Source organism: Nonomuraea sp. C10 (genome assembly GCF_008017515.1).
GTDB lineage: Bacteria > Actinomycetota > Actinomycetes > Streptosporangiales > Streptosporangiaceae > Nonomuraea > Nonomuraea ferruginea.
This window is the reverse complement of sequence record NZ_VPFF01000003.1, coordinates 1861513-1916294: the sequence shown is the minus strand read 5'-3', so window position 1 is coordinate 1916294 and position 54782 is coordinate 1861513. Positions and strand designations below refer to the sequence as shown.

The window sequence follows — 54782 nt, the reverse complement described above, 5'->3', positions numbered from 1 at the left end:
GCTGCGGCTGGCCCGGGAGCTGGGCGACCGGTGCCTGGAGGCCGACCTGCTGCTCAACCTGGCGCTCGGCCACTCGATCGCGGGGAACATCGAGGCCACGATCGCCACCAACCAGCGGGCGCTCGACCTCGGCAGGCAGGAGAACTCCGGCCGCGTCATCACCCGGGCGATCGGCAACATGATCGACTCCCTGCCCGACACCGGCCGCTGGGAAGAGGCGCTGAGGCTCTCCGACGAGGGCTGGCGGGAGGCCAAGAGGTTCGGCAGGCTGCGCGCCAGCGGCCTGTTCGTGCTCAACAACAAGGCCGAGGCGCTGGAGAACATCGGCCGCTGGGACGAGGCCGTCGAGACGGTCGAGCGGGCGCTCAGCTTCGGGCCGTCCCTGCGCACCCGCCACCACCTTCTGCGGGTGCGCGCCGACATCGCGCTCGCGCGGGGCGAGGTGGAGCTGGTGGAGAACATCCTGTCGGAGATCGGCGTGCTCAAGGAGCGCCCGGAGGACTTCGTCCAGGACATCACCAACAGCGCCCGGCTGCACATCGGCTGGCACATGCTGAGAGGCGAGCCCGGCTACGCGCTGGCGGTGGCCGAGCGGATGCTGGCCAGGCCCGCGCAGTCCAGCAAGGCCATGCTCGGCTGGCGGCTGCTCGCCCTCCTGCGCACCGTCTGCGACGCGGCCGAGGATGTCGAGCCCGACCGGGTCCGCGCGGTGCGCGAGCAGGCCGCCGACGTGGCCGCGCACCTGTCGGTGACGAGCCCGGTCGCCGAGGCCTACCGGCTGACGTACTCGGGCGACTTCGACGCCGCGGCCGCCGCGTGGGAACGGCTCAACCGGCCGCACAACCAGGCCAGGGCCCTGGTGCGGGCGGCCACCGTGGCGGCGCGGGCCGGCGACAGGGACGGCGCCGCGGCCCGGCTGGCGACCGCGCTCCCCCGGGCCACCGCGCTGGGCGCGGCCCCGCTCGTGGCCGAGATCGAGGCGCTCTCGCGCCGCGTCGGCGGCGCCCAGCGCGCGCAGGAGCCGTCGGAGCTGCTGACCCCGCGCGAGCTGGAGGTGCTCCGCCTGGTCGCCCTGGGCCGGACGAACAGGGACATCGCCAAGGAGCTGTTCATCTCCGCCAAGACGGTCAGCGTGCACGTCTCCAACATCCTGGCCAAGCTCTGCGTCACCACCCGGGGTGAGGCGGCCGCCGCCGCGCACCGACTTTCTCTGCTTTCACGGTAGTTGTAGCCACCTCGTTACCGTTAGTCAGCTTCGTATGTGGTTGGGTAGTCATCTGACTTGATCACGAGGTGAAGTGGAGCGAGGCTTGTCAAGGTTCGGCTGGTGTCACCCGGCGTTCGCGCCCGTGATGGGCACGATGGTCGCGATGCTGTGTCACGTCGCGGGACTCGTCGGCGCGCTGCTGAAGTCGGTGGGCGCCACCACGGTCCCGGCGGCGGCGGAGCTGGTGGTCACGCTCATCATCGCGGTGTTCCTGACCACCGTGCTCCGCATCGCCAGGGTCGTGCCGGACATCCGCCGGGAGAGCGCCGCGACCGCCCGCGCGGTCACCTCCGTGCAGGCGGTCCATCCGGGCAACGACACCCTCGTGGCGCGGCGGCTCAAGCTGTTCAGGGAGGCCGCCGAGGCGGGGAACGACGCCGAGGCGGTGCTCGGCGCCCGCTCCGCGCTCGACGAGAGCGAGATGGCCAACAAGCACCACCTCGACCACGCGCTGATCTGGGCGCTGCCGGTGTTCGGGTTCATCGGCACCGCGCTGACCATGGCCGCCATGGTCACCGCGTTCGGCGACGCGCTCGACCGCCAGGGCGACGCCGCCGCCCTGATGGCCGCGCTCAAGCAGCACGTGCTGCCCGAGCTGGCGTCCGCGTTCGGCGTAACCCTGATCGCGCTGTTCCTGAGCGTGCTCGCGTTCGGCGCGATGGCGCTCGCCGAGCGCGCCGAGCGGGCGAACGTGGCCGCCGCCGACGAGTTGTTCCTGCTCCACCTGGCTCGCCTGCCCGCCAAGCGGACCGCCCCCGCGCTGAACGGGCTGGCCCAGGAGCTGGCCCAGTCCAGGGGCAGGACGGAAGAGCTGATCAAGGGCCTGGACGCGCTGCGCACCGCCGTGGAAACGCTGGCCGAGTCCAGCGGCCGCCCGCAGCGCTACACGCTGGTGAGGGAGCAGTGAGGAGGCGGCCCGCCCGGTCCTTCGCGCCGCCGCTCGACCTGCGGTTCATCGACCTGTTCATGGCCATCGTGCTGGTGCTGGCGTTCATCGCGATCATGCTGACCGTGGTGGCCAGGATGCTTCCGTCGGACACCACCCCGCAGCCCCGCCAGCAGGTGGTCGCCGAGCTGAAGGAGCAGCGCGACGCCGCCGTGGCCGCGCAGCGCCGGGCCGAGGCCGAGCTGCGCGCCACGCGGGCGGCGATCGCCGAGCGGGCCACGTTCGCCCTGCCGTGGTGGCTGATCGGGTTCTGCGCCCTGCTCGGCGTGCTCGTGGTCTACCTGGAGTGGCGGATCCGGCTGTGGCGGCGGGGCGACCTGCCGCGCCTGCGCACCTGGCTGCTGGTCACCGCCGTGGTGGCCGTGGTCACCTGGGCGCTGCGCACGCGCAGCGACAGCGACGGCTACCTGCTGCTCGCCGAGATCCCCTGGTGGGCGGCCGAGGCGCTCTGCCTCGGCCTGCTGCTCGTCGCGTACGTGCTGATCTCCGACATCAGGGCCGGCCGCCGGACGCTCGGCGCGATGAGGTCACGCTAGAGGAAGGCGTCGACCAGCATCACGACACCGAAGATCGCGAAGGCGGCGGCGGCGCCGTAGCGGACGGCCTTCTCCGGAAGGTTCCTGCCCAGCATGCGGCCCACCACGATGGCCAGCGCGTCGGCGGCCACCATGCCGACGGTGGAGCCGATCCAGGTGCCGACCCAGCCGTGCTGGGTGGCCAGCGTGATCGTGGCGAGCATCGTCTTGTCGCCCAGCTCGCTGAGGAAGAACGCCACCGTCACCGCGATCAGCGCGCTGCGGGTGGCCCGCTGGGCCTTGCGCGACTCCTCCTCGGTCAGCTCGTCGCCGCGCAGCGTCCAGGCGGCGAAGCCGATGAAGGCCAGGCCCGCCACGATCGAGATGGCGGTGGTGGGCAGCGCGTCGCCGATGAGCCCGCCGATGGCCACGCTGCCCAGGTGGACGACGGTGGTGGCGACCGTGATGCCGGTCAGCACCACCCAGGCCTTGTAGCGGGTGGCGAACGTCATGGCCATGAGCTGGCTCTTGTCGCCGAGCTCGGCGAGGAAGATCGCGCCCAGGCTGATCCAGAAAGCTTCCACGGTCCCTCTCTCGTGCGGCCGGACCGTGGGCATCGCACCCGGGGAGATTTTCGGGCACGGCTTCGGCCCGGCAGCGATTCGTACACGACTGCCAGGCCGAAGGTCTCGTCCGCCCGTGAGGCCCGCGCGACCGGGCGCGCACGCGCGCGCCAGTATGTCGATCTACGCGATTGGGACTACTCCCCTTCGGTGTTTCGACTTACCTTAACAGCGGCCCGCGCGAGGGCATTCCCCAGGTCAAATCTCGCAGCCGACCAGCACCGGCTCGTTGACCAGCGTGACGCCGAACTTCTCGCGCACCCCGTCGCGCACCTCCCTGGCCAGGGCCAGCAGGTCGCCGGTGGTGCCGGCGCCGTCCGGGTTGGTCAGCGCGAGCGTGTGCTTGGTGGAGATGCGCACCGGGCCGCGGGCGTAGCCCTTGGGGAAGCCCGCCTGCTCGATCAGCCACGCCGCCGGCACCTTGACCAGGCCGCCGGGCAGCTCCCAGCTCGGGTGGCCGGGCGCGCGGGCGGCCAGCTCCGCCGCCTGCTCCGCGGTCAGGACCGGGTTGGTGAAGAACGAACCGGCGCTGCGGGTGTCGGGGTCGCCGGGGTCGAGCACCATGCCCTTGCCGCGGCGCAGCTCCAGCACCGCCTCGCGGGCGCGGGCCAGCGGCACGCGGGCGCCGGGCTCGACGCCCAGCCGGGTGGCCAGCTCCTGGTAGGCGACCGGTCCGGACATGTCGGTGAGCTCCAGCGCGTACGTCACCGACAGCACGACGTAGCGCGACAGGTCACGCTTGAACATGCTGGTGCGGTAGGCGAACCCGCACTGGCGGGCCTCCAGATCCTCGACCTGCTGGGTGCGGCGGTCGTAGGCGCGCACGCACCGGACGGTCTGCGCGATCTCCTGGCCGTAGGCGCCGACGTTCTGGATCGGGGTGGAGCCCACCAGGCCGGGGATGCCGGCCATGCACTCGACGCCGGACCAGCCCTCCGCGACCGTGCGGGCCACCAGCGGGTCCCAGTCTTCGCCCGCCTCGACCGTCACGAGCACCTGCTCGCCGTCACGGGACACCCGCACGCCCTTGGTCTCCACCCGGACGACGAGCCCGTCGAAGCCCGCGTCGGACACCACGAGGTTGCTGCCGCCGCCGAGGACCAGCGTCGGCCGCGCGGCGCGGTCGGCCTCGGCCACCAGGGAGACCAGTCGCTCGGCCGTGTCGGCTTGGACGAAGTCGAGGGCGGGACCGCCCAACCCCAGCGTGGTGTACGGCGCGAGCATCTCCATAGGGGTCTAGCTTAGGAGGGTTCCAGCATCCTGAGCACCCGGCCGTGGTTACGGTGTGACTCCTCCAGCCGGTAGTCGTCGGCCACGGCGTGCACGCGCTCCTGCCGTACGGGAAGGCGCGTGCGGGGCACCACCAGCTCGCCGCGCAGGCGCAGAGACAGCTCCAGGTCGGCGTCGGCTCCGTAGCGGGCCTGTTCGGGCAGGGCCGCGACGGCGGCCGAGCGGCGCACCGCCATCAGGTCACCGGTCAGCGCGGGCACCTTGCCCGGCCCGGCCTCCAGCCACTCGGCTCCGCTGTCCGGCCTCTCGGCGCCCGGCGGCTTGCGGCCCTTCCACCCGGCGGCCACCGCGCCTTCCTGCACGGCGGCGATCAGCGGCGTGAGGGCGTCGCCCACCAGGACCACCGAGGTGTCCATGAACACGTGCACCTCGGCGGTGTCCAGCTGGAGCAGCTTGGCCCTGGCCGCGCCCCAGGTCGCGGTGCCGCCGAGCCAGTGCGGCGTCTCCACGACGTGCCACACCCGCACCCGGTCAGGCTCGCGCCCGGCCAGCACGTCCAGCACGTCGCCGGCGCCTTCCACGTTGCCCAGGTCGAGCGCCAGCACCATGCAGCCGGTGTACGCCAGCACCGACTCCACGCAGGCGCGCACGTCACCCGGCCAGCCGTCCACCAGGAGACCGACCGAGGCCGTCACGTCCTTGGTCTCCACCCGCTGCCGCTCGGCGTTGACGCCCAGGTCGTCCATCCGGTTGGTGGCCAGCGTGCCGTCCCACACCCGCTGCGCGTGCAGCATGTCGTCGCCCGGGTCGCCGTGCTGGCCGGGATCGCCGGAGAAGCCGAACTCGGCCGCGGGGTTGCCGCGGGCGCCTTCGCGGCGGCGGCCCTTGGTGCCGGCCGTGCCCACGCCCGTGGCGCGTGCGGGGGTGGGCACGGCGGCGCCGCCGGCGGTGTCGCGGCCGGTGCCGCTCGCGCCGGCGATCTCGTCGGTCCTGGCGGGTCTCAGGTGGGCGGGCGGCCGGTCGTCCGTGACGGCCGAGACGGGGATCGACTCCACAGTTGGCCATGCTTTCTCACTCATGACCGTCACGCGTACCCGAGAATCGGCCGCCTAGGCGAGCCGCACCACGGCCCTCGCCTTGGACAGCACCCGGGCGTCCCCCGATCGGGCGGTCAGCGCCACCACGACCTTGCCGTCGTCGAGCTTCTCCTCCACGACGCCGCTCACCGTGATCGTCGCGCCCTCGTCGTCGTCGGGCACGACCACCATCGACGAGAACCGCACCCCGAAGTCGACGACCGCGCCCGGGTCGCCGGCCCAGTCGGTGACGAACCGGCCCGCCTGCGCCATCGTGTACATGCCGTGCGCGATGACGTCGGGCAGGCCCACCATCTTGGCGAACCGCTCGTTCCAGTGGATCTGGTTGAAGTCGCCGGACGCTCCCGCGTACATGACCAGGTTGACCCGGCGCACGCGGTAGTCGACCGGCGGGATCTCCTGGCCCACCTCGACCTCGTCGTACTTCACCGTCGCCGTCATGTCAGGCCGCCCCTCCGCGCTCGACGATCGTGTTGTACGTGGTGCAGACCGGCTCGCCGGAGACCGTCGTGACGTCGCTCCTGACCGTCAGCAGCTCGTTGCGCCCGGCGGTGCGGATGTCGGTGATGGTGGCGGTGGTGACCAGCTCGTCGCCCGCGTAGACCGGGCGGAGATACTCGAAACGCTGCTCACCGTGGACGACCATGGCGAAGTTGAGCCCCAGGTCGGGGTCGGCGAGCGCCTCGCCGCCGCCCCGCAGGCTGAAGACGATCGGGAAGGTGGGCGGGGCCACCACGTCGGGGTGGCCGGCGGCCCTGGCGGCCTCCCTGTCGTGGTAGATCGGGTTGTCGTCGCCGATCGCCGCCGCGAACTCTCGGATCTTCACCCGGCTGACTTCGTATGGGGTGCTGGATGGGTAACTGCGCCCCACGAAGTCACGGTTCAAGGCCATCGATGCTCCCTCGCATGTCTCACCGGACGCGCTGTTGAGCAGAAGGTAACAGAACAAGGTTCGGCTGTCGCTGCCGATGGCCTGCTTTTTGCCGCCCCCCGGACATGACAAACCGGCGCCCGGAGGGGACGCCGGTTGTGCGCTCTATGGAGGCCGGGAGTGACCGCCCCTGACGAGAACTAGCGGGTCTCGCGGTGCGCGCGGTGGCAGCGGCAGTTGGGGCAGTACTTCTTCAGCTCAAGCCGATCCGGGTCGTTGCGCCGGTTCTTCCGCGTGATGTAGTTGCGGTGCTTGCACTCCTGGCAGGCCAGCGTGATCTTCGGCCTAACGTCGGTGGCAGCCACTTGGGAGTGCCTTTCTACGTTCGGGACATGGACATGCCCGGACCCAGGCCGGGTGACCTGGGTGAGGGCAGTAGCGGAGGCCGGACTTGAACCGGCGACACAACGATTATGAGCCGTTTGCTCTGCCTGACTGAGCTACTCCGCCTTTGAAGCCGGAAACGACCCGGCCCCGTAGAGGATACCCGACCCCGCGAGCGTCTACGTCACTCGCCTGGTCAGGCGGGGTGATGCAAGTATGCCAAAAGCACCCCCGGCGACACAAAGCAAAAACCCCACCGTGGTGGGGTCTGTCGCGGGTGGAGCCCCCAAACGGAATCGAACCGTTGACCTTCTCCTTACCATGGAGACGCTCTGCCGACTGAGCTATAGGGGCCTGTCCGGCGCTGCGGACAGGTGTAACCATACACGGCACTCAACGATGATGCGAACTCGTTCGGGCCGTCTCCCGCCCGGTTTTCCGGGGTCGCTCGGGCAGCGCGATGACCTCGCAGAGATCGGCCAGATCGACGTGGCGCGCGACCTCGGAGACCGACGCGCACTCGGCGACGAGCCGGCCGTTGCGGCGCACCCTCAGCACCTGACGCCCGGCCCGCATGCCGAGCACGATCTCGTACCCGTCGCTCCCGACCCATCGCCTGTCCATAGCGGCACACATTAGCCTTCGGGTCTCTCAATTTCCCCCGAGACGACAGGCGTAACGGGATCAGTAGCGGTAGAACCCGAGGAATCCGGGCACCTTCGCGATGTCGTCCACCCGGACGATCGCGCCGGTCTCGGGGGCGTTCATCATCCGCCCGAGGCCCAGATAGATGCCGACGTGCCGGGTCCTGAGCCGTTTCTTCCTGCGTTCGCCGAAGAAGACGAGGTCACCCGGCACCGGCGACCGGACCTGGCGCATCCGCCGTACGTGGTCGTCGGTGTTGCCCGGCCCGAGCACGTCCGCGCCGTGCGCGAGCGCGTACACCCAGCGCGTGAGCCCGGAGCAGTCCAGCCCCCGCGTCCGGGTGGCGGGGCAGGGCTTGATCCTGCCCGTGTAGCCGGCGCAGGTGCCCGTGGAGGGGCCGGGGCGTTCGGCGTGGCCGCCGCCCCAGGAGTAGACGATGCCGTGGCGCTCGATCTCGTACGCGATCGCGACGATCCGGGGTAAGACGTGGTGCTTGATCGGGGCGGAGGCGGTGACGACGAGCAGGACGAGCGCCATGGCGAGCAGAGCTCCGCGCCTCCCCGACACCCGTGCCTCCCTCGTGATGCCGGTTCAATCCTGCCTTATGGGGCTATCTGGCGCTTAGCTTGACCGCCACGGTTCCGACAGTGAACCGGATGCCGACCGTGCCCTTCTTCTTGCGGGGCTTGGTGGTGAAGGCGAAGGTCCTCTTCTGGCCGCGCCGGAGCTCGTCGATCGAGCAGCGGATCGCGGTGCCGCTGAACGTGCAGCCGGTGGGCGCCTTGACCACCCGCTGCCCGCCGAACGTCCGCCCGGAGACCTTGACGTCCGTGACCGGATGCGGCCCGGTGTTGGCCACGGTCAGCCGGTAGGTCGTGCGGCTGCGCGTCTTGCCGGAGACGGTCACCTCGGCCGGCGGGTTGGCCATCGCGGCCAGCTCGGACTCGGAGCCGTTGAACGCGTTCTGCCCGCCGGGCAGCGGGCCCTTGTCGGCCGACTGCCAGAACGTGTGCTTCTGCCAGGCCTTGGGCAGCTCGCCCGGGTCGGCGCCCCACCGGGCGATCCACAGCGGGCTGGACTTGGCCGCGGTGCTGTCTCCCGTGCAGGTCCGCCACCAGCTCGTGGTGGTGTAGACGATCGCCTGCCGCCCGGTCCTGGCCCGGTAGGTCCTGGTGAAGTCCTTGATCCAGGCGACCATGTCCTTGGCCGACAGGCCGTAGCAGGCGTTCTTGCCGTTCCTGTCCTGGTACGGGTTGTCCTCGAGGTCGAGCACGCCGGGCAGCGTCCGCCCGTCGGTGAGCCAGTTGCCGCCGTTGCGCACGAAGTGCTCGGCCTGCGCGGCCCCGCCCGACTCGTGCGGCTGCGCGAAGTGGTAGGCGCCGCGGACCAGCCCGGCCGCCGCCGCGCCGTCGAACTGCGCGGTGAAGCGCGGGTTGACGTAGTCGCCGCCCTCGGTGGCGTGCACGAAGGCGAACTTGGCGCCGCCCGACGCCGCCGCCGACCAGTCGACCTCGCCGGTCCAGTTGCTGACGTCCACCCCCGCGACCCCGTCCGCCGCCTGGGCGCTCTGCGCGCCCAGACCGACTGCCGCCACCACCGCGATGAGCACCAGACGCTTCACGTGGGCGATAGTCGCAAAAAATCTTTACATATACGGAGAAATCGCACTTCAGAGGCCGAAAAGTTATCCGTCATCACCGTCCGAACCACGTGACGTTTCCGCAGGTCAGAGCCGTATATGAACGTGATGTTCACGTTTGCCAGGACCGCTTTCCCGGGCTGACACTTGAGCCGCTCCCATCCGACGCCCCCCACCACCAGGGGTTTCTTCGCCATGCCCGGAGGAAGGCACCATGATCCACACCCGGGGTCTGACCCGCGTGTTCTCCCTGAAGAAGAAACAGACCGTCGAGGCCGTACGCGGCATCGACCTGGACGTCGAGCCCGGACAGCTCGTCGCGTTCCTCGGCCCGAACGGCGCGGGCAAGTCCACCACGCTGCGGATGCTCACCACGCTGCTGCCGCCGACGTCCGGCACCGCCACCGTCGCCGGCCGCGACGTGGCGCGCGACCCCGCCGGGGTGCGCGCCAGGATCGGCTACGTCGGCCAGCGGAACAGCGCCGGAGAGAACTTCCGCGTCGGCGACGAGCTCGTCACCCAGGGCCGCTGCTACGGCCTGACCAGCGCCGAGGCCCGCCGTCGGGCCGGCGAGATGCTGGAACTGCTCGACCTGGGGCCGCTCGCCGCGCGCAAGCCCGGCACGCTCTCCGGCGGCCAGCGCCGCCGCCTCGACATCGCCCTCGGCCTCGTCCACCGCCCCGGCCTGCTGTTCCTGGACGAGCCCTCGACCGGGCTCGACCCGAAGAGCCGGGCCGAGATCTGGTCACACATCCTGCGCCTGCGCGAGACGTACGGGACCACGCTCTTCCTCACCACTCACTACCTCGAAGAGGCCGACAGCATGGCCGAGCGGGTGATCATCATCGACGACGGCCGGATCATCGCCGACGGCACGGCCGAGCAGCTCAAGAACGACCTGGCCGGCGACCGCGTCACGCTCACCACGCACACCGCCCAGGACGCCGGGCGGGCCGCCGCGCTCCTCGGCGGCGCCGCCGAGGGCGTCACCGTGCGGCTGCGCGCGGCCTCCGCGACCGCCGCCCTGCCCGAGCACCTGCGCACGCTGGAGGCGGCGGGCGTCAAGGTCGCCACCGCCGAGACCGTCCGCCCGACCCTCGACGACGTGTTCCTCACCCTGACCGGGAGAAGCCTCAGCGATGACGACCTTCCTGCGTGACACCGTGACCGTGTTCCGCCGCGAGTTCACGCCCGCGTGGCGGGAGCCGGTGGGGCTGATGTTCGAGATGGGGCAGCCGCTGCTGTTCCTGTTCCTGTTCGGGGCCCTGCTGGACGGCGCCGTCGGGGCGTCCTGGCAGTGGTTCGTGCCGGGCATCCTGGTGATGATGTGCCTGACCGGGCCGATGGCGGCCGGCTACTACGTGCTGATGGAGCTGGTCGGCGGCTCGATGGAGCGGATGATGGTGACGCCGCTGAACCGGACCGCGATGCTGGTCGGCAGGACGATGAAGGAGATGGCCGTGCTGTTCGCCCAGGCCGTCCTGATCATCGTGCTGGCGCTGCCGCTCGGGTTCGAGCCGCACCTGGCGGGGGTGGCCGCCGGGCTGGCGCTGCTGATCGTGTTCGGGGTGGGGCTGGGCGCGCTCTCGTTCGTCCTGGCCGTCAAGTCGGCGCCCGACGGCACCCTGTTCTACACGGTCACGCAGGTGCTGCTGTTCCCGATGCTGCTGCTGTCGGGGGTGCTGCTGCCGCTCGACTCCGGTCCGGACTGGCTGCGGGTGGCCGGCGGGCTCAACCCGATCACCTACATCGTCGACGCCGAGCGCGCGCTCTTCTCCGGCCAGGTGCTCGGCCTGCCGGTCCTGTACGGGGCCGCGACGGCGGTGGCGGTGGCCGCGCTCGGCCTGTTCCTGGGCAACCGGACCCTGCGCCGGGGCGTCTGACCGGTGCAGCTCACACGGCGCGGGCCCTCTCGATGTCCGGCCCCCGGTAGGCGTGCTCCGGGATGCGGGCCAGCGTCGAGTCGTGCACCTGCGGCCCGAGCCCGTACAGCTTCTGGAAGCTCATGATCAGGGGCCGCCACCGGTCCGGGTCCACGTGGTCGTCGGCGCCGTCCTTGCGGATCTCGTCGTGCACCCACACGCGCTGCACCCGCACCTCGAAGGTGACGATCCCGCCGTCGCCCACCGGGTGCTCGACGACCACCACCGCTTCCATGCTCACCGGGCACTCGGCCACCCGGGGCGGGGCCACGGTCTCGCTCGCCACCGGCGTCAGCCCCGCCCGCTCGAACTTGGCGGGCACGTACCGGTAGCCGCGCTCGCGCTTCCCCGGCGGCACCGGGTCGGCGCCGGTGGTCAGGGCGAGCCGGTCGACGGCGGGGGCGAGCTCGTCCGAGGGCAGGTTCAGCACGCACTCGCGGGTCCGCGTCATGTTGCGCGCGGTCTTGGACCGCCTGCCCAGCCCCAGCACGCCCCGCCAGCCGAGCCAGAACGCCGACGACATCGGGGCCAGATTGGGCGTGCCGTCCTCGTTCACGGTGGAGATCAGCACGACAGGGGTGCCGAAGTAGAGGATCGACGGTTCGATACGGGTGTGCTTGGTCACGAACCACACTTTCGCGCCTGCCGGGGTCCCGGCACCGGCGGCAATCGGACCTGTCGACCGGCCTTGACCGGTGTAATGTCACCCCCATACACCATGGAGGCCGCTGGATGCATGCACCGTTCGCCATCACCAGTGAATACTTCGGTGACACGGCGGTCATCAGCCTGATCGGCGAGCTGGACACCACCCGGTGCCCCCAGCTGGACGAGGCGCTCGGCGCCAGCCTGTCCGGGGGGCGGATCCATCTCGTCGTCGACACCGCCGAGCTGACCTTCTGCGACTCGATGGGCCTGCGCACCTTCCTCGACTACGTGGAGAGGGCCAGGCAGGCGGGCGGCTGGCTGCGGATGGCGGGCGTGCGGGGGGTGCTGCGGCGGCTGCTCGACGTGACGGGCGTCTCCGCCGTCGTCCCCATCGACCCCGACGTCCCCACCGCGCTGCGCGCCCGCCTGCCCGGCGGCGACGCCCTCGGCCTCTGACGGCTCACGAGAGGTCCGCCCAGAACGCGTCGTGGTCGCTGTACGACCCCATGCTGATCGTCCCGGTCCTGACGAAGCCGTGGCCGCTGTCACGGGCGATCACGTGCTGGCGGTTGCCGTCGCTCTTGCGCGTGTAGCCGCTGCCCAGGCAGCGCTTCAGCGCCGCCTGCTCGGCCGGCCTGTTCCAGCGCAGGTTCAGATCACCGGAGACGATCAGCGGGCCCCTGCCCGCCAGTTTCCCGCCGCCGCTCATCAGCTCGCGGCACTGCGCCTCGGCGACCGCCACCGTGCTGACCGACAGGTGGCCCGTGCAGACGGTGAAGGCGGGCTCCTTCCGGCAGCCCATCACCCGCCGCTCGCTGCTGCCGTCCTGCTTGGCGAACCGCTTCTCCAGCCGGTACGCGCTGTACGGCTTGCGCAGCGGCGCCTCGGTCAGGATCGCCGAACCGTAGGAGCCGCCGCCGTTCCTGGAACCACCGCACGTGTACTTCGCGGAGTTCTTGTACACGGTGAAGAACGAGTCGCCGTCGAGGCCGAGCCGGATCTTCATGGAGGCGAGGTCGGAGGAGCACACCTCGTTCATCACGACGACGGACGGCCGCGGGTTCAGCGACTTGAACACCGACACGACCTTGCTCATCGTCCTGGCGGCCCGGGTGCTGTTGGGCCCCGGCTTCTCGCCCCAGCAGGGGGCGTGCCCGCTGTTGCACAGGTTGAACTGGAGCACGCGCACCGGCCGGGCCGTGGCCTCGGCCGACGCCGGACCGGCGAAGCAGGTCGCGGCCAGCAGACCGGCGGCGAGGATCCTCAGGCTGGCGTGACGTGGCAAGGCGCACCCCTCTCATCCCGGTGAAAGTTTCCAGGCACGTTAGTGAGCCGGGTTATCGAATCCCTAAGGGAAACGGCGCTAAGGGAATCGATAACCCGCCTCCCTAACGTCTCCGGGGCACCTATCACCCCTGATGGAGGAGGACTCCTCTTGCGTCGCACAGCCGTGTCCGTCGCCGCGCTCGTCGCCATGACGGGCCTTCCGGCTCCGGCCCACGCCGCCACCGAGGCGCTCGCCTCGCGGCCGTTCTTCCAGCTCCCGTTCGCGTGCGGCACCAAGGTCTTCACGGACTCCGCCGGATCCCACGCCGGTTACGTGGACAAGGCGCTCGACATGTATCCGAACACCGACAACCCCTACTCGGGCGGTTACAGCGCCGACGGCTGGGAGGTGCGCCCCGCGGTCGGCGGGACGGTGCGGTATCTGTCCGGCAGCACGACCAACACGATGTACGTCGAGCACAACAGCACCTGGCGCACCATGTACGCGCACATGAAGAACCGCGTCAAGAACGGCTCCAAGGTCACCCGGTCCACCGTCATCGGCCGCATCGGCAGCGTGGGAACCGGCAAACCCCACCTGCACTACGAGCAGCAGCAGAAGGTGAACGGGACCTGGCAGCTGGTCAAGCCCTACTTCAACGGCAAGAACCGCTCGCTCGGCAGCGGCGGGCGGCAGATCCTCACCAGCCACAGCTGCACGCATCCGAAGCCGACGGTCTGGTGCCGGTACCGGACCGAGAAGGCCGTCAACAAGCGTTCCTGGGCGGGCACGAAGTACGAGTCCGAGGGCAAGCTGACCAAGGGCACCGTGTACGTCTTCGGCTACAACGGCTACCGCAAGCCCGGCTCCACGGTCTGGCGCAGGTTGAAGAGCAGCGGCGGCGCCGACGGCCAGGGCCCCTTCGTGAGCGGGAACCACCTGAAGTACCTCGGCGGCGGGACGTCCTGCCCCGCCTGATCTCCGGGCGTTTAGCGGATCGATAACGAGGTTCCTCTACGATCGATCGGGGGTTTCGGTTCGGCGAGCGGGTGTGCCCTGCCGTCGTCGCCTGCAAGACCGATCTCGATCATGGCTCAGCTGGAGTTTCTCGTCCTCGGACCGCTGGAGGCCGGCGTCGCCGGGCACCCTGTCCGGCTCGGCGGGTCGCGGCGCCGTGCGCTGCTGGCCGCCCTGCTGCTGGAGACCGGCCAGGCGGTGCCGGTGGACCGGCTGGCGCGCACGGTCTGGGAGGACCGCCGGCCCACGTCGGTACGCACCCAGATCTCCATCCACGTCGCCGCTCTCCGCAAGGCCGTCAAGGCGGCCGGAGGCGATCCCGGAGTGATCGTCACCGAGCCGCACGGCTACCGGCTCGACGCCGAAGGGGTACGGGTCGACGCGCACGAAGCCGAGCGGCGGATCGCCGAAGGGCGCGAACTCGCCGCGGCCGGGCAGCCTGACCAGGCGGCCGACCTGCTCGGACAGGCGCTGGCCCTGTGGCGCGGGCCCGTGCTGGCCGGGCTCGACACCACGGCGATCACGGCCTGGGCGCGCCGCCTGGACGCGGTCCGGCTGGCGGCGGTCGAGGAGTGGGCGGGGCTGGAGCTGGCGTGCGGCCGGCCGCGCGAGGTCGTGGAGCACCTGACCGGGCTGGTCGACGACCATCCCCTGTACGAAGGGCTGCGCGAGAAACTGGTGCTCGCCCTGTCGCACGCCGGCCGCCAGGCCGACGCCCTCGCCTGCTACCACCGAGGCCGCGACCTGCTGCTACAGGAACTGGGCCTGGAACCCGGCCCCGGACTACGCCAGGCCCAGCACAAGGTCCTCCGCGGCCACCCCGCCCCACCGACGCACTTACCGCGACCCGCCCCAGCGCGGCAGGCGCAACCGCCTTACAGACCACCCGCCACGCAAACCGAACTGGCGTGGCGCGAGCAGCCGCCGCACGACCAGCCGCAGGCCAAGCCTGCGCAGCCCACGCAACCACCGCACAACAGACAACCCACCGAGCCCGCGTGGCGCGATGAGTCGCCGTACGGCCGGTTGTGGGCCCATCCGACGGGGGCGGTATGGCCGGCTTGTGATCTGCCGCAGGTCGCGGTGGTGCGGCCTGCGCAGTTGCCGCCGCCCGTGCGGGGGTTCGTCGGGCGGGCGCCGGAGTTGCGGGCGCTGGATCGGCTGCTCGCCCAGGACGGGCCGCGGGTGGCGGTGGTGAGCGGGATGGCGGGGGTGGGGAAGACAGCGCTGGTGTTGCGGTGGGCTCATCAGATGGCCAGCCGGTTCCCGGACGGCCAGCTCTTCGCCGACCTTCGGGGCTATGACGCGGGTGGGGAGCCGGTGCCGCCGGGAAGCGTGCTGGAACGGTTCCTGCGCGCGCTCGGCGTGGGGGTGCCGCGGGATCCGGCGGAACAGGCCGCGGCGTTCCGGGAGGCGCTGGCCGGGCGGCGGGCGCTCGTGGTCCTGGACGACGCCGGGTCAGCGGAGCAGGTGCGGCCCCTGCTGGTGAACGCGCCCGGCTGCCGCGTGATCATCACCGCCCGCCGCCGTCTGGGCGAAACAGCCTTGGCCGTACCGATCAATACGCCCATCCACGCGCCCGTACCCGCCGCCGCGCCCGTACCCGCCGCTGTGCCCGTAGCCACCGCCGACCCCGCCCCCGTGCCCATCGATGTCCCCGTCGATGTGCTTCCCGTACCGGAGTGCGTGGAGTTGGTCGGTCGGGTGGCCGGGAGCAGGCGTGTGGCGGACGAGCGGGAGGCGGCCGAGCGGCTGGCCGGTCTGTGCGGCGGGTTGCCGCTCGCGGTGCGGATCGCGGCGGCGAAGCTGGCGCGGCAGCCGCGGTGGCCGCTGTCCGGCCTCGTCGGGTTGCTCGCCGACGAGCGCCACCGGCTGGACGAGCTGGTCTGCGACGGCCTGAGCGTACGGGACAGCATCGCGTTGTCGTACCGCGAGCTGCCGCCCGAGGCGGCGCGGCTGTTCGACCGGCTGGGGCTGGTCGAACAGCCAGCGGGCTTCGGCCCGGACCTGCCCGGCGTGCGGCAGGACGACCGTACGGGCGCGCGACCCGGGAACGCCGCCGAGCTGCTGCGGCAGCTCGCCCACGCGCAGTTGCTGCGCCCGCCGGGCGGGCCGAGCCGGCCGCACTACCGGTTCCACGAGCTGGTGCGGCTGTTCGCCAGGGAACGCGCCGCGACCGCCGTTCGATGACGTCTTGAACGCTTGCCGCCTCCGGCACCCCTCCCGTTACGATCCATCAAGGGAGGAGTCGATGTCCGGCCCAGTCGCTTTCCAGATCCTCGGCCCTCTGCGCGTCGAGGTCGCCGGCCGCGCCGTCGCCCCCATCGGGTCGCGCGCCCGTACGGTCCTGAGCGTCCTGCTGCTGCACGCCGGGCAGAGCGTCACCGCCGAGCAGCTGGTCGCGGCGCTCTGGACGGACGGCGCCCCGCCCCCGACCGCCCGCACCCAGCTCCACATGCTGCTCTCCCGGTTGCGCAAGACGCTGCTCGGCCACCCGGTGATCGAGACCCGGCCGGGCGCCTACCGCATCGACACGCGGGTGGCGCGGCTCGACTCCCATCACGCTGAGCGGCTCATCGAGGAGGGCCGCCGGCTGGGCGATCCCGCACTCTACGGCCGGGCGCTCGCACTGTGGCGCGGGCCCGTACTGGACGGTTTCGACCACGCGGAGGTACGGCGGCTCGAAGAGCTCAGGCTGACCGCCGTCGGCGAGTGGGCCGCGCTGGAGCTGGGCCGGGGCTGCCCGTCGCGGGTGGCCGAGCGGCTCGCGCCGATGGTCGCCGACCTGCCCTACCACGAATCGCTCCGCGCCCAGCTCGTGCTCGCGCTCGACCGGCTGAACCGCCGTCAGGAGGCGCTCCACGTGCTGCGCGAGGGCACGCGGCTGCTGGACCGCGAGCTCGGCCTCGAACCGGGGCCGGAGCTGCGCCGCGCCGAACAGCTCGTACGGGGGCGCACCCCGGCGCAGCTTCCTCCGGCGGTGGCGGCGTTCACGGGCCGGGACGGCGAGGTCGAGCGGCTGTGCGGGCTGCTGACGGACGGCGGCGAGCACGTCGTGGCCGTCTCGGGCCCGGCGGGCATCGGCAAGTCCGCGCTGGCCGTCCAGGTGGCGCACCGCCTGGCCGGTCTCTTCCCCGACGGGCAGCTCTACGTCAACCTGCACGGATCCACCCCGGACACCGAGCCGGCGGCCACCGCGGAGGTGCTCGGCAGGTTCCTGCGCGCGCTGGGCGCGACGGTGCCCGCCGACCAGGAGGAGGCCGCCGCGGCGTTCCGCTCGATGACGCACGGCAAGCGGCTGCTCGTCCTGCTCGACAACGCCGCCGGTCCGGAGCAGGTGCGCGACCTGCTGCCGGGCAGCGCCACCTGCGGCGTGCTCATCACCAGCAGGCGGCTGCTCGGCTCCGTCGACGCCGCCCGCCATCACCCGGTCGAGGGCCTGCCGCCGGACGAGGCGGTCGCCCTGCTCGGCAGGCTGGCCGGGACCGCCCGCGTCGGGAGCGAGCCCGAGGCGGCGGCCGAGATCGCCGAGCTGTGCGGGCGGCTCCCGCTGGCGCTCACCATCGCGGGGGCGAAGCTGGCCGGGCAGCCGGACCTGAGCGTGCGGGCGCTGGCCGGGCGGCTCGCCGTCGAGCAGCGCAGGCTGGCCGAACTGGCGCTGCACGACCAAGCCGTGCGCACCAGCTTCATGGTCAGCTACCAGGACCTCGGCGACGCCGCGGCGGCCCGGCTGTTCCGGCTGCTCGGCCTCCTGGACGTGCCCGACGTCGGCGTCCCGGTCGCCGCCGCGCTGGCCGGTCTGCCGGAACAGCGCGCGGCGGTGCTGCTGGATCGGCTCGCGGAGAACCAGCTCGTACGGTCCGACGTGCCCGGCCGGTTCCACCTGCACGACCTGCTGCGCCTGTTCGCCAGGGAACGCGCCGCCGAGGAGGAGACCGGGGCCGACCGCACCGGCGCCGTGCGCCGCGCCCTGCACTGCTACGTGGCCACGGCCCGGCACGCCACGCTGGCCGTCGAGCCGACGATCGGCTGGCGGATCGACTTCCTGCCCGGCTCGCTCGACCACCCCGGCGTCCCGCTCGGCTCGCGCGACGAGGTCGACGAGTGGATCGACGCCGAGACGGACAACCTCGTCGCCGCGGCCCGGCAGGCCGCCTCCGGCATCGCCCCCGAGGTCGCGCCCTACCTGTCGGCGTGCCTGAACGCCCCGCTCGAAGGCCGGGGCCGCCGGCGCGAGCAGCTGACGCTCGCGTACATCACGCGCACGGCCGCGCGTCTCACCGGCGACCGCCGCCACGCCGGGCTGGCCGACAACGACCTCGGCTGGGCGCTGCACTGGCTGAGCAGGGCCGAGGAGGCGCTCGCCTGCTTCGACCGCGCCCTGCGCGCCTGGGCCGGCTACGACGCCGGAACCGCACTGGCCCTGCACGGCCGCGGCGTCGTGCTCCGCGTGCTCGAACGGTACGAGGAGTCGCTCGAATCCCTGGAGCGGGCCCGCGCCGCCTGGCACCGGCTCGGCCACGCCCGTCAGGAGGCCGGCTGCCTGACCGGCGTCGGGCTCACTTGTCAGCGGCTCGGCCGCCATGACGACGCGGTCGCCGCGCACGAGGCCGCCATCGGCCTGGCCCGCGACTCCGCCGCCCGCGTCACCGAGGTCATGGCGCTGGGCAACCTCGGCGAGGCGCACCGCCTCGCCGGCCGGCGCGAGGCCGCCGCCGCCTGCTTCACCGAAGCCCTCCGCCTCGACCGGCTGCGCGGCCTGTCGGGCACCTACTGGGAGGCCGAACACCTGTGGGGCCTCGGCCGCGTCCGCGGCGACCGCGCCCTCCTGAACCGCTCGGCCGCGATCCTGCGCGACCTCGACCTCATCGACGACGCCGAGGCCGGAGCCATCGCCACCGGCCCCGCGCCGCGTACCCCGGCAGCCATCGCCGACCAGCTGTGACCAGCCGGATGCAAGATCTCTCCAAGTGGCGTCCCCTAGCGTCCCTGCCATGAAGAAGACCTATGTCATCGGTGGGGTCCTGGCCTTCCTGATCGCCGCGGGCGGGCCGGCGCAGGCGTCCGCCGGTATCCACTGGGGGCCCGTCAAGTCGGCGGCGGGACATTCCGGCCACGCCACGGCCGACGTCTGGATCACCGACTTCAGCGCCGAGACGTTCGTCGTGCGCGGCACGCTCTCCGATCGCGACAGGCACTCCGGTCACTGCGCCTACGTCCGCGCCCGCTTCCACTACGCGGGCGGCGGCACCGGATGGAGCCGGCCTCGCTCGACCTGCGCGGCCAAGACGCCCTTCCGGCTGTCCTCCGACGGCGAGATCAAGCGCGTGGACGTGCGGGTCTGCCTGTACGACCGCGCCCTGCGCAAGACCTTCAAGTGTCACGCCGACGCGATCAAGCCCGAGATCATCGCGAACTGGCCCCGGTGACGGGCGGTTCGTCGAGCAACGGGGTGAGCGTCTCCCAATTGGCGCGGGTGGCCGCGGCCGCCCCCGCCACGTCGCCGGCCGCGCACAACTCGATGATCCGGTCATGCTGAGCGACCGACTCCCGGCCGCTCAGTGAGGAGAAGCGGAGCCGCTCCAGGCGGCGCAGCACCGGCGTGAACCGTTCGAGGACGTCGCGGAGCGCGTCGTTGGCGCTGGCGGTGACCAGCACGCCGTGGAATTCGTCGTCGGCGGCGAGCGCCGCGTCCACGTCGTCGCGGCGCAGGGCGTCGGCGAACCGCGCGTTGGCCGTGCGCATGGCTTCGAGCTCGGTGGCGGAGAGGTTCGGCAGCGCCTCGCGGACGGCGAGTTCGTGCATGGCGGCCGTGACCGACTGGGCGTCACGGCAGGCGCGGGCGTCGAGAGGGCTGACGATCGTGTAGCGGCCGGGTTTGGTCCTGACCAGGCCCGCCTGCTCCAGTCGCGCGAGGGCCTCGCGCACCGGGGTCCGGCTGACGCCCAGCCACTCGACCAGGTCGGTGTCGTTGAGTCGCTCACCGGGGGCCAGCGTGCCGTCGACGATCGCGTCCCGGATCGCCCGGTAGGCGTCTTCCCGAAGCAGCGACCTGGAGACGAGTCCGCGATCCTGTGGCACCGGCATGCAACATATTGCACAGGCACGCTGCGATCACTGTCAAACAGGGTCAGCGGGACAGGGGTGCGCAGTCGTGCCGCGCACGCCGATCTCAGGGCTTCCCCATCACGCATCGATCATACGTTCGAGAAGGGAGCGGACGGCGTCGAGGTCCACCGCCTCGGGGGCGACGCGCCACTGGGCGTGGACGCCGATGACGGCCCCCACCAGGAGGACCGTGAACGCCTCCGCCGAAGTGCCCGCGGGGAGGGCCTCGGCCGGTATCCGCGCCTGGACCCCCTGCCTGAGGGCCGCGTGGAGCCGCGCGTACTGCTCTCGGATCGGCGAGCCGTCCTCCACGGCCTCGGCCAGCAGGGTGATGAACAGGCGCGCGGCAGGCAGGCGGACGAAGTCCATGACCTGGTCGAGCGGGTCGCCGGCCTGCTCGTCGAAAGCGGTGAGCACAGCGTGGAGCTGGTCGTCGAGCACCGCTTGCAGCAGGCCCAGCTTGTTGCCGAAGTGCCAGGGGATGGAGCCGCGGCTGATGCCGGCCTCGTCGGCGATGTCGACGAAACTCGTCTGCCGGTAGCCCTTCTCGGCGAAGAGCTCGGCGGCGGCCGCCACCAGCAGCCGGCGGCTCTCCTCGGTCCTCTGGATACGTCGCGTGGCCATGCGGTCCATCCAACCAGCTACGCCGGATGACATAGCGAGTGTCAATCGACATATCCTATGTTGGTCAACACAGAAGGGTTGTGCGATGGACTCCGGAAAGCTGCTCCGCTGGGCGGGCGGGATCATGATCGTGATGGGTGCGGGACACCTGGCGGTGCTGGCGACCACCGCCTGGCCGGACGTCGCCGGCTGGGTGGATCGGGGGATGTGGGCGGCGGTCCCGCTCCTCGCGGACGGCCCTGCGGTCGAGTCCCTGCGGAACAAGGTCACCTTCTGGGGCGGCCCGGGAAGCTTCGGCGTGCCCCTGATCCTCCTGGGATCACTGACCTGGCACCTCGCCCGGCGCGGGGTGGCCGTGCCCGCCGGGATCGGCTGGGCTCTGGCCCTGTGGTGCGCGCTGGGCGGCGTCCTCCTCGTACCGTCACCGTTCTTCGCCGGGATCGTCCCCGGGCTTCTGATCGTTCTGGCGGCGAGAAAGACGGGCTCCCCGGACGCTAGGAAGGCAGGTTGAGCGGGGTGGTCAGGATCAGGTCCCAGTCGTGCTCGGAATGGTCGATCCAGCCGATCATCGGTCGGCCGCGCGCGTCCAGGGTCATGGCGAGGGCGTCGCCGAGGGCGTACCGGCCCTTCGCCACCGGCGTGTGCGTGCAGCGGGTTCCCTCACAGGTGGCCACGACGATCCGGTTGTCGTCGACGTCCTGGTAGGCCACCAGCGCCCGTCCTTCCCCGTCCACCACCAGCGCCGGGGGCACGCGGAAGCGGCCGGGGCCGGTCAGGATGACGGGGTCGGACTGGGAGCAGCTCAGGTTGCGGCAGTCGAGCATCCTGATCGATCCATCGGCCGAGTCGCGGTAGGCGATCAGCGGCCGGCCGTCGTCCCTGACCACCATGGTGGCGCCGGCTTCCCCGCCGACCTCGTCGAACCCCCAGGTCCAACCCCCGTGTACCAGCCGTTCCACGTGCACCTCGGCACAGTCGGACTCCTCGCAGGTGATCAGGGAGAGAGAGCCCGCGTGCTCGTCGAAGCGGAGGACGACCGGGCGGTTCGTCGGTCCAGCCCCGACGACGAGGCCGTGCTCCTGGTACGCGGAGGTCCTGGATGGAAGCCTGGCCAGCTCCTTCGTCCACGGGTCGGCGCAGACCGGGTCTTCGCAGAAGGTGACGGACAGGACCTCACCGTCGCGCTCCGGCAGCTCCCGGACCTGGGCGATCATCAGGCCGTCGTAGCGCCCCGGCGCCAGCGCGACGCTCCTGCCCTCGTAGACCGACATCTCCTCACCGATCGGCCGGGGGCCCGGAACGCAGCCGCGGGCGTCGCAGAGCATCAGCCCGAGCCGGACGCGCCGGTCATCGCCCTGCCCTCGCTGCGACCAGGTGCTCACGGCGATCCGGCCTTCGTGGAGCCGGGCGCTGGACGACGCGATGTCCTCGTCGGCGTCGGCGGGCTCGGCCCAGCGGAACCCGGTACGCGGGCAGCCAGTCGCGGTGCAGGTCAGCAGCCTCGCCAGGCCGAAACTGTCCATGAACATGATCAGTTCGTCGCCCCGGCCCGCGTACATGGCCTTCAGATCCGTCTCCCGCAGCCCGGGTCTCGGCTGAGGAGGGACGTCGTCGCTCGTCCAGGTGGCCGTGACGACCGTCTGGGTCACCTCCAGCCAGCCGAACGGGTTGACCAGCAGCGTGGCCGCGAACAGCGACCCCGGCAGCAGCAGCGCCGCGAGCACCGGCACCGGCCTGGCCGGGCTCGCCGCCCCGCTCCCCGGCAGGTTCTCGACGACCCGCTCGAACGCCTCGGCCGTGCTCCGGTGTGCCAGCCTGCTCAGGTACAGGCGCGCGATCACCGTCGCCTGGAACGCGGGGATGACCAGGGTGAGGGCGGAGGTCGCCACCCCGTACCCGAGCACGCTGCCCAACACGGCCCACTCCACCGCCCACTCCACCGCCCGCTGGGCCGCCGCGGGGAAGACCAGCACGCCGAAGGCCAGGGTCAGCGTGCACGACCAGAAGCCGCCTGCCGTCGGCTCGCCCCTGCCCGCCAGCCGGTAGGCGCCGGCGAGCGCGCGCCCGGCGCTCCGGCCCTCCAGCGTCACGATCGCCACGGCCAGCAGGCTCGGCAGCGCGAGCACCGCCAGGGACGCCATCACGAGAACGGCCCACAGCAGCTGTCCGGTCCACATCAGCATGCCGAACCCGGCCACCGCGGTCGCCGTGAACACCACGACGCCCAGCAGCGCGAGGAGCAGCATCGCGGGCAGGTTCCGCAGCGCGGCGCGCATCGCGTCCGGCGTGGCGACGGGCCTGCCGGTCAGCAGGCCGACAGCGATCACGACGGTGGCGGGCAGGACCACGGCCTGGCCCGCCAGCGAGGCGAGCATCACCGCCGCCGCCCACACCAGCAGCGGCCTTCCCGGCGTACCGAGCAGCTCGAACGAGCCGTCGACCAGCACCGCCGACTCCTCCACCACCAGCGCCAGCCCGAGCAGCGCGACCAGGCTGATCGGCAGGAACACCAGCGCGGCGGGCGCCGCCAGCCTGATCAGGTGCCGCGCCGCGGTGCCGTAGGCCCGCCAGATCACCCCGTCCCGCCGGGCGACCGTCATGGCCTGGACGTGGCGGGCGGGCGCCTCTTGAACAGCCTCGGGCATGGACGCCTCCAGCGAGCAGCGGGGGTCGCTTGACGGCCAAGAGCGTAGGATCCGCGGCCCGCCCATTCAGGGCATCCAGCCCATTCGGCATCAGTCCAGGCAGAACTCGTTGCCCTCGGGGTCGGTCATCACGATGGTGCCGGCGGTCAGCGGAAGATCGGGCTCGTCACGCCGTACCCTCTTCGCGCCCAGCGCGACGAGCCGGTCGCACTCGGCCTCCAGCGCCGCCATCCGCTCCTCCCCCTGCAGCCCGGGAGCGGCGCGCACGTCGAGGTGCACGCGGTTCTTGACGACCTTGTCCTCCGGCACCTGTTGGAAGAACAGCCGGGGGCCGTGGCCGTCCGGGTCCTCGACGGCCGACCTGGTGTTGCGCTGGTCCTCCGGGACGCCGGCCCGCGCGAGGAAGTCGTCCCACGCGGCCAGCGGGTCGGCGCCCTCGGGCAGGTCGACGCCGGGCGGGCCGGGATGGACGTAGCCCAGGACGTCGCGCCAGAAGGACGACAGCGCCCGCGGGTCGTGGGCGTCGAAGGTGACCTGGATATGGCGGCTCATCGGATCGCTCCGTTCGTCGTCGTGGTTCGGGTCCATGCTGTCACCCTCTGGAGGACAGGATCGGTCCGCTATCTGACAGGGTGGGCGACATGGCCGGTGACGAGCGGAGCACGACGGAGCGGGTGCTCGCCCTGCTCGGCCTGCTGCAGCAGCGCCGGGTCTGGACCGGCCCCGAACTCGCCGACCGGCTCGGGGTCACCTCGCGGACGGTACGGCGGGACGTCGGGCGGTTGCGTGCCCTCGGCTACCCCGTGCACGCCGGGCAGGGCGTCGGCGGCGGCTACCGGCTCGGCCCCGGGCAGGACCTGCCGCCGCTCCTCCTCGACGACGAGGAGGCGATCGCCACCGTCGTCTCGCTGCTGGCCGGCGCGGGCGGCGCGGTCGCCGCCGACGCCGCGCTGCGCGCTCTGACCAAGCTCGACCGGGTGCTGCCCACCCGGCTGCGGCACGAGGTGCGCGCGCTCTCCGGGTCGGTGGAGTCCTTCGCCGCGGGCCGCGCGCCGGTCGACCCCCAGGTGCTCATGACGCTGGCCGGGGCCTGCCGCGACGAGGTCGAGGCCGGCTTCGGCTATCCGTCCGGGGACGAGGTGCGCCGGCGGCGGGTCGAGCCCTACCGCCTGGTCGCCTCCGAGCGGCGCTGGTATCTCCTGGCCTACGACCTCGATCGCGACGGCTGGCGCAGCTTCCGTCTCGACCGGATGACCGACGTGTCCGCCCGCACCTGGCGCTTCCGCCCGCGCCCCGCGCCGGACGCGGCCTCGTACGTGCAGGAGGGCGTGGCGAGCCGGGTCTACCCGCACCGGGGGCGCTTCCTCGTCCACGCGCCCGCCGGTACGGTGCGCGCCCAGGTCCCGGCGTCGGCCGCCGTCGTACGGCCGCGAGGGAGCGGACGCTGCGAGGTGATCAGCGGCGCCGGGAGCCTCGACGCGGTGCTCATGCACGTGCTGCTGCTCGGGCACGACTTCGAGGTGCTCGACCCGCCGGAGTTGGCGAGCCGCTGTCGCGTGCTCGCGGAGAAACTGCTGTCCGCCGGCGCACCGACGTCGGACCACTAGAGGAGCGCGCGGTGACGAACGCGAGGGAGCCCGACTGGGCGTACGTGGGCAGGTCGCTGCTCAAGGTCCTGGCCGTCACCGCGGCGCTCTGGCTGGCCCTCGTCGTGGCCGACCGGGCCTTACCGCTGTTCGTCGAGACCGGCGACGAGCGGATCGCCCAGGTGTACGGCACGGCGGCGCGCGTCGCGAACCCGGACGAGCGCATGCACGGCTACCTCGATCGCGGCAGCCTCCTGACGACGACCTACACGCTGTGGGGAGAGCCGCGCGGGGCCGGTCCCGGCGAGGGCGGCACCGATTACGAGATCGTGGAGGACGTCTTCGGAACAGTCCGGGCGCCCCTGCTCGACGGGCCCTCCGGCAGCCTGGCCGACGCGATCGCCTCCGTGGAGGCGGATCCCGACGGCGTCTCGGGGACGGCGGCGGAGACGTCCCGCGACATCATCGACGGGCTTCCGCGGACGCTCGACGCCGTGGCGGTCGTGGATTTCGCCGACTCCGTGACCGCCGGGCAACTCGTCGCCTTCAACCGGCGCCACAAGATCTGCGGAGGAGAGGACGTCTCCTACATCTACTCGCCGTCCTACTTCGACGACTCCGGTGATCCGCCCTCACTCAACGCGGTCGTCTGGAACCGCGACATGGCCAACCACAGCTGGGAGGCCACCACCTATCAGTGCGAGACCGAACCCGAGGCTGCGCTGGCCGCGTACCGCGAGTGGGTGGGGATCCTCGACGAGGATGACGACCTGCACGAGTTCGGACTGGCCCGCGGGTGGCTCGCGATGGCGGCCGAGGAGGGCGCCGTCTACGGGCTCGTCGTCGACCGCTGGAAACTCGCCGACCTGCGCGAGCTCCTCGACGACCCGGTGGTCGAGGCGGTCCATCTCGCCGACGTCGCCTTCGACCTCGGCGCGGAGTGACCACATCACCGGCGCTTTCTCGGGTAGGGCTGGGTTCCAGGGCTCTGTGTGCATCCGGGGGGAACACATGGTGACAGGGCAGAAGCCGGCGAGCCGGCTCCGGGCGGTGCCGCCGCGCCTGTGGATGGCGCTCGTCCTGCTGATCCTGGCGGTGGTGTTCATCGTGCAGAACCAGCAGGACGCGACCATCCAGCTCTTCATGATCGTGCTGGTCGCCCCGTTGTGGATCACTCTGGTGGTCTGCACCGCGATCGGGATGGTCATCGGCGCGCTGATGGGCCGCCGGGGCGGATGAAACAGGTCACAGGCGTCGGCCGACGGTGAGGACGGCTGACCAGTGGCGGGTGAGCCGTCCGTCAGGGCGGGCGGCGAGGAGGCGGCGGATCTGCCGGTAGAGATGTTCGCGCTTGTCCGGCTCCATGGCGATGTGGCCGGAGAACGTGTCGAGCAGGGCGAGATACTCGTCCGCCGTGTAGCGCAACGCCCATACGTAGAGCTTCGTCCCGACCACCGTGAAATGTCCGGAGGCGTCGAACTCGGCGGCCATGGGGTCGTCCTGCTCCTCGGGCGTCGGCCCGGGCCACGGGCCGTCGTGGCCTTCGCCGATCTCATCGTAGGTCTTCTGGATCTCGGTGAAGAACGGGTCGAAGTCCGACGGCATCGCGTGGTCGGCGTTCCACACGGCCAGGTGACCGCCCGGGGTGAGGAGGGAGGCCGCCTTGGCGTACTTGACCTCCGGGTCCACCCACTTCCAGGCCGTGGCCGCGTACACGAGGTCGAAGCGGTCCCGCGGCTCCCAGTCCTCGAACGAGGACGTGATGACGGAGACGCCGGAGAATCCGGCGAGGCGGCGTCGCGCCTCGGCGGCCAGGGCGGCGCCGAGTTCGACGGCGGTGATCCGGAACCCCATCCGGGCCAGCGGCAGCGTGGCCTTCCCCGGGCCGCAGCCGACTTCGAGCAGGTGGGCGGAGGGGGTGACCCCGGTGACGTCCAGCAGATCGGCGTAGAGCTCGGCGGGGTAGTCGGGGCGTGCGTCCTGGTAGGTGGCGGCCGCCCGGTCGAAGGTGGCTCGGAGATCGCGGGACATGCTCCCCATCCTGGCAGCGCCGCGCCGGTGACCGGGAGTGGCCGGGTGGCCCTCGCCCGGCGCGGTCGGAAAAATCCTGAGGTGAGCTGTAGTGGAGAGCCTCTCCCGTTCGTCAATCCGACGAAAGACAGCGAAACGACCGAACACACGACAGGAGCAGCCCGATGAAGTACCTCATGCTGGTGTGCACCGATCCCGACTACAAGCCCGGCCAGGACGAGGGGGCCCCGGACGTGGAGGACTGGGTCAAGGAGATGGACGGCAAGGGCATCCGGCTGATGGGCGAGCGCGTCCGCCCGGTGAGCGACGCGACCACCGTCCGCGTCCGCAACCGTGAGGTGCTGCTGACCGACGGTCCGTACGCGGAGACCAAGGACCAGATCGCCGGCTTCGACGTCATCGACTGCGCCGACCTCGACGAGGCCATCGAGGTCGCGTCCAAGCACCCGATGGCGTGGGCCGGGATGATCGAGCTGCGTCCGTTCTGGACGGACGGCGAGGACTAACCGCAGGTGAAGGACGAGATCGCCGGGATCTACGCCGACGGGTGGAGCCGGATCGTGGCCACCATGATCCGGTTCACCGGCGGCGACTGGGACCTGGCCGAGGAGTGCGCGCAGGACGCGTTCACCAAGGCGCTCCAGAAATGGCCGGAGTCCGGGGTGCCCGACCAGCCGCTGGCGTGGCTGACCACCACGGCTCGTCACCGCGCGATCGACCGGATGCGCCGCGCGGCCGGCGAGGCGGCGAAGCTGCGGGAGGCGGCCGCCATGGAACCACCGCCCTACCTGCGCGACAGCGAGATCCCCGACGAGCGCCTTGAGCTCATGTTCACCTGCTGCCATCCGTCGCTGAACCTCGATGCCCAGGTGGCGCTGACCTTGCGGAGCCTGACCGGCATGAGCACCGCCGAGATCGCGCGGGCGTTCCTGGTGCCCGAACGCACCATGGGCCAGCGCATCTTCCGCGCCAAGCAGAAGGTCGCGCACGCGGCCATCCCCTTCAGGGTGCCGCCCGCGCACCTGCTGCCCGACCGCCTCCCCGCCGTGCTGCACGTGCTCTACCTGCTGTTCAACGAAGGGTACGGAGATCCGGCGAAGGCCCGGCTCTGCCAGGAGGCCATCCGCCTGGCGCGGGTGGTGACGGCGCTGATGCCCGACGAGCCCGAGGCGCAGGGCGTGCTCGCGCTGATGCTGCTGCACGACGCCCGGCGACCGGCGCGCGTGGACGCGGCCGGAGACCTGGTCACCCTCGACGAGCAGGACCGCACGCTGTGGGACCAGGCGCGGATCGCGGAGGGCGCCGCGATCTGCGAGCGGGCGCTGCGCCGGGGCCGCGCCGGGCCGTTCCAGCTCCAGGCGGCCATCGCGGCGTGCCACGCGACCGCGCCGCTCGCCTCCCGGACGGACTGGCCGCAGATCGCCGGACTGTACGCGGAACTCGCGCGCATCGCGCCGAGCCCGATCGTGGAGCTGAACCGTGCCGTGGCGATCGGCATGGTCAGCGGGCCCGAGGCGGCGCTCCGCCTGGTCGACGGGATCACCGGGCTCGACGGCTACTACCTGTTGCACGCCACCCGCGCGGACCTGCTGCGACGCGCGGGCCGCGGGCAGGAGGCGGCCGGACACTACCGGACGGCGCTCGACCTCGCGCCCACCGACGCCGAGCGTCGTTTCCTGCGCGGCCGGCTACAGCAGCCGTAGCAGCCGCATCGCGTCCTCTTCGATGCGCGAGAGTTCACGGAGGATGGCCCCGGCCTGCTCCAGGTGCGCCGCGTCGCCGCTCTCCCCCGCCTTCGCGATCAGTGTGGACACGTCCGTCCACAGGACGGCGGCCTCCGCGTACAGCTTGTGACCCGCGCGGAGGTTGCCGTCGTCGATCAGCCCGGCGCACTCTCCGAGGAAGTCGCGGTAGAGGACGCGGAACAGGGCGCCGCCGGTGCCGGCCTGCTCCATGAGGAGGGCGGCCCGCGGCAGGTCCCGCGCCGGGTCGTCGGCGCGGAGCAGCCATCGGGGCACCTGTTTGGCGGCTTTCGCGATACCGCGGTGACCCAGGTTCGCGATGGGCGCGGCGAGGAAGGCGTCGGCGCAGTCCCTGATGGCGCCGGCGAGCTGCTCCTGCCAGGGCGGCGTCGGGTGAGGCGGCAGGGTGATGGTGAAGGACCGGTGCCGGGCGGTCATCGGACCGCGTTCGGCCCGCGCCCTGGCGAGGCCGGCCCGGCTCGTGCGCACCGCTCCGCCCTGCTGGCCGGTGTCCACGAGGTGGACGTCCTGCTCGTCGTAGCCGTACATGGCGACGACATGGCCGCCGAAGTGCACCTTTGTCGAGAAATAGTCCAGATGGTACGAGTCGAGCTGGAGCCCGACCGGCCGGCCGGCGTCGATGGGGGCGGCCACGTTCTCCCACGCCTTGCGCGGTGAGGCGGTCTCCTTCACCGTCAACGTCAGCCCCAGCCTGGCCGCCAGGTTCCTGGTGAGCTCGAAAGGCTTGACGCGGCCGCCGAGGAACGGGAACGGCATGCTCTTGCCGTCCCAGTAGACGAAGGACAGTCCCGATCCCAGCCCGAACAGCAGAGGTTCGGACAGATCGAGTCCTTCGTGCCGCAGCAGCACCCCGAGCGCCGTCGTCTCGCAGTGGTGCAGGCCGCGGGCCTCGATGTCCTTGACGATGGTCATGCGCCGCTCTCCTCGTGTCCGGTCACCAGCATGGGGCCTCCCCCCGTGGGAGAGTCCAATCGGCCTACGATCACGCAATGATCAGGAGACCGACAGACACCTGGCGCGCACATGTCGCCGACTTCGCCGCGCCCTATCCGGAGCCGTTCGTGGCGGCGGCCGAACGGGTCCTGACGTCTTTCGAGGCCGAGGTACGGCGCTTCGGCTCGCCCTCCGACGACGAGGTCCTCGCGGCGATCCGGCGGGTGGTCGAAGGGCTCAACGCCGTGGACGGTACGCACGACCACGACTTCGACACCGTCGAGCGGGAGGAGTTGTGCGAGTTCGTCGACGACGTGCTCAGCGAGGCGGGGATAGACCTCGACGGGCTCGCCGCCCGTCGCGGCATCAAGCGGTTCGAGCTCACGGACGAATGGCGCGACTGGTGACCCACCCTGTCTTACCGAACACCGCACGCGCCCGGGACAGCCGCGTCTGGGACCTGCTGTGCGTCGGGATCGCCGTCGGGGTCGTCTCGTGGGGCGCCGTCGGCGCCTGGACGGCGGTCACGGTCGGGAACTACCCGTGGAACAAGTGGATCCCGTTCGCCTACGGTGCCACCAAGGGCGTGCTCCTCGGCCTGCTCGCCGCCGCCGGCGCCCTCGCCGTGCTCCGTACCGGGCGGAGCTTGCCGGTGTTCGTCCTCGCCTTCGTCGGCGGCGGCCTCCTCGGCACGGTGCGAGATCTTCTCGGCCCCCCGGCCCCCATGCTGTACTTCTTGGATCCGCTTCCGGCCGAGCGGTGGTACTGGACGACGACGATGCTGCTGCACTGGGCGGGCAAGGTGGCGCTGCCCGCCGTCGTCTGCGCCGCGGCCCTGACCCTGCTGGCGGCCCGCCCGTACCGGCCGCGCCAGTCGACCGCGGCCGGTGCGGCGCTTCTGCTCACGGGCTTCGCGCTGCTCCTGCTGCCGACGATCGCCTCTTCTCTCGCACCAGAGATCCAGGGCAACGGTGAGCATACGAACCAGGAAGTCTGGGCGTTCCTGCGCTGCTGGGGGCTCGGGATGCCGGTGCTGGCGGCAGGGGCGGTCCGTTTCTCCTCGCATCTCGCCGGACGCGGAAGGGCCGGCCGGCTTGACAGGGGTGGAGGCTAACCGTTAGCTATAGGGGCTAACGGTTAGGGGTCGCGATGCGGCAAGAAGTGGTGCTGGCGATGCTGGCCAAGGAGCCCTCCTACGGCTACCAGCTGCGTGCGCGGCTGCGGGACGCGCTCGGTCCTCTCGGTGAGGCGATGAACGCCGGGCAGGTCTACGTCACGCTCACCCGGCTGGAGAAGGCCGGCCTGATCGCGGTCGAGGAGACCGCCGGCGGCGCCGACCGGTCGGATCGCAAGGTGTACGCGCTCACCCCCGACGGCCAGCAGCGGGTCGCCGAGTGGATCGCCGAGGTCAGCTGGCCCAAGCCCGACCTCGCGGAGTTCCATCTCAAGCTGATCGCGGCCGCGTCGGCCCGGCTGGCCGACCCTCTCGCCATCGTCGACACCCAGCGCCGTGAGTTGCTGCGCCGGCTGCGTGACGTCCAGCGCGCCGCCATGGCCGAGCCGGACCGCTCGGACGCGGCGCTGCTGCTGGAGGGCATCGTGCTCCGGCTCCAGGCGGATCTGCGCTGGCTGGAGGCATGTGAGAAGGACTGGACCCATCGAAGGAGTGGATCGTGACCATCGCCGCCGACCCGCCCGTGCTGCGCGCCCGCGGGTTACGCAAGGAGTACGGCACGGGGGACGGACTCGTGCGCGCCGTCGACGAGGTCGATCTCGACATCCGCGCCGGGGAGACGGTGGCGATCATGGGGCCCAGCGGCTGCGGGAAGTCCACGCTGCTGCACCTGCTCGGCGGTCTGGACCGGGCGTCAGGCGGCGAGGTGTCGCTGAACGGCCGCCGCATCGACGACCTCAGCGAGAAGGCCCTGTCCCGGATGCGACGGACCGACGTCGGTTTCGTCTTCCAGTCCTTCCACCTGATGGAGGAGCTCACCGCCGTGGAGAACGTCGAGCTGGCGGCGCTCCTGGCCGGACGCTCGCCGCGGGCCGCCAGACGGCGTGCCGAGGAGTTGCTGGAGCAGGTCGGGCTCGCCGGCAGGTCCGGCTTCCTGCCTTCCGCGCTGTCCGGCGGCCAGCGGCAGCGGGTCGCGGTCGCCCGCGCGCTGAGCAACGAGCCGCTGGTCGTGCTCGCCGACGAACCGACCGGAAACCTGGACAGCGCCGCCACCCTGGACGTCCTCCAGCTCTTCGAGGGCCTCCACGCATCCGGCCAGACCCTGGTCATCGTCACCCATGACGCGCGGATCGCCGCCACCGCGGACCGGTTGCTCTCCATGCGCGACGGCGCGTTGGTGGACGAGACCTGGCTGACCGGCGGCACCACCGGGCGGCTCGGCGCCCTCGCCGGGCTGGAGGACTGAAGGTGATGGGCCGCATCCTGCTCGTGGGCCGCCTCGCCGTGCGCGACCTCCGGCGGCGCCGCGTCGAGGCGGTGCTCATGCTGCTCGCCATCATGGCGGCCACCACGACGTTGACACTCGGGCTCGTCCTGCGCGACGCGGCCGCCCATCCGTACCAGAGCACCCGGGAGGCGACCGCCGGTCCCGACGTGGTGGCGGGCGCAAGCCGGCCCTCGGAGCTCCCCCTCCTGGAGGAACTGGCCGGCGACCCCGACGTCGTCGACCACGGCGGACCTTACCCGGTCACCGCGGCGAAGCTCCAGGCGTCCCGGCGGACGTCAGACGTGCAGGCCGTGGGACGCGACGCCACACCCGCGTCGGTCGACCAGCCCGAGCTGGTGGAGGGCAGCTGGGTCAGCGACGGCGGCGTGGTGGTCGAAGCCGCCTTCGCCCGTGCGTTCGAGCTGCGCGTCGGCGATCCGGTCACGCTGAGCGGCCGGTCGTTCGAGGTCGTCGGTGTCGCGGTCACCGCCTCCATGGCGCCCTATCCGGGCGGGTCGTGCCTGGTCGCCGCCGGTTGCCTGCACGGCGTCGTGCCCGACGACAGGGCCCTGCCCTCGGGGTTGTCGCACAATCCCGGCCTCGTCTGGCTCACCCAGGCGGACGTGCGGGGCCTCGCCGCGGAACCGGATTCGCTGTCGTACGTGATGAACCTGAAGCTGGCCGACCCGGGCGAGGCCCAGGCGTTCGCCGACACGAAGCAGGGCGATCTGCCCATGCAGCCCTGGCAGACCATCCTCGGCGAGGCTACCGAGCTCGCCGAGGACTCCCAGATCCTGCTGCTGATCGGAGCCTGGCTGCTCGGCCTGCTCGCCGTGGCCAGCCTTTCGGTGCTGGTCGGCGGCCGGATGGCCGATCAGACCCGGCGCGTCGGGCTCCTCAAGGCAGCCGGCGGCACCCCGGGCCTGGTCGCCGCCGTGCTGCTCGCGGAGTACGTCCTGGTGGCCGTCGTCGCGGCCGCCGCCGGTCTGACGATCGGATCGCTGACCGCTCCGCTGCTCACCGAGCCCGGTGCCGGCCTGGTCGGCAGCGCGGGCACGCCGTCGATGACGTGGTCGACGGCCGCCTCCGTGACCGCCGTGGCACTCGGGGTCGCGCTGGTCGCGACCGTCGTCCCGGCCGTGCGCGCGGCCCGCTCCAGCACCGTCGACATGCTGGCCGACTCGCCACGCCCGCCCCGCCGCGTCGGCTGGCTGATCGCGATCTCGGCGCGACTGCCCGTCCCGCTGCTCCTCGCCTCGCGGATCGCCGCCCGCCGGCCGCGACGGGTCGCGCTGGCCGTGGCCAGTATCGCGATCACGGTCAGCGGGATCTACGTCCTCCTGGTGCTCGACGCCTTCCTCGGCGACCAACCGCTCGCCGGAGGATATGACGACTCCCAGGTGGCCGTGCTGCGCCAGGTGCTCCTGGTCTGGACGGTCATCCTGCTCTCCCTCACGGCGGTCAACGCCGTCGTCATCACCTGGGCGACGGTGCTCGACAACCGGCGCTGGTCCGCACTGGCGCGCGCCCTCGGCGCCACCCCTCGCGAGGTGAGTACGGCACTGACCGCCGCGCAGGTGCTGCCCACGCTCGCCGGCGCCGTCTTGGGCGCCTTCCCGGGAGGCTTCGCGCTGTTCGCCGCGGTGAACGCGATCAGCGGCGGTGACAGCGGCAGGGCCACGCTTCCCGCGCTCTGGCAGCTACTCGCCCTGGTGCTGGCGGCCGTCCTCGTGGTGGCGGCGCTCACCTCCGTCCCGGCCCGACTCGGCGCCCGCCGCCCCGTGACCGAAACCCTCCGGGCCGGCTGAGTGACGCCGTGCCCTACGCGGTACAAGGGCGCTCCACGGCGGGTTCGGGGCGGTGTACGCCGCGCGGCCGGTAGCCGAGAGCGTCCGCGACGCCCGCGAGGTCGGACAGCAGCCAGAGGATCGCCAGCCACATCTCGGTCCCCTGCAGCCCCGGCACGGTCGCGGCGACGCCGGCCGTGGTGGGGTGCGGGGCCTGGAACCCGAAGCCCTGGCCGTCGGTCCAGTGCCCGAGCGCGTCGGTGAGCAGGGTCCTGGCCAGGGCCGTCACCTCTTCGGCACGGTAGCCGGTGTGCCGGGTCAGCCAGAGCGGGTGCGCGATGTCGAGGATGTCGCAGGCGTTCTGCCGCTCCGGGCGGACGTACCGGGGGTCGCGGGCGTGCCGCAGCACGGTGTCGACAACCCGCTCCGGGTACGGCAGCGGCACCCCGAACTGGGCGAAGGTGCCGCGCGACGCGCGGTAGAAGCCGTTGACGATCCGCAGCAGCCCGTCGATCGGCCGCGCCGAACCCCACATCCCGGTGTCCGGATCGGCGTGCGTGAGCAGCCATCCGAACAGGGCCTCCGTGGCCCCGGGGCGGCCCCGTCCGCTGTTCCACAGGATGGCGGTGCCCAGGATGTCGACCCAGTGCCCCGCTCCCCAGGCGTCCCGCGTCCAGGGCAGGCTTTCCACGAAGGCGATCAGGTCGGCGGCCTCCATGTCGGCGACGGGCCGGACCGGCGCGGGGAACCGGCTGCCGAGCAGGTCGAGCGCGTAGCCGACGCACAGGACGTGGTAGCCGACATCCGGATCGGACAGCCCCGGCTCGGGCCGTGGGCCGCCATCCGGCGTCTCCGCCAAGCCTGGATCGGGCCTTTTCTGGCTGCCGTCCGCGAGCAGCGTCCCCACCAGGCCCGTCGCCGGGTCCTGCCAGGATCGCAGCCGGTCGGCCTGCTCGTCCGCCGGCATCGGGCCGGGGGCCCGGCCGAGCAGCAGGTCGGCGATCTCGATCGCGTCGCACTGGGCGCGGACGGTGACGGCCGCGCCCGGCCGGTCGACGAACGCCCCGCCGAGGAGCCGGGGGTCGAAGCAGCGCGCCAGGACGTCCTCCGCCTGCTCACGCGCGGTCTCCGCGAACCCCGCCACCGCAGTGGCCAGGTCGCCGGCCGGCGGCTTCAACCCGGGAACCCGCCAGCGCAGCACCTTCGCCGGGTTGCCGCCGACGATCGCGCCGGCCGGGACGTCCTTGGTGACGACCGCGCCGGCCCCGATCACCGCGCGGTCGCCGACGGTCACACCGTCCAGGACGACCACGTGGGAGCCGATCCAGACATCGTCCCCGATCTCGATGCCCCGGCTGGTGAGCGGCTGCCGGAAGACCTCGACGTCGGGGTCGGACATCGTGTGGTTGAACCCCAGCAGCGAGGTGTGGGCGCCGATCCGGACCGCGTCGCCGAGCCGCACGTCGCCCCGGACGACGGTGTAGGGGTTCATGGAGCAGTCGCGTCCCGTCCGCACCGAGCCGCTCAGGTAGGCGCCGGCGGCGACGTAGGTGCGCGGGCCGAGCCGCAGCTCCTCGTTCTGCACCGAGGCGAGCTCGGAGACGAAGCACCTCTCGCCGAACTCGTAGCCGGCGTGCCGTCGGGTGAGAGCGCGCTGGAGTTCGAGCTGCCTGTCCTGTTCTTCCTGACCGGCTTCGTCCCAGAAGGACCAGGGTGAGTAGTCGTAGTGGTGACGGGCGAACGGCGCGTCGCCGTCGAGAGCGGTTGTGCCCATGCCAACCCCCGGGAAAGCGTTTGCCTACACGCTAACCCATGGCTAAGCCGCCACGATCACGGCCCGGCTTCGATGGGATACGCTCGTCCTCCTCCCCGAAGTCCGAGGAGCGTGACCGCATGAGGCGCTACAGGAACGGCCGGCTCGCCGCGGTTCTCGCCGGTCTTTACGCCGGTCTGGTGATGCTCCTCGGCATCCCCTCGGTGGTGATCCTGCTGACCGTCCAGGACCCGATCCTGCTGTCCGGCTTCGCCCTCATGGTCGTCACATTCCCGCTCGGGCCGCTCATCTGGTGGGGATGGCACTCGGTCCCGCCACAACTGGACAACCCCGTACTGCTCATCGTGCTGCTCACCGGAGCGGGCCTGCTGCAGGCGTATCTGCTCTGGCGCGTCGCACGCGGCCCCGCGACCTCGGACTGATGCCACGCGGGCGCCCCGTCCCGGGACGGGGCGCCCGTGTCGCGTCAGAAGTCGTCGGCGGTGCGGATCCGGTCGCGGACCCAGACACCGGCCTCCTTGAGCCGGCTCGTCCCGGCGAACGATCCGCTCGGGCAGGTTCCGGTGGTGAAGACGGCGCCCGTACGGAAGTCGTCCGAGAAGTTCCAGTTCACCCAGCTGATCTTCTTCTGGGCCATGAGATCGAGATACTGCTGCGACCTGGCGAAGTTGTTGGCCCCGTCGCCGGACGCGGTCTGCGTGCCGAACTCGGTCACGAAGACCGGCAGCCGGTCGGCGGCCCGGGACAACGTGTTCAGGTACAGGCTGTCGTGCGAGGCCGCGTAGAAGTGGAACGTGTACATGATGTTGGCCGCGTTGACCGGGTTGTTGATGATCTCGGTCTCGTTGCCGCCGGCGGAGACGCCGAGTGACGACCAGCCGCGGGTGCCGACCAGGATCGGGGCGTCGGCGTCGTGCTGCCGGATCACCGGGATGAGCTGGTGCGCGTAGTCGCGGATGACGGGCCAGGTGACGGCGTCGCCGTTCGGCTCGTTGGCGATCTCGTACAGGACGTTCTTCTTGCCGTCGTGCCGCTGGGCGATCTCGGTGAAGAAGGTCTTGGCCCGGCTGAGGTTGTACATCGGGTCACCCGGGGTGAGCATGTGCCAGTCGACGATCGCGTACATCCCGCGGGCGGTGGCCATCTCGATCAGGGAGTGCACCCGGTCGGTGAACAGCCGGGGGTTGGTCTCGTACCCGCCCTCCTGGATGTACATCGAGATGCGCAGGACGTCGGCCTTCCAGTCGTTCGCCAGCGCGTCGAGCGAGGCGCTGTTGAGGCACTGGTCGTACCACTGGATGCCGTGGCTGCTCATGCCGCGCAGCTGGATCTGCTTGCCGTTCTCGTTGCAGAGCTTGATGCCGCACACCCGCAGCTGCCCGTTGGCCTGGACCGGGGTGCCGCCGCCGCTGCCTCCCGTGGGGGTCCCGAAGACCTCCAGCTCCCAGAGGGAGTAGCCCCACTGGGTGCCGCGCTGCGTGCCGTAGACCCGCACGTACCGGCCGCTGCCGCTGACCGTGAGGTCGTCGGTCCCCCCGTCACCGGAGGCGGTGGAGTAGACGTCGCTCCAGGTGGAGCCGTCGGGCGAGGTCTGCACCCGGTACGCCCTGGCGTGGGCGACCTCCCAGGTCAGCCGTACCCGGGAGATGGCGTGCGCGGCGCCGAGGTCCACCCGGATCCACTGCGGGTCCACCCCCTCGGCGCTGGCCCACCGCGTGGACGCGTTGCCGTCGACCGCCTTGTCCGGCTCCAGACCGGCGGCCTCGACCGAGGAGGCCGTCACGGGCCTGCCCTGCGACACCAGCGGGTCGGCCACGGCCGCGCTCGCGCCGGAGGGCACCATCAACGGCGCCACCAGCGCGGCCACGACCGCGAAGATCCTCGCACCTGCACTTCGCCTCACGAACGACTCCGATTCTCCGGGGTGTATTCGGTTAGGAAAGTTTCTTAACGTGCGGCGCAGCATAGGTTGACACGGAACCCTCACACAAGGCCCAAGTTCCAGAAAAGGACGTCGGTCAGCGTCAGCCGAGCCCTCGTAGGAGGACGACTGATACCCGCCATCCGCAGCCCGGGATCCCGCCCCTCAAGGGTGATCGTCCCACCCAATGCGGCGGCGGCCTGCTGCCGGTCCGGTTCCTGCCGGCCGGTGACACACCAGCCGGCACCGGCGATAAATTGAATTTCTCACCGCCCGCTATACCTGACGCCCGGCCGGACAAATTGCCGACCATTCCAGTTGCGGTAACGACTTGGCCACTCTTAGCTATCCGCCATTCCGTCCCGGCCGATCGCATGTCAAATTCGAGGGCGTCATGCCGACAGGGGAGGGGTCGCATGCAAGAATTACCCACGCTCACGGTCTCTATGATCGGCGCCCCGGGTTCCGGAAAATCCACTTATCTGCATGCGCTGTACGCGACGATGACGCGCGGCGTCGGCAATTGCAACCTTCACGAAGTCACCAACAATGCCGATGTCCAGATCCTGGAGAGCTGGCATGACCTGGGCCAGGGCACTTCGCTGCCGCAGACGTCGGTGAAGCCGATCAGTTACCGATTCGTCTTCTCGCGGGAGATGAATCCGTCGGCGCTGCTCGACTGGACCGATTTCCGCGGGGGCGCGCTGCACGATTTCGTCGGCGTGGACGGCTCGCTCGACACACAAACGCTGCTCAACAAGATATCGCTTTCCCAGGCCATCTTCGTGACGCTCGACGGGGAGCACTTCCGTAAGCCCGTGACCCCCGAACGCCGCGAACCACTGGCCCGCGCGATGGTCACCCACCGCATTTCCAGTGTGATCACGGAAACTCTCACCCGCAGGACCGCGCGCGGGCTCGCGTGGCCGTCGATAACCATCCTCATCACGAAGGCGGACCTCATCGACTGGGGCGGCGGCCCGGGGCGGACCCTGACCGGCGTCGTCGACGAGGTCAGGAACCTGCTGCCGGTGGCCTTCCAGCCGCGCGTGTGCACCGCCGTCTGCCCCGTCACGGTCGGTCCCCTGCAGACGTTGCCGGACGGCAACGTCCGGCCGGACGGCGTGGACCCGAACGACGTCCACCTGCCGCTCATGTTCACCATGACGCACTACTACCGGACCGCCGCCCACCTGGACGATCAGCACCTGGGGAAGCTCGCGGCCGAGCGCGGCAGCCTCAAGGAGCGGCTGGCCGCGTTGCCCCAGAGCAGCCGGCGCGCCGTACGCGACCAGCGGCTGCGGCTGGAGCAGGAGCTGCGGGCGGTCGAAGTGGAGATCGGCCACAACCAGCGCCGTTACGACCAGTCCACCCAGGCGATCTCCGCGCTGGCCGCACGGCTCGGCAACCTGCGCGTGTTCGAGGGCGGGTCGCCGGCCCGCTGGGCGGCCGGCCGCCGTGCCTGAGCAGACCTGGGCGCCGGTGGTCTTCGGCCGTACCGCCGGGGCCGACGTGTGGTGGCGGGTCCGCCCGCCGGGCGCCGACCGCCAGTGGCTGGAGAACGCCATCCACACCGTCATCGCCGGCGGCAGGCGACTGGAGGGCCGTCCCCGCTTCCTCATCACCGTCCGGCCGGGCGCGCGGCTGGTGGGAGTGGCCTGCCGGGCGATCGAACTGAGCCGGTCGATGCACACCGACGGCAGCAGGGAGATGTACTGCTTCGTCGGCTGGTTCTCCGCCGCCGACAGCGGCGGTCCCGAGCTCCCGGACCTGTACGACCACTACCCCGCCTGGGCCGGAGCCGTCTACGAACGCCACATGGAGCCCGTCTGGAACGCTCCTGTCAGCGCGGTGCGGCGGCCCGACCCCGGCCGGCCGGGCCCGCCACCGTGGCCGGTCGCCCCGCCGCCTCCGGTCGATCCGCACCTCGTGCTCCCGCCGGTGATCCACGTGAACGACTGGGACATCGTGTGGAACCACGCCCTGGCGAGCCCCGCCCCGGCCAGTGTCGTGCTCGGCTGGAGCACGGCGGGGCGGCCCGGTGCCGGCGTCACCCACCTGGGCGTACTCGACCGCGGCGTCCCCCGTCTCGACCGCTCCGGCCCCTTGGAGCCTTTGAAGCGCGTGGGCCCCGTCGACCCCCACCCCCTGGAGCACCCCGAACGCCGACCACCACCGCCGGTCGCCGGAACCCCCGGGCCACCCCGCAAGAACGGATCGTCCCCGATCCTGCTCGGCGGCGCGGCCGTGTTCGTCCTGCTGGTCGTCGGCGTGGCCGTCTCCTCGCGCGCCCCACTGGAGGCGTCGGCCCCCGAGCCCGCCACCCGGTCGGCCGTCCCGGCGGCGCCGAAGCGTCCGCAGACCGGGCGAAGGATCGTCAACCAGCCCCTCACCCTCAAGGACCAGGCCGGGAAACGGCTCGTCCCCGGCTTCGAAACCGGCAAGGGCCCGTGGGTGAGCTACCGCCGCGGAACCGGCGTCTCGCTGGAGTTCGCCCCGAAGACCCCCATCCTGACCGGCACGGCCCGCACCCTCCCCGGATGCCGGAAGGCCGACATGTACCCGCACCCGGCGCCGCACGTCGCGACCGGCCTCCACGAGGTGACCTGCATGATGATCGGCGAAAAGGGCCGACTCATCGGAATCAGGGTGACGGAGCAGGGAGAGCGGACCGCGCGCATGACCGCGTACGTCTGGAGATCCGCGCAAGAGCCCGACGAAGAGATGGCGAGGCATGGTGGACGCTTCTGAGATTCAGGCCAGGATCAACGCCGTGCTGGACGCCCGCCGGGCACGGCAGGCACAGGCGGAGGAGTCGTACACGGCCTGGGAGGCGCTGCGGCAGGCGTTCGCCGACCTGGTGGTCCTGGCCGAGGAGGCCAGGCGCGACGCCGCGGCCCACGAGCTGAGCCCCGGGCTGAACACCGCCCTGCGGGCTTTCCTCGACGAGGGCGACGCCCGGTCCGTGCTGGCGGAGCTGACCGAGGCGGCCGGGCAGCTGCAGGCGGTCCGGGGACGCACCTCGCGGACGACGCTCAACATCGGCGTGGTCGGTCAGACCCAGATGGGCAAGAGCACGCTGCTCCGGGCGATCTCCGGGCTGGACCGCCTGCCCGTCGACGTCCTGCCGACCTCGCGGGACTCGCTGCCCACCACCGCGACCCGCAGCCGGATCTCCAACTCGGACACCGCACGCGCGGAGGTCGTGCTGCGGGACTTCGCCGAGTTCAGGGACGTCTATCTCAGGCCGCGCCACGACGCCCTGGGGCTGAGCCTGCCGTACACGATCACGGAGTTCGCCCGCTACCGCTATCCGGCCTGGGAGGACTACCGGAGCGACCCCCGATCGGCCGGCCGGGACCTCACCGCCGCCCCCGAGCACCTGCGCCGGCTCCACGAGGCGCGGGCGTCGCTGCGCTCCTACGAGCCGCACCTGGTCCGCGACCAGGTGCGGGAGATCCCGCTCGACCAGGTGGCCGCGCACGTCTCCTATCCCCCGGCCTCGGGCCCGGTGGACGCGCCGCGCCCCTACCTGGCCGTGCGCGACGTCCGGATCTACTGCCCGTTCCCGAACAATCCCGTACGCGACCTCACGCTGATCGACCTCCCCGGCACGCAGGAGCGGGGCATCGACGTGGCCCAGCAGTTCATGCAGGACCTGCGGAACGAGGTGGACCTGCTGCTGCAGATCAAACGGCCCCGGCAGACCACGGTGCACTTCAGCGAGAGCGACACCGAGATCCAGCGGCTCGCGCGCGCAGCGAGCGCCGGAGCGGCCATCGGCGACTTCATGATCATCTTGCTCAACCACGACGCCGAGCACACCGACCTGACCAGGAGCCAGTTCGACACCGCGACCCAGCAGGCCCGCGGCGCCGTGGGCATGCACGGCATCCAGGTGCTGACCGCCGACGTCGTCCAGGAGCACGAGGTGCGCGAGCGCGTGCTGGTCCCCGTCCTGTCGCATCTGGCCGCGCGGCTGGCCACGATGGACCAGGCGGCGTTCGGCGCGGCGCGGGAGGGCACGGAGGCGGCCGGGCGTCGCGCGGTCGAGGCGGTCGCCGGCCTGGCCGAGGCGCTGCGACGGGAGAACGTCGCCCTGCCCACGGAGGACGCGCTCGTCAGCGAGCTCGTGACGCGGCTCCGCCGCGGGCTCTCGGACGCACTCGGCGACATCGCGGACGACTACCTGCGGCGGGTGCAGGAAGGCAGGCGGACGGACGAGCTCGACGCGGCGGTGGAGAAGGCCGTCGAGGAGGTCAGGGCGTGGATGGCCGCCGGGTTCGGCCACAGCGCCCCCGGCGAGTGGCTCAGCGAGGTCCGCTCCGACGCCAAGATGCTCCGGCTCGACACCGTGGAGCAGGAGTTCATCCGCAGCCGCCACTACGTGTCCGACACCTTCAAGAAGGTCGTGGACGCCTCCATGGACCAGGCGATCGTCGAGTTGCAGCAGCAGGTGACAGAGGCGTTGTGGAGCCATCTGCCGGAGGAGACGCTGCCGGAGCGGCGCTCGCTGACGGTGCTGGCCGAGTCGCTGCGCGGCGACGGGCACGTGGCCCTCGCCACGACCGTGGCCGACCTGGCCGACCTGAGCACCGGCTACGGGGTCCGGAGCCTGTTCCTGCGGATCGTGCAGCCCATCGTGATGGACATCGACGTCAGGGGGAAGATCCCCGGCGGCCACGCGCGGGAGGGCGGCTCGTACGACCCGCCGCGTGAGGACGCCCGCCGTACGGACCCGGACGACGACGTGCCCACCTGGGCGAGGAAGAAGGGAACCGGCTCCGACTCCAGGCCGGCTCCCGAGGAGGACTTCGTCGACCACGGGACCGAAGGGCTGACCGTGGAGGCCGCGCTGAAGGTGGTGTCCACCCGGCAGCGCGCGGAGGAGACCGCGCAGTGGGTGTCGGCGACGCTCACCGACATGGTCGAGCAGGCGCTCGGCCGCCTGCGGGAGGAGCTGGAGACCGAGTCGGCGACCGCCGTACGAGCCCTGTACGCCTGCGCGGACCAGTTCTTCGACGGTGTCCTGCGCGGGCAGCGCACCAAGCAGGAGTTGCGGGACCTGTGCCGGGCCGCGCTCGACCGTACGCCGCCCGGCGACGGACCCGCCAGGCTGGCGGCGCTGCTGCGGGCCCTGGCCGCGGGCGGCACAGCCGTGCGCGACAGCTACGACGCGTACGAGCGCGCGTCGATCGGCTGAGGGCGCGCGACGCTCATCCGTTTCACAGGCACCGCTCAGCACTGGTGAAACAGAGTGTGATGTACGACACTCCTCCTAGAACACTGTTTTAGAACCGTGTTCTGGCGCTTTCGGCGCCCGGAGCCGCGGAGGAGAAGTCATGGTCAAGGCCGTCGCCCGCGAACGCCGCAGACTCGGATCCCCGCCGCCCGGCGGCATCAGCCCGACCGACCCCAACCCCTTCGGGTGGGGGCCGTTCATCGTCCTGTTCGTCGTCGGCATGGTCGATCGCATCGAAGCCAACCTGCTGTCCGGCGTACTGCCTCTGGTCCAGGCCGAATGGGGCTTCAGCGACACCGCGGCGGGATCCATCCCCACCGCCGCGGCGCTGGCCGCCACCCTCGTCGCCCTGCCCGCCGGCTACCTCGCCGACCGCTACAACCGCACCAGGATCCTGGGGATCGTGGTGCTCTGCTGGGCTCTGGCCACCCTCGGCACCGGCCTGGCCGCCGGGTTCGCCGTCTTCTACCTCATGCGGGTCCTGCTCGCCGCCGCCGAGAACATCGACAACCCCGCCGTCAGCAGCCTGCTCGCCGACTTCTACCCCGCCGCGACCCGCATGCAGGTGTACGGCTGGACCCGGATGACCTCCTACCTCGGCGGCGTCGGCACCCTGCTGGGCGGCGTCATCGGGCAGGCGTTCGGCTGGCGGGCGGCCTTCGTGCTGATGGCGATCCCGGGAGCGCTGACCGCCCTCCTCGTCTGGCGCCTGCGCGAGCCGGAACGCGGCCAGATCGACAAGATCATGGCCGCCGCGTCCGTACCCCGGCAGGACCCGGCGCCACCGCGGGAAGCCGAGGCGAAACTGCTCTTCTGGCCCCAGCTCCGCCAGGTCCTGGCCACCCGCACCCTCGTCCTCGTCTCCGTCGGCGTGAGCATCCTCACCCTCGGCCTCGGCGGCGTCTACTACTGGCTGCCTTCCCTGATGGTCCGCGTCCTCGGCATGCAGACCGGCGTCGCCAGCAGCATCAGCGGCGGCGTCACCATCGTGGGCGTGCTGGCCGGCACGCTGATCGGCACCCACTTCGGGAAGCGGGTGCACGGCCGCGTCAAGGGCGGCCGGCTGCTCATCGGCGGCTCCGGCATCACCGTGGGCTCGGCTCTCCTCGGCGTCGCCCTGCTGATGAACTCGCCGGTGGCCATGGTGACCCTCATCCTGCTGGCCGTCACGATCTCCGCCACCGCCATCCCCACCTGCACGGCCTGCATCGCCGACGTGGTGGCGGCCAGGTCGCGCGGCGTCGGCTTCGCCGTCCTGCAGCTGCTCCTGACGATCGGCGTCGCCTTCGGTCCACTGATCATCGGCATGACCTCCGACGCCACCGGCTCCCTCCTGATGGCCATGTACGCGCTGATCGTGCCCATGATCCTGGGCGGCCTGGTGGTGCTGGCCGCCCGCGCCCCGTACGAACGAGAGGCCGCCCGCGTCCTCGACGACGCCCGCGACTCCTGACCACCCCGTGTCTCTGGTCACTTTCCGTGGCGAGCGGGAGCCGCCTCCCAGACGAAGCCGTCCGGGTCGGTGAAGGGCCCGGCGTCGCCGCCGATGGCGAGCCGGTGCGATCCGGTGCCCTCGGGAGCGACGCCGGCGACCTTCGCCAGGGCACGCCTCTTGTAGAGCGACAGTGTGACGGGACTCGACGGGGTGGCGAGCTCGACGTACTTGCGGCCGTAGCTCTTCGCCACGGAGAAACCGCGGTCGACGTAGAACTTCTTGCTCGCGGCCACGTCTTCCACTCCCAGTTGGAGCACGATCTCGTCGATCTGCGGGGAGGCCGGGCCGGTGTCCTTCTTCGACGAGGAGGCGACCGTCCAGATCGCCCCGCCCGGGTCCTGGACGACACCGCCATACCCCCACAGCGACTTCGCGGCCGGCTTCAACGCCGTGGCACCGGCGTCGACGGCGGCATCGATGAGACCGTTGACGGTGGCCGGCTGGGACACGACGAGCGACAGCGTGAATCCGCGGAAGCCGGTCGTCGGCGCCTCCGAGGCCCGCAGACGCAACCAAGCGTCCGAACCGGGAACAGTGGTGGTGAACCGGGTGGCCGCCGTGGGGTCGGCAACCTCTAGGGTGACGAATTCGATGGAAGCCATAGCAGTCACGCTAGACGCGGCCCGGTGATCCCCACTTCTCGAATCCTGATCGGTCTGGTCATGCCGGCTCCGGCCCACAGCGGGGACCGGCGCCGCGGCGCTCGCGGGTCAGCGTGGACGGCCGAGAGCGGCCTCGGCCAGATCGGTCCACTTATCGGCCGAGGAGTGAGGCACGACCACCCAGTCCTTCACCACCCTGCCCTGCCCCGTCGGATCGAACAGGGACGCCCCGGCCAACTGGAGCGCGGCCGCGTGCTCGGGAGTGTCCCTGACCAGCCGGAACACCATCGCGCCGTCACGCTGCAGGCTCGCGAACACCTTCCCCGCCTGGTCCTTGAGCGCGGGACGCCCCATCATCCTGGAGATCCCCACACCCAGATCAGCCAGCTCCGCGCCGACCTGCTGGAAATCCTCTTCCGCGCTCATCGTCAGTAGGCCCCGGAACTCCCTCGTGACGCGATCGTCTCGACCCCGCCTCCTGCAGCACGGCGATCATGCTAATCGTCCCGGCAGCACCGATCAAGGCCGGGCGAAAGGCGCCGGCTCGGCGATCCGCGCGTCCACCTCGGCGATCTTCGCCTGGGCGCCGGCCCGCAGGTCCGGGGTGGGGTGGCCACGCCGCCCGGTGTCGATCAGCTCGGCCACCTCGTCCAAGCCGAGCCGCTGAGCGGCCTTGATCACCGATAGCAGGACGACGGTCTCCGGCGGCAAGTACCGGCTTACCGTCGACACATGACCACTACCAGCGCAGATCCCCACCATGATCACGATGGGTCACTGAAGTACTGGTCGGTCGTTCGCTCAACAGGCGCTCCACAGATTCTCAACATCGGCCTGGCTACCTTCGCGGTGTCCAGTACGACGAGCACCAAGGAGAACCCGATGCGAACGCTCAACACGATGGTCCTCGGTGCGGCGGTCGCCGCCGCGGCTCTGACCGCGGGCGCCCCCGCGCAGGCCGCCGTCCAGACCAGCGCCCAGACCTCCCCCACCACCGTCACCCCGGCCGCCGCGGCGACCGGCTCGACGGCGATGTCCTGCCGTGAGGTGCGTGTGTACCGTCCGGAGATGCGCAAGGGACACGTGGCCGCGACCGGCTGGTCGAGAGGCTGCTCCCGCAACCAGCGCACCAAGATCATGCTTCAGCGCAAGCGCTGGTACGGCTGGCAGAACATCTCCAGCGCCTCCTGGTACGGGGCCGGCAAGAAGACGTTGTACAAGGGCTGCAAGCGGGGAACCGTCTTCACCTACCGCCTGCAGGGCCAGGTCAGCTACTACGCAGGAAGCAAGTACGTCGTCCGTAACGGCTGGAGCCCCAAGATGCGCGCGAAGTGCCCGTGACGCGCTCCGGTGACCACCCAGTACTCCAGTGACTGATCTCGAGGCGTTGGGGTCGCGTGGAGACGGCCACCGCGTGATCATCCGGAGTTCGCGGACGCGCGGTGGCCGCGAGCGTAGGCCCTGACAGCTGGATGGTCATCGTCAACGAGCCGGCCTTCCACCGCTGCCACGCGCCAGCCCGGCCTGAATCGCAATCACCCGACTGTCACGCGCCAGGAGCCCGGTACGCCACCTCCATCCGCGTGGCGTCGTCGATCTCCTCCGTCGTCAGCAGGACGGTCGTCTTCGTCCGTACGGCCCCGGTCGCCGATATCGTGAGCCCCACAGCGGCCGAAGCCGCATTGTTCGGCAGGTCGAGAACCACATACGTGTCCGTCTCGCCGAACGCGAAGTACATCTGCTCGACCCGGCCACCGACGCTTTCCGCCATGCGCTCCACCGCCTGCCGACGCCCGGTGCCGCCGTCTCGCAACACTCCTTTGAGGCCGTCTGCGGTATAGGTCGCCTGAATCAGGTACTTGGGCATGGTCGAGTCCCTCTTCTCGTGCCGCCACCCTGCACTGGGGCGGCCATCGCGGTCACGGGATCGAAGTTCTCGGCTTCAGATGACGGTAATCCCACCCTCTGTACTGATTTTCCCCTGTCGCAGCCTCACGCCGCGAAGCCAGCAGTTGCGAGGATCTCAAGCTTATGAGGCGACAAATGACCGTAGTGGTTCTCCTGACGGCCGCATCCACCGCGGGTCCGCCCGTACGGGATGCCGTGATCACGCCTGCCACTCACACGCCTCGCTGACCTGATCATCCAGGAGCCGGGGTGCCCCGCCGGAGACGTTGCCCATAAGGTCCTTGGCATGGTCGACCAGCGAACGGATCCTGTGGAAGCTGCTGTGGCCGGAGAGCTCCGGCTTCTCGATCCGACCGTGAGATCGTCGGCGAATCTCATAGCCGAACTCCTGCATCCAGAGTTTAAGGAGATCGGCGCGTCCGGCCGTCTCTGGAGCCGATCGGAGATCATCGCCAGCCTGGTTGAAAGTACTCGGGAATCCGACGAGCCCATTCGAGTGAGTGACATGACAGGGCTGCTTCTTGCCCCTGGCGTGGTCCACCTGACCTATGTCTCCGACAACGGCGGACGGCGTGCCCGCCGGAGTTCGGTGTGGCGCTGGACTGACGCGGGCTGGCGGCTCTACTTCCACCAAGGGACCCTGAGTTCTGACTGAACCGCTCAGGACTGGGAGACGGGCCGCAGGCGCCGGCGCACCCGAGCAAGGGCGGCTTCGTCACAGACATACGCGCCGTCCATACTGTGCCCGCCGCGCTGGACGAACTCGGTCGAGAGTGTTCGAAAAGAGGCGGACGAGTCATGCTGACAGGTGTCGAGGGCGTGAGCAGACTCTGGAGCAGGCAGATGATCAACGAGACGCCGTACCTGCGGCTTCAGGCAGACTACGTCGGCCGGTTGGGGGTCGAGGTCGGCATCTTCGTCGCCGTCGACCACCTGCGACGCAAGAACTTGCTCACGCCGGAGGAGGAAGAGCTCTACTTCGACATCGACGACTGGTTCCGCGAGCACCTGCCCGAGCCGCCCTTCTACGCGGACGGGAACACCATCGGCGCGATCACCTGGTTCAAACACGCCACCACGGGCGCGATGCTCACCCGTCTCAGGCCGCTGCGGGACCTCCTGTCGGTGCACGACGTGCGATGCGACCTCGTACGGGCGAGCGATCCAGGCAAGCTCGTCTACGAGGACGAGTACCAGGTCGGCGTGATTCCCAGGATCCGGAAACGCCCCTCACAGCTGCCGCCCGGCGTCACACTCGGACCGACCACCTCGGGTTCCAAACGGCACCTCGCCCGCCGTCCACCCGGCCGAAGCCGCTGACCAGGTCTTGACGCCTGCCTTACCGACGCGGGCGGATGCCCGGATCTAACCTTGAGCTGGAAGGGGCATGCCATGATCACCACTATCGTGATCGGGCTGATCGCCATCCTCGTAGCTTTGCTGGTGGTCAGCGTCCGAGTCGTCAACCAAGTCGAGCGAGGCGTGGTCTTCCGCTTCGGCAAGGCTCAGCAGGAGATCCGCCCGCCAGGGCTCACCTTCCTCATCCCGGTCGTGGATCGGATGAAGAAGGTGAATATCCAGATCGTCACGATGCCGGTGCCCACGCAGGAAGGCATCACCCGTGACAACGTCTCCGTCCAGGTCGACGCCGTCGCGTACTTCCGGGTCGAGGAGCCGATGCGGGCGGCCATCGCGGTGCAGAACTACCTGTTCGCGATCGAGCAGGTAGCCCAGACGTCACTGCGCTCGATCATCGGCAAGAGCGATCTGGACGACCTGCTCTCCAACCGCGAGGAGCTGAACAAGGGCTTGGCGCTGATGATCGACAGCCCCGCTGGGCTTCCCCTCGTAACGTGGAGACCGAACCAGGAAAGGTTTGGTCGTGGCAGGAGTCACGAGGCGTCGCTTTGATCCGGAGTTCCGGGCTGGGGCGGTGAGGATCGTCAGGGAGACCGGCAAGCCCGTCGCGCACGTCGCGCGGGATCTGGGCATCAACGAGTACACGCTGTACAACTGGGTGCAGATGGACCGGCTCGCGGCAGGGCAGGCCGGTGGCGACAGCGGAGGCGGGACGCTGAAGGAGTCGGCGGAGGAGGAGCTGGCGCGGCTGCGGCGGGAGAAGGCCGAGTTGGCCCGGCAGCACGCCAAGGAGAAGGCGGCCTGGGAGAAGGAACGCGCGGAGCTGGAGGACGAGCGTGATGTCCTCAAGCGTTCCGTGGTCTTGTGGGTGAAAGAGGCGATGGGCCGGTGAGCGTGGCGGCCTTCATCTGCTCCCAGAAGACCGACTACGGCATCGACCACGCGATCTCCTGCCGGGCGCTGGAGGTCTCCCAGTCGTGGTTCTACAAGTGGAAGAACCGCATCGGGGCGAATTCGCCGACCGCCCGCCAGCAGCGGCGGGCCCGGTTAGATGCGGAGATCAAGCGCCTGTTCGCGGCCTCGGGCGGTACGTACGGCTCACCGCGGATCACCCAGGACCTGCACGAGGCGGGCTGGCGTGTGTCAGAGAACACCGTGGCCAGGCGGATGGCCGAACTCGGCTTGGCTGGGCGGGCGCCGAAGAAGCCTCGTTCGCTGACCCGGCAGGGCAAGCGGCCGGCCGCGCCGGATCTGGTGCGGCGGAAGTTCACCGCGGTCGCTCCGGACGTGCTGTGGGTCGGCGACGTCACAATGATCCACACCGATGAGGGGCCACTGTACTTGGCCTCGGTGGAGGATCTGTTCTCCCGTCGGCTGCTGGGCTACGCCATGTCCGAGCATCACGACGCGGCGCTGACGGTCGCCTCGCTGCAGATGGCGGTCGCCACCAGGGGCGGCGACGTGGACGGGGTGATCTTCCATTCGGACCGCGGGTCGGAGTACACCGCTGCCCGCTACCAGGCCGAATGCCGCAAGCACGGGGTGGTGCAGTCCATGGGCCGGGTCGGGTGCGCGCTCGACAACGGGGCTGCCGAGTCGCTCAACAGCACGCTGAAGGTCGAGTTTGTGCACCGTCACCACTTCCGTACCAGGGCGGAGGCCCGGCTGAAGATCGCGACCTGGATCGCGGACTTCTACAACGTCAAGCGGAGGCACAGCGCCAACGACGGGCTGCCGCCTGTCACATTCGAGCGTCAGATGATCGAGACGAGGCAAGCATCATCGGCCCTGGTGAGGGCCGCTGTGGCATAGGACCGTCTCCACGGTTTGAGGGGATTGACACCGCGCTCGGCTGGGGCATCCACATCGACCGCGTCGAGATCAAGGATGTCCATCTTCCCGAGGGCATGAAGCGATCCATCGCCCGCCAGGCCGAGGCCGAGCGGGAGCGCAGGGCCCGTGTGATCACCGCGGACGGGGAGTTCCAGGCCGCGCAGAGGCTCGCCGACGCCTCGGCCATCATGAACGAGGCCCCCGGCGCGCTCCAGCTGCGCCTGCTGCAGACCATGGTGGAAGTGGCGGCCGAGAAGACCTCCACGCTGGTCATGCCGGTGCCCGTGGAGCTCCTGCGCTTCTTCGAACGCTCCGCGAACAGCGCCCCGGTCCCGGAGACCACGGAGCAGTCCGCCAGTTCCTCAGAGGAGGAGCCCGAAAGGCAGCCGGCCGTGACGAACTCCGCCACGCCCGAACTGGCCCCGTCAGGGCGCTCCTTCGACCGGTCCGCCGCGGAATCGGCCATGAAGAACGGCGCCTCGCGTACTCCATAGACCATCAGCCTCTCCAGGACCGGATGGGACGGGTCCGCTCCGTCAGCGGAGGATCGCGAAGTTGAAGTCCGAGGTCCGCAGGGTGCCGCTGAGAGATATCCAGAGCAGCACGAGGGGCTCGACGCAGCGGGCGGCGGACAGGCCGCCGAGGTCGAGGATCTGCCGATCGGCCCAGCCGAACGACTTCAGCAGATCCGCGACTTGCGCCCTGGCGGCCTGGTCGTCCCCGCACACGAACACGTTGTGCGGTCCCGGGACCTGCGCCGGATCAGTCATCAGTGTGTTGTGCATCGTGTTGAGCGTCTTGACGATGCGGGTGCGGGGGAAGGCTTGCTGCAGTTGTTCGGCGACGCTTCCAGCCGCGGGCACGACCAGCCGGGGCGGGAAGCCCTGCGAGAAGTCCAGCGGGTTGGACACGTCCACCACGATCTTGCCGTCGAGGTTGGCGGTCCCCGCGGCCTTCAGGGCGGCGAGTGCCACGAGCCCGCCGGTGGCGTTGACGACGAGCTCGCCGTGGGTGGCCGCGCCGGCGAAGGTGTCGTGGTGCCCTTGATGCTCGCGCGCCCACGCGGCGGCGACCGGATTGTCCGCCGTACGGGAGCCGAGCGTCACCTCGTGGCCGAGACCGGAGAGCTTGGAGGCGAGCCGGCGGCCGACGTCTCCGGTGCCCAGGACCCCGATCTTCACTGCTGCGTCCCTGGTGCCGGTTCACGGTGCTCGGCGGCCAGCTCCGCGGCGACGGCGTCGGCGCCCAGCCCGACCAGCCAGTCCAGCCGCGCGTCGGGGGAGAAACGCGTCATGGTGCGCGTGAGCTCACGCTTGTCGTCGTCAGTGAGGCTGGAAGCTCCGCGGGCGAGCCGTTCGATCGTCTCGCGGTACATCATCAGGTACCGGCGTTGCGCGTCCAGCATGGAAGCATCGCCGGACGGCCCGTGACCGGGCAACAGCGGCACCCCGCGGAGGTCGCGAGCGATCCGATCGAGGGCGGCCAGCCAGTGCCCGGAGTGGCCGTCGCTCAGGTACGAGTGCATCGACCCGAACGCCAGGTCCCCGATGAACGCGGCACGCCGGTCGCCGCTCCGGGCCACGATGTACGAGTCGGCGTGGCTCTCGGCCGGGCCGATGTCGTGCACGGTCACCCGCAGGCCACCGACGTCGACGCCGTCGCCGGTGGCGAGCAGATGCTCAGGCACCCGGTAGCGGTCGGGCCACTGGTCGCCGTACACGGGCCGCCATTGCTCCCGCTTGGCGTCGGCGCTCTGCTCGATCTCCTTCGCGACGGCCGCGGTGGCGTACACGGGGACGGTTTCGGGCACGACGTACGGCAGCCCGTTGAAGTGGTCGGGGTGTGGATGGGTTACAAAGGCGGCCAGCAGCGGCTTGCGCAGCGCGGCGAGGCGGGCGGCCAAGGCCTCGGCATCGGCGACCAGCAGGTTCGCGTCGATCAGCACTACGCCGTCGTCCGTCTCCAGCAGGTAGCTGTTGGCGAAGATCCCTGGCTCTGCGGCGGTGTAGACATGACACTGGAAGTCCGTCATCGGCGGCGTCTCTCTTCCTTACGTTCGCGGTGCTGTCGAACGTAAGGGCTGGGACGCCCGTCTCCCAGAAGGCACTTTGAAGTGCCCTTGCCACTCCCACCGGAGGCGCCCGTGGACCTGACGATCCCTGACGTGCTGGAGGAGTCCTGTGCCACCCGCCAGGCGTTGGAGCGGCTGGCGGCCAAGTGGCGGATCCTGCTGATCTACGCCCTGATGGACGGCCCGCAGCGGCCTGCCCGCCTGCGCCACCGCCTGCCCGGCATCACGCAGAAGGTGCTGACCGAGACGCTGCGCGGCATGGAGGCGGACGGGCTCATCACCCGTGACGTCCACAAGGAGACCGTTCCGCAGCACGTCGAGTACGCCCTCACCGATCTCGGCAGGTCCCTGCAGGAACCCCTCGCGGCCATCTGCGCCTGGGCCGCCGAGCACGCCTGACAGTCGGCGAAGACGGCCGCCGGCTACACGGCGCGTCCTGCGGCGAAAAATGACACAACATCAATTGTCCGGCGAGAAAGCCATGTACATCCCGGCAGTACGGTTGAGGTTTGACAGCGATCGCGCACGAGGCAGGATCGGCATGCTCGGGGAGGACTCGCCGTACCCACTGGTGGTGACCGGCGTCTCAGGCGCCGTCGAACAGGCGAACGAGGCCGCCCGGTCGCTGTTCCACGACGGGCCGGCCTGGCTCGCCGAAGCCCAACGCGGGCTCTCGGCTCGCCTGACGACGGGCCGGGAGGGCCTGGCGTGCGCGCCGGTCCGCGGACCGATCGGTGAGCGAGTGTTCGAGGCGCATCCCGTGTGGGCCGACGGCGGCCACGTCACCTGGTTGCTGATCGACGTCACCGGACAGCAGCAGGCCATGGAGACCTTGCAGGCCGAGCGCGAATCCGTCTTGTCCATGGTGCAGGCCGCCACCGACTTGTTGTCCACCCTGAACCTCGACCGCTGCCTGGAGACCACCGCGCGGCTGGCGGTGCGGCATCTCGCCGAGTCCGCGCTGGTCGTCATGCCGCTGGGAAGCCGCCAGTACGAGCTCGCCTTCCGCACTTCGGAGGGCGAGGCCGGACGCGAAAGCGTGGACCTCGACCCGCGGACGATCCCGGGGCTCAACGAGGCGTTGCAGGGGTTCCCGCCGGTGCCCGCCCGCTGGATCGACCCCGCCCTGGTGCCCGGCCGGGTGCTCCCCGGTCGGCGGCGCGGGATCCGTTCCGCGGCCGTGATCTCGCTGCCCGGACACGGCATGCCCGTAGGCGCGCTCGTCCTGCTGCGCCATACGGCCGGGTTCTCCCCCCGCGAGGAGATGTTCGCCCGGCTGTTCGCCGCGCGGGCCGGCACCGCGATCTCCAGCGCCCGCCTGTACTCCGACCAGGTGGCCATCACCGAACTGCTGATGGCCGGCCTGCTGCCGCCGGTGATACCGCAGCTGGACGGCGTCGAAGTGGCGGCCCGCTATCGGGCGGCAGGCGGCAGCTCGCGGATCGGCGGGGACTTCTACGACGTGTACCCGGCCGTCGGCTCGGGGCGGCACTCCCTGGTGGTGCTGGGCGACGTCTCCGGCAAGGGGCTGGAGGCCGCTGTCCTCACCGGGAAGATCCGTGACACGTTGCGCGCCCTGCTGCCGCTGGCCGATGACCACCAGCAGGTGCTGGAGCGGCTCAACGACGTGCTGCTCGCCGGCGAGAGTCTCCGCTACGTCACGCTCGTGCTGGCCGGCGTCGAGCGCCGAGGCACGCGAGTCGCCTTGCGGCTGACCAGCGCCGGGCATCCGCCGCCGATGATCGTGCGCGACGACGGCCGGGTGGACGTCACCACAGCCCACGGCACGGCGATCGGTCTCCTGGACGAGGTCACCAGCTCCACCGAGACGGTGCTCCTGCAGCCCGGGGAGAAGTGCCTGCTCTATAGCGACGGCGTCATCGAGGCCAGAGGAGGGCCGCTCGGCGACGAGTGGTTCGGCGACGAACGGTTGCGCGAGGAACTGCGGCGGAGCGTCGGCGTGCCGACGGACACCCTGGCGGAACACGTGCAGATGCTCGCGTTGCAATGGGCGGGCGACCGTGAGCACGACGACATAGCGATCGTCGCCATCGGCGCCCCAGGTGAGGCACCCCCCGCGGCGACCGGAGGACCGGGGCCGTGAAAGACGACATCGAGCAGTACGTCGAGGCGCTGCGGGCGGCGGCGACGGCCGGCGACGAGTACGCCGCGGTAAAGGTGGCGCAGGACGCGCACGACGCCGGTGTCTCCTTGGAGCGCCTCCTCCTCGACGTCGTCGCCGTCGCGCAGGCACGCATCGGCGAGGAGTGGGCGGCCAACCGCCTCACCGTCGCCCAGGAGCACATGGCGACCGCCGTCAACGAGGGCGTGCTCGCCGTCCTCGCCAACACGATCGACACGACGGACCACGGTTCCGCGCCGCTCAAGTGGCGGCTCTGCGTGGCGTGCGTCGAGGGCGAGTGGCACACCTTCCCCGCCCGGTTGCTGACCGAGGTGCTGCGGCTGCGCGGCTGGATGGTCGACTACCTGGGAGCCCATGTGCCGACCCGGCACCTGATCGTGCACCTGCACAGGACGGCCCCGGACATGGTCGCGCTTTCCAGCTCGATCGCCACCCGCCTGCCCGC

General features: G+C 71.1%; 60 protein-coding genes, 2 tRNA genes and 1 pseudogene (2 of these 63 only partly in view). 36 read left to right on the top strand and 27 right to left on the bottom strand.

Features of this window, described 5'->3' with window-relative positions; genetic code table 11:
- The 3 genes from FR742_RS46465 to FR742_RS40910 all read left to right on the top strand — a co-directional run.
- Positions 1-1225 carry the 3' portion of an AAA family ATPase gene (locus tag FR742_RS46465; protein ID WP_315970665.1) on the top strand. Its footprint begins 1631 nt before the window's first position, so 1225 of the gene's 2856 nt are visible here — the last part of the coding sequence; its start codon lies beyond the left edge, outside the window; it ends in the stop codon at positions 1223-1225.
- Between the two features lie 85 nt (positions 1226-1310).
- Entirely contained in the window at positions 1311-2174 is an 864-nt protein-coding gene (locus FR742_RS40915) for a hypothetical protein (RefSeq protein ID WP_148036552.1), read from the top strand.
- Complete coding sequence (locus FR742_RS40910) at positions 2171-2749, top strand: hypothetical protein (RefSeq protein ID WP_148036551.1); 579 nt, start codon at positions 2171-2173, stop codon at positions 2747-2749. The genes FR742_RS40915 and FR742_RS40910 overlap by 4 nt, the downstream gene beginning before the upstream one ends.
- On the opposite strand, the gene FR742_RS40905 is transcribed toward FR742_RS40910, so the two are convergent.
- The 11 genes from FR742_RS40905 to FR742_RS40855 all read right to left on the bottom strand — a co-directional run bounded on the left by FR742_RS40905 (position 2746) and on the right by FR742_RS40855 (position 9199).
- Positions 2746-3312: a TMEM165/GDT1 family protein gene (locus FR742_RS40905; protein ID WP_222709280.1), complete on the bottom strand. Its 567-nt coding sequence runs from the start codon at positions 3310-3312 to the stop codon at positions 2746-2748. The genes FR742_RS40910 and FR742_RS40905 overlap by 4 nt on opposite strands.
- A 237-nt stretch (positions 3313-3549) precedes the next feature.
- Positions 3550-4581, bottom strand: a complete 1032-nt coding sequence (locus tag FR742_RS40900) for a UDP-N-acetylmuramate dehydrogenase (protein WP_148036549.1) — start codon at positions 4579-4581, stop codon at positions 3550-3552.
- Between the two features lie 11 nt (positions 4582-4592).
- Complete coding sequence (locus tag FR742_RS40895) at positions 4593-5636, bottom strand: hypothetical protein (protein WP_148036548.1); 1044 nt, start codon at positions 5634-5636, stop codon at positions 4593-4595.
- 54 nt (positions 5637-5690) lie between these two features.
- Positions 5691-6119 carry a MaoC family dehydratase gene (locus FR742_RS40890; protein WP_148036547.1) on the bottom strand — a complete coding sequence of 143 codons (429 nt, stop codon included), beginning with the start codon at positions 6117-6119 and terminating at the stop codon, positions 5691-5693.
- 1 nt (position 6120) lies between these two features.
- Positions 6121-6570, bottom strand: a complete 450-nt coding sequence (locus tag FR742_RS40885; RefSeq protein WP_148036546.1) for a MaoC family dehydratase N-terminal domain-containing protein — start codon at positions 6568-6570, stop codon at positions 6121-6123.
- Between the two features lie 179 nt (positions 6571-6749).
- Positions 6750-6914: a 50S ribosomal protein L33 gene (gene rpmG / locus FR742_RS40880; RefSeq protein WP_019632658.1), complete on the bottom strand. Its 165-nt coding sequence runs from the start codon at positions 6912-6914 to the stop codon at positions 6750-6752.
- 71 nt (positions 6915-6985) lie between these two features.
- A tRNA-Met gene (locus FR742_RS40875) sits at positions 6986-7059 on the bottom strand.
- A gap of 152 nt (positions 7060-7211) precedes the next feature.
- A tRNA-Thr gene (locus FR742_RS40870) sits at positions 7212-7287 on the bottom strand.
- Positions 7288-7326: 39 nt separating this feature from the next.
- Positions 7327-7557, bottom strand: a complete 231-nt coding sequence (locus tag FR742_RS40865) for a transposase (RefSeq protein WP_148036545.1) — start codon at positions 7555-7557, stop codon at positions 7327-7329.
- Positions 7558-7617: 60 nt separating this feature from the next.
- Complete coding sequence (locus FR742_RS40860) at positions 7618-8145, bottom strand: C40 family peptidase (protein WP_148036544.1); 528 nt, start codon at positions 8143-8145, stop codon at positions 7618-7620.
- 43 nt (positions 8146-8188) lie between these two features.
- Entirely contained in the window at positions 8189-9199 is a 1011-nt protein-coding gene (locus tag FR742_RS40855; RefSeq protein WP_222709279.1) for a lysozyme, read from the bottom strand.
- Positions 9200-9431: 232 nt separating this feature from the next.
- Here FR742_RS40855 and FR742_RS40850 point away from each other — a divergent pair, with 232 nt between their 5' ends.
- The gene (locus FR742_RS40850; RefSeq protein ID WP_148036543.1) at positions 9432-10376 is read left to right on the top strand and encodes an ATP-binding cassette domain-containing protein; all 945 of its coding nucleotides are present in this window, start codon (positions 9432-9434) and stop codon (positions 10374-10376) included.
- Positions 10357-11100, top strand: a complete 744-nt coding sequence (locus tag FR742_RS40845) for an ABC transporter permease (protein ID WP_148036542.1) — start codon at positions 10357-10359, stop codon at positions 11098-11100. The genes FR742_RS40850 and FR742_RS40845 overlap by 20 nt, the downstream gene beginning before the upstream one ends.
- 10 nt (positions 11101-11110) lie before the next feature.
- Here the strand turns inward: FR742_RS40845 and FR742_RS40840 are convergent, their stop codons facing one another.
- The gene (locus FR742_RS40840) at positions 11111-11764 is read right to left on the bottom strand and encodes a flavin reductase family protein (protein WP_261809052.1); all 654 of its coding nucleotides are present in this window, start codon (positions 11762-11764) and stop codon (positions 11111-11113) included.
- Positions 11765-11871: 107 nt separating this feature from the next.
- Here FR742_RS40840 and FR742_RS40835 point away from each other — a divergent pair, with 107 nt between their 5' ends.
- Complete coding sequence (locus FR742_RS40835; RefSeq protein ID WP_148036540.1) at positions 11872-12243, top strand: STAS domain-containing protein; 372 nt, start codon at positions 11872-11874, stop codon at positions 12241-12243.
- Between the two features lie 4 nt (positions 12244-12247).
- Here FR742_RS40835 and FR742_RS40830 read toward each other — a convergent pair whose 3' ends face one another.
- On the bottom strand, positions 12248-13072 hold the full coding sequence (locus tag FR742_RS40830; protein ID WP_148036539.1) for an endonuclease/exonuclease/phosphatase family protein: 825 nt from the start codon (positions 13070-13072) through the stop codon (positions 12248-12250).
- 150 nt (positions 13073-13222) lie between these two features.
- Here FR742_RS40830 and FR742_RS40825 point away from each other — a divergent pair, with 150 nt between their 5' ends.
- From FR742_RS40825 to FR742_RS40795, 4 genes are all read left to right on the top strand, one after another.
- On the top strand, positions 13223-14032 hold the full coding sequence (locus tag FR742_RS40825; protein WP_148036538.1) for a M23 family metallopeptidase: 810 nt from the start codon (positions 13223-13225) through the stop codon (positions 14030-14032).
- Between the two features lie 111 nt (positions 14033-14143).
- The gene (locus tag FR742_RS45490) at positions 14144-16261 is read left to right on the top strand and encodes an AfsR/SARP family transcriptional regulator (RefSeq protein WP_222709278.1); all 2118 of its coding nucleotides are present in this window, start codon (positions 14144-14146) and stop codon (positions 16259-16261) included.
- Positions 16262-16322: 61 nt separating this feature from the next.
- On the top strand, positions 16323-19016 hold the full coding sequence (locus FR742_RS40800) for an AfsR/SARP family transcriptional regulator (RefSeq protein WP_148036535.1): 2694 nt from the start codon (positions 16323-16325) through the stop codon (positions 19014-19016).
- Positions 19017-19065: 49 nt separating this feature from the next.
- Entirely contained in the window at positions 19066-19500 is a 435-nt protein-coding gene (locus tag FR742_RS40795; protein ID WP_148036534.1) for a hypothetical protein, read from the top strand.
- Here the strand turns inward: FR742_RS40795 and FR742_RS40790 are convergent.
- Positions 19478-20158: a GntR family transcriptional regulator gene (locus FR742_RS40790; RefSeq protein ID WP_148036533.1), complete on the bottom strand. Its 681-nt coding sequence runs from the start codon at positions 20156-20158 to the stop codon at positions 19478-19480. The genes FR742_RS40795 and FR742_RS40790 overlap by 23 nt on opposite strands.
- 99 nt (positions 20159-20257) lie before the next feature.
- Positions 20258-20803 (bottom strand): TetR/AcrR family transcriptional regulator, encoded by a 546-nt coding sequence (locus FR742_RS40785; protein WP_148036532.1) that lies wholly within the window; start codon positions 20801-20803, stop codon positions 20258-20260.
- Positions 20804-20888: 85 nt separating this feature from the next.
- On the opposite strand from FR742_RS40785, the gene FR742_RS40780 reads away from it, so the two are divergent.
- A complete protein-coding gene (locus FR742_RS40780) occupies positions 20889-21314 on the top strand; it encodes a DUF6463 family protein (protein WP_148036531.1) in 426 nt (141 codons plus the stop codon).
- On the opposite strand, the gene FR742_RS40775 is transcribed toward FR742_RS40780, so the two are convergent.
- Both FR742_RS40775 and FR742_RS40770 read right to left on the bottom strand, forming a co-directional pair.
- Positions 21298-23448: a hypothetical protein gene (locus tag FR742_RS40775; protein ID WP_148036530.1), complete on the bottom strand. Its 2151-nt coding sequence runs from the start codon at positions 23446-23448 to the stop codon at positions 21298-21300. The genes FR742_RS40780 and FR742_RS40775 overlap by 17 nt on opposite strands.
- A gap of 90 nt (positions 23449-23538) precedes the next feature.
- Complete coding sequence (locus FR742_RS40770; RefSeq protein WP_148037262.1) at positions 23539-24000, bottom strand: VOC family protein; 462 nt, start codon at positions 23998-24000, stop codon at positions 23539-23541.
- Positions 24001-24089: 89 nt separating this feature from the next.
- Here FR742_RS40770 and FR742_RS40765 point away from each other — a divergent pair, with 89 nt between their 5' ends.
- The 3 genes from FR742_RS40765 (at position 24090) to FR742_RS40755 (ending at position 26273) form a co-directional block, all read left to right on the top strand.
- Positions 24090-25055: a YafY family protein gene (locus tag FR742_RS40765; RefSeq protein ID WP_148036529.1), complete on the top strand. Its 966-nt coding sequence runs from the start codon at positions 24090-24092 to the stop codon at positions 25053-25055.
- A gap of 11 nt (positions 25056-25066) precedes the next feature.
- Positions 25067-25978 carry a hypothetical protein gene (locus FR742_RS40760; RefSeq protein ID WP_148036528.1) on the top strand — a complete coding sequence of 304 codons (912 nt, stop codon included), beginning with the start codon at positions 25067-25069 and terminating at the stop codon, positions 25976-25978.
- 67 nt (positions 25979-26045) lie between these two features.
- Complete coding sequence (locus tag FR742_RS40755) at positions 26046-26273, top strand: LapA family protein (protein ID WP_148036527.1); 228 nt, start codon at positions 26046-26048, stop codon at positions 26271-26273.
- Positions 26274-26279: 6 nt separating this feature from the next.
- Here the strand turns inward: FR742_RS40755 and FR742_RS40750 are convergent, their stop codons facing one another.
- Positions 26280-27065: a trans-aconitate 2-methyltransferase gene (locus FR742_RS40750; RefSeq protein WP_222709277.1), complete on the bottom strand. Its 786-nt coding sequence runs from the start codon at positions 27063-27065 to the stop codon at positions 26280-26282.
- A 164-nt stretch (positions 27066-27229) separates the two neighbouring features.
- Here FR742_RS40750 and FR742_RS40745 point away from each other — a divergent pair, with 164 nt between their 5' ends.
- Entirely contained in the window at positions 27230-27571 is a 342-nt protein-coding gene (locus FR742_RS40745; protein ID WP_148036525.1) for a YciI family protein, read from the top strand.
- A gap of 6 nt (positions 27572-27577) precedes the next feature.
- On the top strand, positions 27578-28768 hold the full coding sequence (locus tag FR742_RS40740) for an RNA polymerase sigma factor (RefSeq protein ID WP_261809051.1): 1191 nt from the start codon (positions 27578-27580) through the stop codon (positions 28766-28768).
- On the opposite strand, the gene FR742_RS40735 is transcribed toward FR742_RS40740, so the two are convergent.
- Positions 28754-29740, bottom strand: coding sequence for a BtrH N-terminal domain-containing protein (locus FR742_RS40735; RefSeq protein WP_148036524.1), 987 nt, complete (start codon positions 29738-29740; stop codon positions 28754-28756). The genes FR742_RS40740 and FR742_RS40735 overlap by 15 nt on opposite strands.
- 77 nt (positions 29741-29817) lie before the next feature.
- Here FR742_RS40735 and FR742_RS40730 point away from each other — a divergent pair, with 77 nt between their 5' ends.
- The 5 genes from FR742_RS40730 to FR742_RS40710 are packed head-to-tail and all read left to right on the top strand — an operon-like array spanning position 29818 to position 34010.
- The gene (locus FR742_RS40730) at positions 29818-30168 is read left to right on the top strand and encodes a hypothetical protein (protein ID WP_148036523.1); all 351 of its coding nucleotides are present in this window, start codon (positions 29818-29820) and stop codon (positions 30166-30168) included.
- Entirely contained in the window at positions 30165-30875 is a 711-nt protein-coding gene (locus tag FR742_RS40725; RefSeq protein ID WP_148036522.1) for a hypothetical protein, read from the top strand. The genes FR742_RS40730 and FR742_RS40725 overlap by 4 nt, the downstream gene beginning before the upstream one ends.
- A gap of 35 nt (positions 30876-30910) precedes the next feature.
- Positions 30911-31438 carry a PadR family transcriptional regulator gene (locus FR742_RS40720; protein WP_148036521.1) on the top strand — a complete coding sequence of 176 codons (528 nt, stop codon included), beginning with the start codon at positions 30911-30913 and terminating at the stop codon, positions 31436-31438.
- The gene (locus FR742_RS40715) at positions 31435-32181 is read left to right on the top strand and encodes an ABC transporter ATP-binding protein (RefSeq protein ID WP_261809050.1); all 747 of its coding nucleotides are present in this window, start codon (positions 31435-31437) and stop codon (positions 32179-32181) included. The genes FR742_RS40720 and FR742_RS40715 overlap by 4 nt, the downstream gene beginning before the upstream one ends.
- Before the next feature lie 5 nt (positions 32182-32186).
- Positions 32187-34010, top strand: coding sequence for an ABC transporter permease (locus FR742_RS40710; protein WP_148037260.1), 1824 nt, complete (start codon positions 32187-32189; stop codon positions 34008-34010).
- Between the two features lie 1165 nt (positions 34011-35175).
- On the opposite strand, the pseudogene FR742_RS46700 reads toward FR742_RS40710, so the two are convergent.
- A pseudogene (locus FR742_RS46700) lies at positions 35176-35331 on the bottom strand (DapH/DapD/GlmU-related protein); the annotation flags it as partial.
- Between the two features lie 551 nt (positions 35332-35882).
- Between FR742_RS46700 and FR742_RS40700 the strand changes: the two are divergent.
- On the top strand, positions 35883-36185 hold the full coding sequence (locus tag FR742_RS40700) for an SCO4225 family membrane protein (protein ID WP_148036518.1): 303 nt from the start codon (positions 35883-35885) through the stop codon (positions 36183-36185).
- Positions 36186-36229: 44 nt separating this feature from the next.
- Here FR742_RS40700 and FR742_RS40695 read toward each other — a convergent pair whose 3' ends face one another.
- On the bottom strand, positions 36230-37666 hold the full coding sequence (locus FR742_RS40695; protein ID WP_261809049.1) for a cellulase family glycosylhydrolase: 1437 nt from the start codon (positions 37664-37666) through the stop codon (positions 36230-36232).
- 434 nt (positions 37667-38100) lie between these two features.
- On the opposite strand from FR742_RS40695, the gene FR742_RS40690 reads away from it, so the two are divergent.
- From FR742_RS40690 to FR742_RS40675, 4 genes are all read left to right on the top strand, one after another.
- The gene (locus FR742_RS40690) at positions 38101-39150 is read left to right on the top strand and encodes a hypothetical protein (protein ID WP_148036516.1); all 1050 of its coding nucleotides are present in this window, start codon (positions 38101-38103) and stop codon (positions 39148-39150) included.
- Complete coding sequence (locus FR742_RS40685) at positions 39143-40435, top strand: hypothetical protein (RefSeq protein ID WP_148036515.1); 1293 nt, start codon at positions 39143-39145, stop codon at positions 40433-40435. The genes FR742_RS40690 and FR742_RS40685 overlap by 8 nt, the downstream gene beginning before the upstream one ends.
- Positions 40419-42887, top strand: coding sequence for a hypothetical protein (locus tag FR742_RS40680; RefSeq protein WP_148036514.1), 2469 nt, complete (start codon positions 40419-40421; stop codon positions 42885-42887). Before FR742_RS40685 ends, FR742_RS40680 begins: the two co-directional genes overlap by 17 nt.
- Positions 42888-43026: 139 nt before the next feature.
- Positions 43027-44379, top strand: a complete 1353-nt coding sequence (locus tag FR742_RS40675; protein ID WP_148036513.1) for an MFS transporter — start codon at positions 43027-43029, stop codon at positions 44377-44379.
- A gap of 17 nt (positions 44380-44396) precedes the next feature.
- Here the strand turns inward: FR742_RS40675 and FR742_RS40670 are convergent, their stop codons facing one another.
- The 3 genes from FR742_RS40670 to FR742_RS40660 form a co-directional block, all read right to left on the bottom strand.
- Positions 44397-45023: a glyoxalase gene (locus FR742_RS40670; RefSeq protein WP_148036512.1), complete on the bottom strand. Its 627-nt coding sequence runs from the start codon at positions 45021-45023 to the stop codon at positions 44397-44399.
- 108 nt (positions 45024-45131) lie between these two features.
- Positions 45132-45449, bottom strand: a complete 318-nt coding sequence (locus tag FR742_RS40665; RefSeq protein WP_148036511.1) for a hypothetical protein — start codon at positions 45447-45449, stop codon at positions 45132-45134.
- Between the two features lie 93 nt (positions 45450-45542).
- Entirely contained in the window at positions 45543-45704 is a 162-nt protein-coding gene (locus tag FR742_RS40660; RefSeq protein ID WP_261809048.1) for a MerR family DNA-binding protein, read from the bottom strand.
- A gap of 201 nt (positions 45705-45905) precedes the next feature.
- Between FR742_RS40660 and FR742_RS40655 the strand changes: the two genes are divergently transcribed.
- Complete coding sequence (locus FR742_RS40655) at positions 45906-46364, top strand: hypothetical protein (RefSeq protein WP_148036510.1); 459 nt, start codon at positions 45906-45908, stop codon at positions 46362-46364.
- 205 nt (positions 46365-46569) lie between these two features.
- Here FR742_RS40655 and FR742_RS40650 read toward each other — a convergent pair whose 3' ends face one another.
- Positions 46570-46890 (bottom strand): GYD domain-containing protein, encoded by a 321-nt coding sequence (locus tag FR742_RS40650; protein WP_148036509.1) that lies wholly within the window; start codon positions 46888-46890, stop codon positions 46570-46572.
- Between the two features lie 327 nt (positions 46891-47217).
- On the opposite strand from FR742_RS40650, the gene FR742_RS40645 reads away from it, so the two are divergent.
- From FR742_RS40645 to FR742_RS40620, 6 genes are all read left to right on the top strand, one after another.
- Positions 47218-47586, top strand: a complete 369-nt coding sequence (locus FR742_RS40645; protein WP_148036508.1) for a DUF4440 domain-containing protein — start codon at positions 47218-47220, stop codon at positions 47584-47586.
- Between the two features lie 164 nt (positions 47587-47750).
- Positions 47751-48251, top strand: a complete 501-nt coding sequence (locus tag FR742_RS40640) for a hypothetical protein (RefSeq protein WP_148036507.1) — start codon at positions 47751-47753, stop codon at positions 48249-48251.
- A 72-nt stretch (positions 48252-48323) separates the two neighbouring features.
- A complete protein-coding gene (locus FR742_RS40635) occupies positions 48324-48842 on the top strand; it encodes an SPFH domain-containing protein (RefSeq protein WP_148036506.1) in 519 nt (172 codons plus the stop codon).
- A 22-nt stretch (positions 48843-48864) separates the two neighbouring features.
- Entirely contained in the window at positions 48865-49182 is a 318-nt protein-coding gene (locus FR742_RS40630) for a transposase (RefSeq protein ID WP_222708802.1), read from the top strand.
- The gene (locus FR742_RS46270; RefSeq protein WP_148028989.1) at positions 49179-50102 is read left to right on the top strand and encodes an IS3 family transposase; all 924 of its coding nucleotides are present in this window, start codon (positions 49179-49181) and stop codon (positions 50100-50102) included. The genes FR742_RS40630 and FR742_RS46270 overlap by 4 nt, the downstream gene beginning before the upstream one ends.
- 95 nt (positions 50103-50197) lie before the next feature.
- Entirely contained in the window at positions 50198-50617 is a 420-nt protein-coding gene (locus tag FR742_RS40620; RefSeq protein WP_396990791.1) for a hypothetical protein, read from the top strand.
- A gap of 42 nt (positions 50618-50659) precedes the next feature.
- Here FR742_RS40620 and FR742_RS40615 read toward each other — a convergent pair whose 3' ends face one another.
- Together FR742_RS40615 and FR742_RS40610 are read right to left on the bottom strand one after the other, a co-directional pair.
- A complete protein-coding gene (locus FR742_RS40615) occupies positions 50660-51304 on the bottom strand; it encodes an NADPH-dependent F420 reductase (RefSeq protein WP_148036505.1) in 645 nt (214 codons plus the stop codon).
- Complete coding sequence (locus tag FR742_RS40610) at positions 51301-52155, bottom strand: MBL fold metallo-hydrolase (RefSeq protein ID WP_148036504.1); 855 nt, start codon at positions 52153-52155, stop codon at positions 51301-51303. The genes FR742_RS40615 and FR742_RS40610 overlap by 4 nt, the downstream gene beginning before the upstream one ends.
- 111 nt (positions 52156-52266) lie before the next feature.
- Here FR742_RS40610 and FR742_RS40605 point away from each other — a divergent pair, with 111 nt between their 5' ends.
- From FR742_RS40605 to FR742_RS40595, 3 genes are all read left to right on the top strand, one after another.
- Positions 52267-52593 (top strand): helix-turn-helix domain-containing protein, encoded by a 327-nt coding sequence (locus tag FR742_RS40605; RefSeq protein ID WP_148036503.1) that lies wholly within the window; start codon positions 52267-52269, stop codon positions 52591-52593.
- A 142-nt stretch (positions 52594-52735) separates the two neighbouring features.
- Positions 52736-54298: a PP2C family protein-serine/threonine phosphatase gene (locus tag FR742_RS40600; protein ID WP_148036502.1), complete on the top strand. Its 1563-nt coding sequence runs from the start codon at positions 52736-52738 to the stop codon at positions 54296-54298.
- Positions 54295-54782, top strand: the 5' portion of a protein-coding gene (locus FR742_RS40595; RefSeq protein ID WP_148036501.1) for a B12-binding domain-containing protein. 616 nt of this gene lie beyond the right edge of the window; only the first 488 of its 1104 coding nucleotides appear in the window; the start codon lies at positions 54295-54297; its stop codon lies beyond the right edge, outside the window. The genes FR742_RS40600 and FR742_RS40595 overlap by 4 nt, the downstream gene beginning before the upstream one ends.

Excerpts from the sequence above, each read along its gene's own strand:
- FR742_RS40900 (WP_148036549.1), bottom strand. The coding sequence starts at position 4,581 with ATGGAGATGCTCGCGCCGTACACCACGCTGGGGTTGGGCGGTCCCGCC.
- FR742_RS40890 (WP_148036547.1), bottom strand. The coding sequence starts at position 6,119 with ATGACGGCGACGGTGAAGTACGACGAGGTCGAGGTGGGCCAGGAGATC.
- FR742_RS40885 (WP_148036546.1), bottom strand. The coding sequence starts at position 6,570 with ATGGCCTTGAACCGTGACTTCGTGGGGCGCAGTTACCCATCCAGCACC.
- FR742_RS40865 (WP_148036545.1), bottom strand. The coding sequence starts at position 7,557 with ATGGACAGGCGATGGGTCGGGAGCGACGGGTACGAGATCGTGCTCGGC.
- FR742_RS40850 (WP_148036543.1), top strand. The coding sequence starts at position 9,432 with ATGATCCACACCCGGGGTCTGACCCGCGTGTTCTCCCTGAAGAAGAAA.
- FR742_RS40845 (WP_148036542.1), top strand. The coding sequence starts at position 10,357 with ATGACGACCTTCCTGCGTGACACCGTGACCGTGTTCCGCCGCGAGTTC.
- FR742_RS40835 (WP_148036540.1), top strand. The coding sequence starts at position 11,872 with ATGCATGCACCGTTCGCCATCACCAGTGAATACTTCGGTGACACGGCG.
- FR742_RS45490 (WP_222709278.1), top strand. The coding sequence starts at position 14,144 with ATGGCTCAGCTGGAGTTTCTCGTCCTCGGACCGCTGGAGGCCGGCGTC.
- FR742_RS40800 (WP_148036535.1), top strand. The coding sequence starts at position 16,323 with ATGTCCGGCCCAGTCGCTTTCCAGATCCTCGGCCCTCTGCGCGTCGAG.
- FR742_RS40795 (WP_148036534.1), top strand. The coding sequence starts at position 19,066 with ATGAAGAAGACCTATGTCATCGGTGGGGTCCTGGCCTTCCTGATCGCC.
- FR742_RS40790 (WP_148036533.1), bottom strand. The coding sequence starts at position 20,158 with ATGCCGGTGCCACAGGATCGCGGACTCGTCTCCAGGTCGCTGCTTCGG.
- FR742_RS40785 (WP_148036532.1), bottom strand. The coding sequence starts at position 20,803 with ATGGCCACGCGACGTATCCAGAGGACCGAGGAGAGCCGCCGGCTGCTG.
- FR742_RS40780 (WP_148036531.1), top strand. The coding sequence starts at position 20,889 with ATGGACTCCGGAAAGCTGCTCCGCTGGGCGGGCGGGATCATGATCGTG.
- FR742_RS40775 (WP_148036530.1), bottom strand. The coding sequence starts at position 23,448 with ATGCCCGAGGCTGTTCAAGAGGCGCCCGCCCGCCACGTCCAGGCCATG.
- FR742_RS40770 (WP_148037262.1), bottom strand. The coding sequence starts at position 24,000 with ATGAGCCGCCATATCCAGGTCACCTTCGACGCCCACGACCCGCGGGCG.
- FR742_RS40765 (WP_148036529.1), top strand. The coding sequence starts at position 24,090 with ATGGCCGGTGACGAGCGGAGCACGACGGAGCGGGTGCTCGCCCTGCTC.
- FR742_RS40755 (WP_148036527.1), top strand. The coding sequence starts at position 26,046 with ATGGTGACAGGGCAGAAGCCGGCGAGCCGGCTCCGGGCGGTGCCGCCG.
- FR742_RS40750 (WP_222709277.1), bottom strand. The coding sequence starts at position 27,065 with ATGTCCCGCGATCTCCGAGCCACCTTCGACCGGGCGGCCGCCACCTAC.
- FR742_RS40745 (WP_148036525.1), top strand. The coding sequence starts at position 27,230 with ATGAAGTACCTCATGCTGGTGTGCACCGATCCCGACTACAAGCCCGGC.
- FR742_RS40735 (WP_148036524.1), bottom strand. The coding sequence starts at position 29,740 with ATGACCATCGTCAAGGACATCGAGGCCCGCGGCCTGCACCACTGCGAG.
- FR742_RS40730 (WP_148036523.1), top strand. The coding sequence starts at position 29,818 with ATGATCAGGAGACCGACAGACACCTGGCGCGCACATGTCGCCGACTTC.
- FR742_RS40720 (WP_148036521.1), top strand. The coding sequence starts at position 30,911 with ATGCGGCAAGAAGTGGTGCTGGCGATGCTGGCCAAGGAGCCCTCCTAC.
- FR742_RS40710 (WP_148037260.1), top strand. The coding sequence starts at position 32,187 with ATGGGCCGCATCCTGCTCGTGGGCCGCCTCGCCGTGCGCGACCTCCGG.
- FR742_RS40700 (WP_148036518.1), top strand. The coding sequence starts at position 35,883 with ATGAGGCGCTACAGGAACGGCCGGCTCGCCGCGGTTCTCGCCGGTCTT.
- FR742_RS40690 (WP_148036516.1), top strand. The coding sequence starts at position 38,101 with ATGCAAGAATTACCCACGCTCACGGTCTCTATGATCGGCGCCCCGGGT.
- FR742_RS40680 (WP_148036514.1), top strand. The coding sequence starts at position 40,419 with ATGGTGGACGCTTCTGAGATTCAGGCCAGGATCAACGCCGTGCTGGAC.
- FR742_RS40675 (WP_148036513.1), top strand. The coding sequence starts at position 43,027 with ATGGTCAAGGCCGTCGCCCGCGAACGCCGCAGACTCGGATCCCCGCCG.
- FR742_RS40670 (WP_148036512.1), bottom strand. The coding sequence starts at position 45,023 with ATGGCTTCCATCGAATTCGTCACCCTAGAGGTTGCCGACCCCACGGCG.
- FR742_RS40665 (WP_148036511.1), bottom strand. The coding sequence starts at position 45,449 with ATGAGCGCGGAAGAGGATTTCCAGCAGGTCGGCGCGGAGCTGGCTGAT.
- FR742_RS40655 (WP_148036510.1), top strand. The coding sequence starts at position 45,906 with ATGCGAACGCTCAACACGATGGTCCTCGGTGCGGCGGTCGCCGCCGCG.
- FR742_RS40650 (WP_148036509.1), bottom strand. The coding sequence starts at position 46,890 with ATGCCCAAGTACCTGATTCAGGCGACCTATACCGCAGACGGCCTCAAA.
- FR742_RS40645 (WP_148036508.1), top strand. The coding sequence starts at position 47,218 with ATGGTCGACCAGCGAACGGATCCTGTGGAAGCTGCTGTGGCCGGAGAG.
- FR742_RS40635 (WP_148036506.1), top strand. The coding sequence starts at position 48,324 with ATGATCACCACTATCGTGATCGGGCTGATCGCCATCCTCGTAGCTTTG.
- FR742_RS40620 (WP_396990791.1), top strand. The coding sequence starts at position 50,198 with ATGAAGCGATCCATCGCCCGCCAGGCCGAGGCCGAGCGGGAGCGCAGG.
- FR742_RS40610 (WP_148036504.1), bottom strand. The coding sequence starts at position 52,155 with ATGACGGACTTCCAGTGTCATGTCTACACCGCCGCAGAGCCAGGGATC.
- FR742_RS40600 (WP_148036502.1), top strand. The coding sequence starts at position 52,736 with ATGCTCGGGGAGGACTCGCCGTACCCACTGGTGGTGACCGGCGTCTCA.